Genomic DNA, 44,121 nt, shown 5'->3' with positions numbered 1-44,121 from the left:
GCTTCGCGGGTGGCGGCCACTTCGGCAGCGCCCAGCGCCGCACCGTGCACGTCGTGGGTGCCGGCCTTGTTCGGTGAACCAAAACCAATCACGGTTTTGCACATCAGCAGGGACGGCTTGTCGGTGACCTTGCGGGCTTCTTCAATCGCGGCCTTGATGGCGTCCGGGTTGTGACCGTCAACGTGACGCACCACGTGCCAGCCGTAGGCTTCAAAGCGCTCGGCGGTGTTGTCGGTGAACCAGCCTTCAACGTGACCGTCGATGGAGATGCCGTTGTCATCGTAGAACGCCGTCAGTTTGCCGAGCTTGAGGGTACCGGCCAGCGAGCAGACTTCGTGGGAGATGCCTTCCATCATGCAGCCGTCGCCCATGAAGGCGTAGGTGTGGTGGTCGACGATGTCATGGCCCGGGCGGTTGAACTGCGCGCCGAGGGTGCGTTCGGCAATGGCAAAACCGACGGCGTTGGCGATACCCTGGCCCAGTGGGCCGGTGGTGGTTTCAACGCCTGGGGTGTAGCCGTATTCCGGGTGGCCTGGGGTTTTGGAGTGCAGCTGGCGGAAGTTTTCCAGCTCGCTCATCGGCAGGTCGTAGCCGGTGAGGTGCAACAGGCTGTAAATCAGCATGGAGCCATGGCCGTTGGAGAGGACGAAGCGGTCACGGTCAGCCCAGTGCGGGTTGGTCGGGTTGTGGTTTAGGTAGTCACGCCACAGGACTTCGGCGATGTCCGCCATGCCCATAGGTGCACCCGGGTGGCCGGAATTTGCTTTTTGTACGGCGTCCATGCTGAGTGCGCGGATGGCGTTGGCAAGCTCTTTACGAGAGGACATGTTTTACTCCAGGTCGGATTAAAAAATCAGTCAAGTTTTCTATTTTCTCAGACTCAGCATTAAAACGGCAATCCCTAATACCAAATGAGAGCGAGTTCACAACTTATTAGCACGATTGGTCGGTTTTTCGGAATAACACTATTTTCCCAATTGCTATCGTACACTAGTCTCGTGCAGCACGATTTCCCTAAACTAAAAATGACACTCCCCCTTGTTACTATCACAGGAAGATGGCTTTATGAAAATCCGTACCTCTTTGATTGCATTAAGCATTGCCACCTTGGTAAGCGGCTGTCAAAACCTGAATACCGATACGTTGATGCAGTCTGGCGCGCAAGCCTTTCAGGCGGCGACATTGAGCAATGACGACGTCAAAACCCTGAGTGATAAATCCTGCGCAGAGATGGACAGCAAGGCACAAATCGCGCCGGCCGACAGCACTTACACCAAGCGTTTGAACAAAATTGCTGCGGCGCTGGGGGATAATATCAACGGCACACCGGCTAACTACAAGGTTTACGTCACCAAAGACGTGAATGCCTGGGCAATGGCTAACGGCTGTATCCGCGTTTACAGCGGGCTCATGGACATGATGACTGACAATGAAGTGGAAGGCGTGCTGGGCCATGAAATGGGTCACGTGGCGCTCGGCCATACTCGCAAGGCGATGCAGGTAGCTTATGGCACAGTGGCGTTGCGTACCGCCGCAGCCTCAACCGGCGGCATCATAGGTTCGCTGTCGCAGTCACAGTTGGCAGACATGGGTGAAAAACTGGTTAACGCGCAGTTCTCCCAGAAACAGGAAAGCGAAGCGGATGACTATTCTTTCGATCTGATGAAACAGCGTGGTATCGATCCAAACGGGCTGGTCACCAGCTTCGAAAAACTGGCTAAAATGGAAGCCGGTCGTCAAAGCAGTATGTTTGACGATCACCCTGCTTCCGAAGCACGTGCACAGCATATTCGCGATCGTATCGCAGCCGGCAAGTAACATAAAACGCCCGGCTGATGCCACAATGCCAATCGGTTAAGCCTGATTGGCATTTTTTTTATTCGGCCCCTGTAGGCTCAGTGCAGGTCGAGTTGCCATAAAAATCCAGTCTTCTCTGCCGCCACAATGAATGGCAATTGGCGCTTCCCCACCCGCACCTTTGCTTAAGACCCTCTGTCCGCCGCGCGAATACCCTAAGTGCGACATTGCGTGATGAAAGACAGTGAAAATAATGAGATGAGCACGCCGTTGAGCGCCCTGAAGACGTCGAACGCAAGAACAACGCATAGGCGAAACCGCCATGGACGGCGGTTTCAGGCGAGACAGGCAGGGACGCCTGTCGTAGCCGGCCGTGATGCGGCGTGATGAAGTGAGAGCCGTTGGCGCAGCCAACCGTCTGAGTGGGCAAGATCGCGGGTTGCAAGGGGCCGCGCTTACGGCCCCTTGCTCGGTCGAGGCGCATGAGCCTCATGGTACGTTATTCATTTATCGACCGAAAAAAACGTTGAACTCGCTAAAAAACACCTCGAGTAAGCGGAGTTTAGGCAGAGCCGGGCATTTTTTATATCCTCAATACAAACTCTTTTGCGGCGGCCCGGCGAAGGTCAACGGCCCAATACTGTTCATATCCACTTCCACCACCGACGGCCCCGGATAATTAATCGCTTCTGCCAGCACGCCATTGAACTGCGCCGCATTGTCCACCTTCCATGCCTTCAGCCCCATAGCCTCAGCAACCAGCGTAAACGCCGGGGTATGCAGCTCGTTATAGTATTGGCGACCGGCAAAATATTTATCCTGAATGCCGCGCATCACGCCATAACCGCCGTCGTTCATGATCAGCAGAGTGATATTCGCCTGCTCCTGCGCCATGGTCGCCAGCTCGCCCAGGCCTAACGCCAGCCCGCCGTCGCCCACCAGCCCAACCACCTTACGCTGCGGGTTGGCGATCGCGGTGCCAATCGCCATCGGCAGACCCATGCCAATCGCGCCCGCCAACGAGTGAATGTTGCACAACGGCGAAATAGCGCGGAATAAACGGCTGCCCCAGACGCTACCGGAGACGGTGATATCACGCACCAGCAACCCATCCTGCGGCAGCGCAGCGGCAATGGCGTCGTTTAATTTGGCATATTCCCCCGACTGCTGACGCAACGCGCTTTCCGCCTGCTGCACCGCAGCAATGATCTCGGCATCCCACTCGGCATTGACCTTCTCACCCGGATTCAGTCGGGCAGCCAGCGCATTAAGCAAAGCACCGCAGTCGCCGTTGATGTATTCGTCAGCCAGGTAATTGCGGTTGGCCGCTGCCGGATCAATATCAATCTGTACCAATGGGCGCGGCAGCGGCAGCGTCCAGGTGCGGGTTTCATTGCTGCGCAACCGCGAACCGGCCACCAGCGTCAAATCGCACTGCGTCAGGATCGCCTCAATGCTCGGCGAATTATGGAACGCCCGCAGGCTACGGGGATGGCTATCAGGCAAAATGCCGCGCCCGTGCGTACTGGAGATCACGGTAATACCGGCATCCGCCAGTTTACGCACGGCGTCTCCGCAGGCCAGCGCACCGCCGCCCAGCCAGAGTAACGGGCGTTTGGCCTGTTTCAGCCGCTGATACAACCGCTCAACCGCTTCGTCGCTGGCCTGCGGCAGTGGAGCTGGCGCTACAGGCTGGCTCAGCACCGCACTGGAGACCAGGCTGCTCTGAATGTCGATAGGGATCTCGACCGCAACCGGGCCACAAGGTAGGGTCTGCGCATCGAGGATCGCCCGTTGGATCACTGCCACCGCCTGTTCCGGGGAGTTGACCCGATAGGCACGTTTGGAGCAGGCACGTAGGAAACCAAGCTGATCGCGGGTTTCATGAATAAAACCGGCATCGGCATCCAGATACGCTTTTTCCACCTGGCCGGTAATATGCAGCAGCGGCGTGTTGGCGTTCATCGCCTCGATCATCGCACCAACGGCATTGCCTGCACCTGCGCCGGTACTGGTCAAGGCCACACCAAGACCAGAGAAACGTCCATGCGCATCGGCCATGGTGACGGCTCCCGCTTCGCCACGCGCCGGTACAAAGCGAATGTTGCCACGCTGGCCTACTGCGTCAGCGATCGGCAGATTATGAATCGAAATGATGCCGTACATCGCCGACACATCGTACTGTTCCAGAGTCCGGGCTATTGCCTCACCAACCGTTATTTTCTCGCTCATCATCTGCCTTCTTATTGTGTTCGTTGTATACCCTTCGTCTTTCAAGTTGCAGGGGCAAAGGGGGTACGCACCGTCGATCAAACCTAATCGCTCCAGCGATTTACCTGATGGTTAAGCGCCAGGTACAGGCTCTTTTGCTGCATGTAAGCCTTGATGCCGTGCAGGCCCTTTTCGCGGCCCAGACCGCTCTCTTTAAAACCGCCGAACGGCGTAGAAATGGAGAATGTTTTGTAGGTATTGATCCACACCGTGCCGGTTTCCAGTTGCTCCGCCAGCGCCATCGCCCGCGTGAAGTCACGGCTCCAGATACCGGCTGCCAGCCCATACACCGAGTTATTGGCCTGTTCAATGAGCTGTTTCTCGTCGTCAAACGGCAGCACCACCAGAACCGGGCCAAAAATCTCTTCCTGACAGGCGCGGGCGCTGTTGCTCAACCCGTCGATAATCGTCGGCAGGTAATAGCTACCGCCTGCCAGCAACGGATCTGCCGGGGCCTCGCCGCCCATCACCACCCTGCCGCCCTCCTGCTGCGCCAGCGCCACGTAATCCGCCACGCTTTGGCGATGCTTGTCGTTAATTAGCGGGCCGAGATGCACTCCCGGCGTCAGCGGATTACCCACCCGCAGACCGGCCGCCAGTTCACTCAGGCGTGCCAGCAACGGTTGGTACAAAGAGCGATGCACAAACAGCCGCGACCCGGCTATACAAGCCTGCCCTGCGGAGCTGAAAATGCCGTAACAGATGCCGCGTGCCGCCTGTTCCAGATCGGCGTCCTCCAGCACGATAGTTGGCGACTTGCCGCCCAACTCCAGCGACGTGGGGATCAGCTTTTCGGCGGCGATATGCGCCAGATGGCGACCGGTATTGGTGCCACCGGTAAACGAAATCTTTTTCACTAACGGGTGACGTGCCAAGGCTTCGCCAATCACCGAACCCTTGCCCGGCAGTACGCTGAGTAACCCGGCCGGCAACCCCGCCTGTTCAAACAGCTCCGCCAATTTTAATGCCATCAGCGGCGTGGCTTCGGCAGGTTTGAGGATCACCGCGTTGCCCGCAGCCAATGCCGGCGCCACCTTTTGCATTTCACTGGCAATCGGTGAGTTCCACGGGGTGATCGCGGCGATCACCCCCAACGGTTGATACTGGCTCAACGTCATCACCTCAGCACTGCGTTGAGTCGGTAGTTCTCCCTCCAGCACCTCGCAGGCTGCGGCAAAGTAGCGAGCCGTTGCCGCGGCGCTGGCTACCAAACCACGGGTTTCCGCCAGTGGTTTACCGTTATCGCGTGTCTGTAACTGCGCCAGCTCTTCCTGCTGCGCCATAATCAGGTTACTGACGCGGTACAGAATGCTGGCACGCTGGTGCGGCACCAGCCCGCGCCACTCAGGTGCACGCCAGGCACGTTCCGCTGCGGCCACCGCGTCGTTCACATCGTCAATGCTGGCGGCACACAGCCGCGCATTGACACTGCCGTCAGCCGGAAACACCGAGGTCATCTCATCGCCTCGCCCTTCACACCAGCGCCCAGCCACAAAAATCGTTAACTTTTCCATGCTCACTCCTGCCGTTCAGGCAATAAAACCACCGTCGACCAGACGGCGGCAGGCTTGTACTGCGCTTAACGCAGCCAGGGTTGATGTCTTGGGATTGCTCGCTAACGGGTTGCCACTCAGCTCAATCCGAAATTCACCGAAGTTCCCGCACACCTGCAGTCTGTGGGTGTTGCGCCGGGTCTCAGGATCCACCAGCAACCGTACTCGGGTGGCGTCCATTCCGAGACCGTTCAGCGCAATGGTCGCCGCCACGTTGGCATTGGCCGGGAACAGCTGCGCCGCCTCCCGCGCCGAGCCTTCGAAAAATACCTGCGCTTCGCTCACGGCATCGAGGTCAATCAATTGTTCCGCCATGCTGCCGCGCCAGCTCGCCGGGCTTTTGCAGGCCTGATAGGTCACGCTGTCTAGCCCGCCTTCGCGTGCCGATGCCAATCCGTCCATACCCGCCACCGCGCCGGACAGCACAATCACTTGCCCATGATGCAACCGACAGGCTTGCTGCAACCGCTGCTGCAACGCCGCATCCGCCAGCGCACCGGTAGAGATCACCGCCAATGGCCAACCACGCATGACCACCGCTTCACCAAACTCTGCCACCGCCTGCTGGCTGGCGCACTCCAGCACCAAATCAGGCCGTTCAGCACACCGATCCGGGTGGGTTAACGCCTGCACCGCGCCGCCAAAGTCACTGACAATTGCCGCATGATGAGCCGCACGTGCCACGATCCAGCCAACGCTCACCCCATCTGGTAGACGGGAAAGCACCTCTTTGGCCATCGCGCCGTAACCAATCATCATGATCTTTTTCATCTTTTCAGCCCTTGCGATTAAAGATGGCGGTTAAAGCCGCCGGAGACGTCAAGCGCCGCACCGGTGGTAAAGGACGCCAAAGGTGAAGCCAAGAACAGCAACGCCTGCGCAGGCTCCTGCGGTTTACCGAGACGTTTCATTGGGATACCGCGTCGTTCAGCTATCGCCGCCGTCCACTGTTCCCAGCTTTGATCCTTATCGCTGCGCTCGTCGAAACGGCGGCGCCATTGGCCAGACTCCACCATGCCCAACAGGATCGAGTTAACGCGGATCCCCTTGCTCACCAGCTCTTTTGACAGCGTTAGCGTCATATTGAGCAAGGCAGCACGCGCTGCCGACGTGGCAATCATGTGTTCTTCCGGCTGCAATGCCAGTAGCGAGTTCACGCAGGTGATTGACGCAATATCCGAGCGTTCCAGCGCCGGCAGAAACGCCTGCACCGGGTTGATGACACCGAACAGCTTTAGCTCCGCCTCATGTAGCCAGGCGGAACGCGGTGTTTGGTCAAAGTGCGCGACAAACCCCTGACCCGCGTTGTTGATCAACACATCCACTGCGCCGAAGTGCGCCATCACTTGGGCAGCAAACTGTGTCACCTGCGACTCGTCCAGTACGTCACAACACAGCGCCAGGATCTCCGCGTGCGGAAACTCACTACGCAGACTGGCTTCGGCACCGGCCAATTTGTCCGCGTTGCGGCCGCAGAATGCCACCTTCGCCCCTTCCGCCAGCAACAAACGCAGGGTTTCGAAACCGATGCCCGACGAACCGCCCGTCACGACAGCGACACGTTTCTCAAGCTGAAAATTCATGGTTGGATTGCTCCCGTAAAGTCCTGCAGATAGCGGTTAAATTGCGCTGGCGCATCGAGATAGCTGGCGTGCCCCGCCCCCTCAATCAGACGCAGGGGCGCGTCCTGCTGCTGCGCCAATACTGTCGCCGCTGCCGGTGGCGTGATCCGATCGCCGTCACCGCACCACACCTGTAACGGACCACGGTAATGCGCCAAATAGTGGCTGATGTCGTCATTAGCCAGCATCCAGGCTGCGCTAAGAAAACCGTCAGGATCCAACTGCTGCATGCCGTTGCGGATCCAGGCGATATCTTGCGGATCCGCGTCATCGCGCAGCAGCGCGGCTGCCCGTTGTTCGCCGTAACCTTGCGGCCCCAGGGTTTCGATCATCTGTTTGCGCTGGCCATAAACCTGTTGGCGCTTTTCTTCCGGTGCGCTGGCATAACCTTGAGCCGGATCCGCCAGCACCAGCCCACACAAGCCATCGGGATAACCGGCAGCATAAGCACTGCCGATCAATGCCCCGAGTGAGTGACCCACGATCAACGGTTGCTCCAACTGCAATTGCGCCACCAGCGCCGCCAGCGCAGCGGCATAGGCGGTAGCCCCCGGTTGGCTGACCGTCAGCGGCAAACTGCCACCATAACCCGGCGCATCCCAGGCCAGCAGGCGGTGGCCGTCGGCTAAACCACGATCGTTGAACTGCTTGATCCACGACGCAGAACCGGAGCTAATACCGTGCAGCAATACCACCGGCCGGCCGTGTCCCGCTTCGCGCCAGCTCAGGGTGTAATCCCCGCAGCGTGCCTGCTGACGTTGCGCTAAGCCGTTCATCAGTTGCGTTTCACTTTGGATAATGGGTGATCTGCCGGGTAGGTCGGCGTTTCCGGTTTGGCGGTGCCAAGCATGACGCACATCAACGCTTCTTCTTCGCCGTGGTTGAATAACCCACGGTAGACGCCGGCAGGGACAGAGATCAGATCGCGCTCTTTCAGCTTGGTTTCGTAATACTCGGTACCGTCCTGGATCATCAGCGTGATGCTGCCTTTCAGCATAAAGAACACTTCTTCCACGTCATCATGCAGGTGTAATGGCCCTTCGCATTTAGACGGCAACACCATGGTGGAAAACGTAAAGTTACCCGCTGGAATGGTGTTGGTATCGTTAACCACCCCCGTGGCGCCGGTACCGATATAACGCATCTGGGCACGGCGGTATTTCGGGTCGTAGTCAGCCTGGAACTTCAGCGCGTTCCAGTCATATTTGCGGCCTTCAAAACGGGCGATGCGTGATTCCACCCAATTTTCTATCGACTGATCCTGTGGCTTAACGCCGGTTTGTTTCTCAACCTGGGACATGTTGGTACTCCTCGTTGATCAATGGGATATCAATATTTCTTCAGCAACGGCAGCAGAATGATGCAGCCGATAAAGGCCATCACCACCAGGAACAGCAAACCGTTATCCATGTTGCCGGTAGCGGCGATCAGCGCCCCCATCAGCACCGGCGCCAGCGCACCGGCAAAATTGCCTAATCCGTTAAAAATACCGCCGGCGGTGGCGCTGACCTTGCTGCTGGTCGCTTTCGCCAGCAGAGCAAAGATGTTCGGCGCGCCTGCGCCCCACATAAAGGTGCTGAAGGCCATGGCGGCAATCACGCTATAGGTGCCCTGCATATGCAGCACCACGGCCAACCCCAGCCCGGCGCCGCACAGCGAGATAAAACAGGCCAAGGCACGGCGATCCAGTTTGTCCGACAGCCAGGCGCCGACCACTTCCCCCAGCAGCATGGCGATGAACGGCAGTGATGACAGGTAACCGGCATGTTCCAGGTGAATGCCTTTGCCCTTGATCAGGTAGCTGGGCAGCCAGCCGTTCATGCCCCACAGGTAGGTCAGAAAGGCGATGTTAAACAGGCAAATCATCCAGAAATGCGGGTTGCGCAGCAGCTCATAGCGATGCTGTTTACGTTCGGCGACGGCCGGTTTTGAAACCGTGACCGCTGCCGGACGTGATACGTTGAGATGGCGCATGCCGAACAGCACCAACAGCATGACCGGCAGCGTCAGGAACGCCATAAAGAAGAAGGTGGCCTGCCAGTCAAAGGTATTGAGGATATACAGCGTGACCGGGAAGCCGAGCGCTGCCCCCAGCGGTGTACCGAGCAGCCACAGCATGGTGGCGCGCGCCTGCAGCCGCTGCGGGAAAGCCTGGCGGATAATGGCGTAAGCCATCGGCAACAGCGGACCTTCGGCGATACCGAGCAAAATGCGCAGCGTCATCATGGTGTGATAAGAACGCGTCAGGCCCATCAACACCATCAATACGCCCCACACCACCATCATGCCGATCAGGACTTTTACCGGGTTCAGCCGATCGCCAATGCCGCTCAACAGCATTGAAGAAATGCCGTAGGAGAACAAAAATGCACTCATCAACAAGCCCAACCGCGCAGGGTCAAAACTGATGCCTAGCGCCTGCTGGAATTCGCTATCGGAAAACAGTGCCGCGATGCTGATCTTGTCGAAAAACGCCAGCAACACACAGGCGAATAGCGCGATGGGTACCGACCAGCGCACCCGCTGCTGCGGGTTTTCGGCAACAGCCTCCCCCACCCGTTCAGCGCGGGCGTCAATGTCTTGCGTAGTCATGAAACGCTCCCGATTCCCCCTTCGCGTTTCACGCTACAGCCTTGTTAGCTGAAACATAAAACGCATTGGGGAATGATTATTTCAACGCCATTAAAGAAAACTCTGCGTCCGCCAACTGCTGCGGTTCCAGCACCCGTCCGCTGGCCAACCAGCGTTTACCCAGCTTGATGGTGCGCGCATCGTTAAACGCCACCATCTGCACCAACTGCCGATCGGCATTCAGCGTAAAGAACACCTGCGATTGTGGCGTGCGCCGCACCACGTGATACATGCCACCGGCCGGTACGCCAAGGATCTGGATATTGACGTCATATTGATCCGACCACAGCCAGGCCACATCATCATAAGGAGAAGCAAAAGCGTCCAGCATTGCGCAGGCGGTGCTGATCGCCTGGTTCTGCGCATAAGCCCAGGACTGCAGGCACAGCCCGAGCGTTGGGTGGCGCGCGACATCCCCGGCGGCGAAAATGGCGGAGTGGCTGGTGCGCCCCTGTCCGTCAACCACAATGCCGGCATCAACCTTTAACCCGGCACCGTACGCCAGCTCCAGGTTCAGCTCCACGCCGATCCCCACGACCACCAGATCAAACGGCTGAGGATCACTGATGTCGCTGCCGATCCAGGCACTGCCGTTACGATCCTCCAGTTGAATGTCGCCGCAGCCGCACTGCACCCTAACCCCCTGCTGCTGATGCAGTTCGAGCAACGCCTGTGAGACGTCCGCCCCAACGCTACGCATGCACAGGGCCGGTTGACGCTCGAAGACCGTCACATCAGCCCCCATGCGCCGCGCCGATGCGGCGATCTCCAGCCCGATCCACCCACCGCCGACAATCGCCAGCGTGCGGCAATCCTGCAGCGCCTGGCGCAGCTTTGCCGCATCATCCCAGGAACGCAGCGTCATCACGCGCGGATGCTCAGCCCAACGGGCGTCCGGCAAGCGTGGTCGCCCACCGGTAGCAATCAGCAGTTGATCAAACTGCAGTTGCCTGCCATCGCTGAGGTGGACAATTTGCTGTGGCGCATCAATAGATGCGGCACGCAGCGGGCGACGCCAATCGATGTTCAACCCGGCGACCACCTCTTCGCTGAACAGCCGGCTGAGTGGCGCATTACCGTCCAGCAACGCCGCCTTGGAGAGCGGTGGCCGTTCATAAAAGTCATAGGGTTCATCGCTGACCACCGTCAAACGCCCTGCATAGCCACGATCGCGCAACGTTTTTGCTGCCCAGCCGCCAGCCTGACCACCACCGATGATCACGATGCCCGCCGGTTCTGGCTGGCTCATAACGCCTCCGGTTTTTTCTGCTGCCGCCGCGTGTCATGGTCGATTCCGCCTTCCACAGCCCACTCGGTGAACGACACCAGCGAATGTTCCAGCTCACGCGGCTGCCAGTTTTCGGTCAGGTAGTCATCGTTGGTGTAATACTCAAACGCACCGCCCGTCGGGCTGTTGACGTACCAGAAATAGGCCGAGGAGATTGGATGGCGGCCGGGGCCGATAAAGGTACTCCACTTCTCTTTGTTCATGGCGATGCCGCCGCCGATCACCTCGTGGATATCGCGGACGGTAAAGGCCACATGATTCAAGCCGCGTGGTCGATTAGGCAATTTCAGCAAGAACAGATTGTGATGACCGCCGCGTGCCTGAGTGCGCAGGAATACCGCACGATCGATATAACGATCCGATACCTGAAACCCCAACACCTCACGATAAAAGCGCTCAGTCGCCGCAAGATCCTCGACGAAGAACACTACATGACCGATGTTGATTGGCTGCGCCTGGGCGTACACCGGGCTCGGCTGATCAATACGGCGTACATCGCCCCACTGGTTGATCGGTGACACAGGTAAATCAACGTCGCGCTGCTGACTGACGCTAAAGCGCAGCGTCATGCCGTTCGGATCGAGACACTCCAGCTCTTCACCCACCTGGCGGAAGCCCGGCATCTGCGCCAACAGCGGTTGCAACGCCGCCAACTCGGACGGGCTGCTAACCCCCCAGGTCATACGGCGGAGAGTCGAACCACTCTCGAACGCTGCCGGCAGCGCGTCGCTCTGCAACGGATGCAGCACCACGCGGGCACCGCTCAGCGTGGTGAATTCTCGTTGACGTTCGCCCCAGTGCTGTTGCGCTGCCTGCAGACCGAAGTCCTGCATGAATTTCTCGCACGTTGGCAGATCTTCAACGCCAAACTCCAGTTTTTCGATTCCGATTACGCTCATTAATTGTGCCTCACGTTCTCGCTGAATACGGTTTTCAGGCATGATCGAACCCCGGCCCATGATTGTCATGAGCCTCATCCCTGCCTGAGTGATTGATAGGGGACGCTGTTCGTCCCGATTAATTCGGGGCAACCTGCAGCGCCCCGTTGCAAACAATCGGTTGTCAGTTAACCGGCGTTAGCCTGTGGCTGCGCGCCCAAGAACCCGGAGATTTTCTCTGCAGCGTCCCGCACTTCCATCCGCAGCCGCTCGCGATCCGCTTTCGGGATCTCATCAGACGGCACCATGATGCTGATCACCGCCTCAACCCGCTGCTCGCGGTTGAAGATGGGGTAGACGATCGAGGAAATGCCGTGGCGGAAAAACGACTCGCCGATGACATAGCCGCGCGCCTTATCCTGCTGCACCATCTGCCACAGCGTTTCACGATCCGCCGGGGTGCCCGGGCCGCTCCCCGGTAGTTGTTCCTGTGGATACAGAAGCTCGAACTCCTCACGGGTGGCGCTGGTCAGCAGCATCCGGCCAAGCGAGGTTTGGTGTACCGGCAAGCGAGTACCGACGCTGACCTGGTTGATTTGCGACCCCGCGGCACTGACACGCGCAATGTAGATCACGTCACGCCCATCACGGATTGCCAGATGACTGCTGCACTGGCTGCGATCGCGCAGTTGTTCTATTACCGGCTGACCGGCTTGTGCCACATCCAGCGAAGCAATATATTCGAATCCGAGACGTAGTACTTTGATGCCCAAAGAAAAAGTGTTGGTACGTGGGTTACGTTCAAGAAAACCCAGGTGCTCCAACGTTTGCACTACGCGATAGGCGGTCGCTTTTGGCATATCGACCAAGCGATGCAATTGGGCAAACGTCATTTCCTTGTGTTGCTCGCCAAAGGCCAGCAACAGCTGCAACCCACGATCCAGTCCTGGGATCAGATATTTACACCCTTGATCGTCCGCCATGTCCGTTTCCTTATAGAGTCATGCCTTAAATAATTGGAGCTGTATCACAACAAAGCCACGGCTTTGTTGAACGGCGCTTGCGCTGGCCCCAACGGGGCGAGGCTTTGCCGAGTAACGCGACAAGCGAGTAAATCCCGATGAGCTTACATTAAGTAAGTGATTCGGGTGCGCGAACGCAGGCAACACAGATACAGCTTCAAGTATGACAGGCATAATTAGTTAAAGACAAAACCACCGTTAACCGGTAACAGCTGCCCAGTGACGAAATTCGCCAATGGCGACAGCAGGTAGAGCACCGTGCCGTTGACGTCGTCAGGATGCTGCGCGCCGGCCAATGCTCGTCCCTGTTCGTACAACTGATGTCGCTCGGCAGGCACATATTCCGTGGCCTCTACGCGTGTCAGGCCCGGAGCGATGGCGTTAACGCAAATCCCCTGCGGGCCCAGCTCACGCGCCATTGAACGGGTCATAGAGATAATCGCCCCTTTGCTGGCCACGTAAGCCATTAAGCGCGGCGCGCCCCACAGCGCGGTATCTGAAGCCACGTTAACGATCTTGGCATGAGGAGTTTGCGCCAGCAGCGGTACCGCTGCCTGGCTCACGAGCCAGGTGCCGCGCACGTTAACCTGCATAACCCGATCCCACAGATCGATATCGTATTCCATCATGGTTTTACCACCGACTCCGGTAGCCAACGCCGCGTTGTTCACCAACCCGTCGATCGCCCCGCCTTCGGCTATCGCGTTGAACGCAGCGCTGATCGAGGCCGGATCGGCCAGATCAATCGTGTGGCTTTCAACCTGCGCGCCCTGTTCACGCAGACTGGCGGCACTGTCTGACAGTGCATCCGCCAAAATATCGCACATCACCACTGTGGCACCGGCCTCGGCGACCGCAGCAGCGAAACTGCGCCCCAAACCCCGCGCCGCGCCGGTCACGACAATGCGTTTACCTGTCAACAGGCCGTTCACTGTGCCGCCTCCTGTTCACTCAGCCGCGCCAGTTGTTTCTGTGCTTCTTTTTGCATCATACGGCGCAGGCGAGACAGCCCGACGTCATGCTGATACAGATATTCACGGCCACGCGCGTTCGGCGCCATGTTTTCCAGCACGATACGATCCTGCTCCAACACGTCCCAGTGCAGCGATTCCAGGCGGTTGCGGTACATAAAGCGCCACATGTCACGCTGCCAGTCCTTCACCTTACGAATACGCCAGAAGAATACCCGGCAGTGATCTTTATCTTCCGGGACCACCATGCCGATGATCCAGAAATGACCACCCGGCCCAAACCGTTTTTTATACGGGATCGACAAGCGCATCCAGTACGCCCCGCTGCTGCCGAATTCGACCCAGTCAAAGTTCACGCCAATCTGGCCATTCTTCTTAAAGATGAAACCGCTGTCGGTTGGCTCCAGTGCCATGTCCGCCTTGCGATCCCCTTCCGCCATTGAGTGCGAGGATGAATGCAGGTAGGTGCCGTGCATTGGATCCATCACGTTTTCCAACGCGTATTGGTAATTGCAGTCCCAACTGGCCGTACACAAGAAGTTGCTGTAGGACGCTTCGTCTGCCAGTTCCGGCGGGAAGGTCAGTTCGACCGGCTCTTCATCTGCCGTCACGCCGAAATAGAGGAACACCGCGCCGTAAGCTTCTTTAGCCGGATAGGAACGCAGACATTTCTGTCCCACCAGCGGGCAACGATCAACCGCAGGCACGTCTTTAACCGTACCGTCTCCGCCCACTTCCACACCGTGATACCAACACGCGATGCGATCGCCCAGATTCCACCCCATGGAAAGCCGCGCACCGCGATGCGGGCAGCGATCTTCCAACGCGTGGATCGCGCCTTCTCCATCACGCCACACCACGATCTGCTGTTCCAGACGGGTAATGCCCACCGGGTTATTGCCGATTTCCCAACTGGCCAGCACCGGATACCACATGCCGCGCAGCCCCTGGTCGAGATACTCTTGTAAGGTCTGTGCGGAGGATGTTGTGTTTGCTGTCATTGTCTTCTCCCGGATGCTGCTCAGAAACCGTTAACGTGAAGGAATTCGCGGAACGCCGTCTCATTCCAAGGCTGGCCATTGCGATCGAACAGGCGACGTTGATTCAGCGCACTGACAATCTGTTCCAGCTCTTCCGCGCCCTGCTCGAAGATCTCTTCCAGCGCAGCGACTAAAGCTGTCTCAAAACCGTCCGGCACTCGGGCCCGGTTTTGCCAGATGACGTTCTGGAATTGGCCTGGCTGATGGATCTGGCCATTGCCACCTTCACGCGCGGGGATCACCTGTTGGGTGTCCGGTAGCCAGGGATTGAAATCGGTGATGTGCTGCATGATTACTCCTCCGCAATAAAGGTGATTTGGATTTGATTGTCGATCACCCGGGTGGCATAGGTTTGCAGATCGCGGCCGCCTGGTTCACGCAGGCATTGGCCAGTACGCACGTCGAACAACGCTTCGTGCAACGGGCATTCGACCTTACCGTCATCAACAAACCCCTGGCTGAGCAAGGCATAGGCATGTGGGCAAACGTCTTCCAGTGCGTAGTAATTGCCGTCAATCAGATACACCCCGACTTCTTTCCCTTCCACATTGGCAGAAAAAGGAAAATCTTCTTTCACCTGAGACACTTCACACACTTTCTTCCAGCTCATTGCTTCTGTCCTCTATCTGATTGTTTCATATATGAAACTCAGTTTCTTATTTAATACACTCACTATAAGTCTGGTGAAACTTTCGTCAAGAGAGCAAAGCGGCAATTGTTAATGGAAAGTTGTTTAAACATGACAAATGCGGGAAGGATCACGAAAAAATGCACCGATATGAAAAACCGCTGGAAGCTGTGCGTTACATCACTATTTCATGGGTAAAAACCCATTGATCTTGCTGACACAATGCGAGTAAAAGTTCTCTCACACAGACTAAAACACCCTTTTAAATAACAATAAATTTACATTTAAACAGCCAAAAACCTGCTTTTCAGCCCTGCGAAATCAGCGGGTTAGTTTTTTGCTGCCTGAATGTGTCAATCGCCCGTCAAAGGAGCGTACATGGAGCGCATTTTGCAACAACGTCAACGTTGGTACGGGGTCCTGGCCCTGCTGTTTCTGATCGTCATCGCCTATGCCGATAGGGTCAATATTGCCGTGATGCTGGTCAATCCCGATTTCCTGCAGCACTTCCAACTCGACGGCAACCGCGCGCATCAAGGCATGCTGATGACAGTGTTCTTACTCGGTTACGGGCTTTCCGCCATGTTGCTGACGCCATTCCTGGAAACGCTGATGGGTTACCGCCGTGCGCTGACGCTAAGCATTGTGCTGTGGGCGCTGCTCACCGCCGCGTCCCCTCTGGCAGGATCGGTATTGCTGCTGTTTGCGGTGCGCGCGCTGCTGGGGATCAGTGAGGGGCCATTGTTCTCGCTGAAAACCATGTATATCGGCGATCACTTTTCCGCCCATGAACGTGGGCAACCCAATGCGATCAGTACATTGGGTGTCTCACTGGGGTTAGTGATCGGTTTTCCGCTAGTGAGTTTCCTGATGGCACACTTCGGCTGGGCCGTCTCTTTCTACCTGCTGGCGCTGATCAATCTGCTGCTGGGGTTAGCGCTGGTGCGGCTGTTTATACACCCGGCATCGCTGGCGTCACGCACTGTAGAGTCTCGCCCGGTCATAACGCGTGTCTGGGAGACGTTTGTTTTGGCCTGGCGTACACCGATGCTGGGTTGGATCATGCTGATCGAGATCGCCACCCTCAGCTACCTGTGGGGTTCCAGCTCCTGGTTACCCGCCTACCTGACCGACGAGAAAGGTTTTTCCATCAAACAAATGGGCTGGATGGCCTCGCTGCCGTTTGTCGTCAGCATCGCCTCCAAATACCTTGGCGGCGTGCTGCTCGATCGCATCCGCCCCTACCAGGCACCGTTGATCTTCGCCTTTGGCGGTGCGGCAACGGCGCTGTGCATTTATGGCGTGATGCACAGTGAACAACTCGGCTGGATCGCATTTTTCCTGCTGGCGGCCAATGCCTGCTGGGGCGCTCAGGGAGCCGCGATCCCTACCCTGTTACAGCATTATGCGCAGCCGCAGGCGGTTGGCAGCGCCTATGGGCTGATTAACGGCATTGGCAATATGTTTTCGGCGTTTGTACCGATGATCATGGGTATGGTGATGGCCAGTCAGGGCAAGGTTTCTTCGGGATTTGCCGTGCTGATCCTGTCGCAATTAGTGACACTGCTGGCGGGCGGCGTGCTGTTCAGTCGGATGCTGATGACGCGTGAGGTAAAGCGGGTATAAAACAGTCGGGCTGCACAATACGCCCGACGGATATATTTAAGCTAATGGCGATTCAACGCCCTTTCTTTTTACGGCCCGGCTGTGCGAAGCGCTTACGCGCAGGGGCATTTCCGCTGGGCTTTTCTGCACTTTTCGACCCGCTGTTCCCCGGTTTTTTCACCGCAGGCTTGGCTTTCTTCGTTGGTTTGGCCTCTGAGGAGGAGCCCTCAATGGATTTAAACAACTCGACCAGTTCGTCGTCGGTTAAATCACGCCATTCACCCGGCGGCAACCCGGCCATGCTCACATTCATAATGCGAGTACGTTCCAGCTTGGTCACTTCGTAGCCGAAATGCTCGCACATGCGGCGAATCTGGCGGTTCAGCCCCTGGACCAGCACGATGCGAAACACAAAGGGGGCTTCTTTCTTCACCTTGCACTTTTTGGTCACCGTGCCCAGCATCGGTACACCGGCCCCCAGGCCACGGATGAAATCGTCAGTCACCGGTTTGTTCACCGTGACCAGATATTCTTTCTCGTGGTCGTTGCCAGCGCGCAGGATTTTGTTCACCAAATCGCCGTGGTTGGTGAGGAAAATCAGGCCCTGAGAGTCTTTATCCAACCGCCCGATCGGGAAAATACGGGTACTGTGATTGACGAAATCAACAATATTGTCTTTCTCGCCTTCTTCCGTGGTGCTGACAATACCGACCGGCTTGTTCAACGCAATAAAGATCAAGTTGTCTTCATTGCGCGGTTCAATCAGTTGACCGTTGACCTTGACCACGTCTCCTGGAAACACCTGATCGCCAAGCGTCACGCGCTTGCCATTGATAAAAACATTGCCTTGTTCGATGTAACGATCGGCATCGCGGCGGGAGCAAATACCGCTCTCGCTAATATATTTGTTAAGACGTGTGGATTGTTTCGTCAGCATGGTTCCTCCGTAAGCCCGGATTATAGACCTTCGAGGCAACAGATACAGGCATTTTCATGGTGCGGTAACGAACGGCAAACTGAGTGTTTTAGACTATATTTTTCCGTTCTACATTCACCACCCGCTATACCCTATGTATTTCAAGTTGCAGCCAGGCACCCAGCGCATTCATCCTCAGGAGCTTACTCAAGTAAGTGACTGAGGTGAATGACAAATCTGTCAGGAACAGATTTGAACGCTGCTTGCAGCGGCCCCGAAGGGGCAAGCCCCACGGATGGGGCTTGTAAAGCAGGTAACAACGCTGCAGCTTGAAAGACGACGGGTATACTTATTTCGTTTTTTTAGCGGCCTGCAGGTACAGCATTTCCAGGCCCAGGGTCGCCGCAGCCAGCGCGGTGATCTCAGACTGATCGTAGGCCGGTGCCACTTCCACCACGTCCATACCGACGATATTCAGTGACTGCATGCCGCGCACCAGCTTCAGCGCACGATCGGAGGTCAAGCCGCCAATCACTGGAGTACCGGTCCCCGGAGCAAATGCAGGATCCAGGCAGTCGATGTCGAAGGTCAGGTAGACCGGCATATCACCGACGATCTGTTTGATCTGAGCCAGCAGATCGTCAACGGTACGATCGTTAACCTGTGCGGCGTCCAGCACGGTGAAACCATTATCATGATCGAACTCGGTACGAATACCGATCTGCACCGAGTGCTTTGGATCGATCAGGCCTTCGTTTGGCGCATGGAAGAACATAGTGCCGTGATCGTATTGGCTGCCGTTAGCATAGGTGTCGGTATGCGCATCGAAGTGCACCAATGCCAGTTTGCCGAAATGCTTAGCGTGTGCACGCAGCAGTGGCAGTGTGACGAAGTGGTCACCGCCGAATGAGAGCATACGCTTACCCGCTGCCAGCAGTTTTTCCGCGTGCGCTTGCAAGTTGTCACTCATGTCCTGAGCATCGCCAAAGTTGAACACGATGTCGCCACAATCGACGACGTTCAAACGATCGCGCAGGTCAAAATTCCACGGCCAACGGTTGCCTTCCCACGCCAAATTGGTGGAAACCTGGCGGATTGCCGCCGGGCCATGACGGCCACCGGCGCGGCCGGAGGTTGCCATGTCAAATGGAATGCCGGTGATGACCCACTCTGCATCGCTGTCGTAAGGCATGAAGTTCAGCGGAAAGCGCAGGAAACCAAAGGCGTTGGACACTAAAGAATTATCGGACTTATGGCCTAAGGTGCTCATAGTAAACCCTCATATTTCAACGTTTCACCTGGCGAAAAATCACACAGGCGCTGACAAAAAAAAATCCCTCCCGCGTCGTTAGCCCGACGAGAAAGGGATTGATACAGAATCTGGTTCAGTACTGCTGATACGGCAGATTATCGCCGCATTTCGTTCGCGCTTCAAGAGCGCGCATCATCATCCTGCCGACTCGTCACCGTCCAGTATAGGCACTACTGCTTCACCAGTACGGGTTGCTGGCTATAACGCGCCGGGAATAAATGCTCCAGCTGTTTTATTTTCGGCTGATCGTTAATCATGATGTAGAGGGAATCAGGGTGTTCAGTCAAAAAATTCTGATGGTAAGGCTCCGCCGGGTAAAAATGCCCGTTGCTCTCAATACGCGTAACCAGCGGTTGATCGTAACTGTGGCTGGCCTGCAGCTGAGCAATATAGGCATTGGCAACCTGCTGTTGTGAAGCATTCAATGGGAAAAGCGCGGAACGATACTGCGTGCCACTGTCCGGTCCTTGCCGATTCAGCTCTGTGGGGTTGTGCGCCACGGAGAAAAAGATCTGCAACAGGTCGCCGTAGGACACTTGAGCCGGGTCAAAGGTCACTTTCACCGACTCCGCATGGCCGGTATCGCCGCCGCTGACCTGCTGATAATCGGCAGTTTGCGCGGTGCCTCCGGTGTAACCTGAGATGGCGCTGGTGACGCCCTTCACATGCTGAAAGACGCCCTGCACGCCCCAGAAGCATCCACCGGCAAAAATAGCGGTCTCAGTGTGCGAGGTGCCTGCTGGCTCATCAACCGCAGGGGCTGGGATCACTACCGCGGTTTCCGCTCCGCCAAATGACCACGCGTTTCCCTGCCAGAGGCCCACACCGACCAGCGCTACCACGCCAGTGATGGCATAAGATCGCAACAACATGCCTAACCTGTTTGAACGTTTCATCATATTCACCACTGGATTAACCGAAAGTAAAGGCGTAGGCAGCAACCCCTGCCTGTTCAAATTCAATACTGAAGGTGTGTTCTCCAGCGCCGTCTGTTTGCCGAATCAGCTGGTAGAGACGCTGATCGGTGACCACGCCGCGACCGTCCGGTGTCACATCCGTGCCGTGCATTTCACCGGGTGCTTTGCCATCCAGCGTCACTTTGAACGCGACCGGTTTACCCCCGGCGTTCGGGCCTAGCACCAAATGCAGATCACGCGCATGGAAGCGGTAGACGATGCGCCCTTGAGGGGCATTCAACATCACGTTTTCTTCGCCAACCGTCCAATTCCCCACCAACCCCCAATCATTGAGCGGTAAACTTGCCGGCACGACATAGCTGGCGCTCCGGTCTTGAGCGGCCTCGCCGGAAGCAAAGTTTTGCGCCCGCGCGTAGCCCAGATAGGTTTCTGGTGAGATATCAGCCTGATTGCCCGCCGCCTGTTCAACGCCCTGCCCGGCAACCTGGCTAACGGCCGTGCTGATATTTTTTGCCCCAGCCTGGCGCAGCAGTTCCTGAATCACCCGCTCAGATTGCGCATAGTCGCCTTCACCAAAATGCTGGTAACGAATATGCCCGGTGGCATCGATAAAATAGTGCGCAGGCCAATATTGATTGTTGAACGCGCGCCAGATGCTGTAGTTGTTATCGATAGCGATCGGGTAGTCGATACCCAGTTTTTTCGCCTCTTTGGTGACATTGCCAATATCTCTCTCGAAGGCAAATTCCGGCGCATGTACACCAATCACTACCAGCCCCTGATCGCGGTATTTCTCCGCCCAGGCCTTCACGTAAGGCAGAGAGCGCAAGCAGTTGATGCAGGAGTAGGTCCAGAAATCGACCAGGACCACCTTGCCACGCAGGGACTCTGTCGTCAGCGGTGGGGAATTCAACCACTGTACAGCCCCTGACAGGGACGGCATCTCGCCCAGGTCATCCAACATCGGTTGAGCGTCGACTGCCGTTTGCACCGGAGGTCGCACCGGCGTGGTGGCGGGCGTCAATGTCTGTACTAACCGCTGTTCAATTCCCCCCGTCGACGCCGCGGAAAGACGTGCCAACACCGTGGTATCCAGGCCAAGCGCAATCGCCACTACCCCCACGAGCATTGCCGCCCCCAGTCCCCGTCGGATCCATTCACCGGCGCCCAGTGAGCGTTTCATGGCGCTAAATACCTTACCGCCGATCAACAATGCCGATGCCAGCGACGTTGCTGCCCCTGCGGCATAGGCCAATAGCAACAATGTTGAGCCGACATTAGCCCCCTGCAATGCCGCTCCTGTCAAAACCAGACCGAGAATAGGGCCGGCACAAGGTGCCCAGAGCAGGCCAGTGGCGATACCCAGCAGCAACGACGAGCCAACCTGATGCTGTTTGTCTGCCGCAATCTTGTCAGACAGGCGATTACCGGCCGATACCAATGGGTGCATCACGCGTTCGGCAACCGACGGAAACAGTAAGGTGATGCCAAATACCGCCATCAGGATCAACGCCAGCCAGCGACCATATTGATTGGCCGCCACAACCCAACCACCACCGACGGCCGCCAGTGTGGCAAACAGCGCAAAGGTCAGCGCCATTCCCACCAGCATCGGCAAACCGGAGCGTAAGAAAGGGCGATCGGCACGCGAGAAAATGAACGGCAGCACCGGCAGTATGCACGGGCTGGCGATGGTCAGAATGCCGCCGAGATAAGCCAGTATCAGGATCAACATGTCGCTCTCCCCATTATGCCTGTTGCGGCGTGAACAACAGCGCCAACCCGTTCATGCAGTAACGTAACCCGGTAGGTTGCGGGCCGTCGTCAAACACGTGTCCAAGATGCCCGCCACAGCGCCGACAGTGCACCTCGTCTCGCACCATGCCGAATGAACGGTCCTGGCGCTGGGCAACGGCATGGTCAAGAGGCTGATAAAAACTCGGCCAGCCGGTATGGCTGTCAAACTTGGTATGGGAGGAAAACAGCGGTAAATCGCACCCTGCACAGGAAAACACCCCATCACGGTGTTCGTCATTCAGCGGGCTGCTGTAGGGTATTTCGGTGCCCTCCTCGCGCAAAATATGGTATTGCGCGGCGGTCAACCGCGCGTGCCACTGTTGATCAGTGTAGTTGACTTCAAATTGCGCGGTGGCCGCAGCCCGCGCGGCCCACGTTGGCAATAGCCCCAGCGAAAACGCCGCGGACAAGCCGCCGCCAACCAGAATAAACTGCCGTCTGTTCATCATCATTGCCACCCCGAAGACTGATCAAACCGATAGTGACAACCTACAAAGAAAACCCTGTCCGAATCCTCACGGAGAGTTAACAAATTTGTGATAACTGATAGGAGATAAGGGGTATTGCGAGGGGAGATGCGGGAGAAAACCAATAAAAAAGCCGGGCATCAAAGAGATGCCCGGCTTTTCAGCGTGACTTACTCATCTTCTAAATAAGTATAACCGTACAAACCGGCCTCAAACTCTTCCAGGAACTGCGCTTGCAGCCCACTGTCCAGATCGGTTTCTTTTACCTGATCGCGGAATTTGGCCAGCAGCGCAGTAGGATCGAGCTGCACGTATTCCAACATGTCGGCAACGGTATCGCCTTCATCAGACAATTCAGTTTCTACCGTGCCATCAGGGAAGACAAACACGTCCACCGAGGCGGTATCACCGAACAGGTTGTGCATATTGCCCAGGATTTCCTGGTAGGCACCCACCATAAAGAAGCCCAGCGCCGGCGGATTTTCCGGATCGTACGGCGGCATTGGCATGGTGGTCGCTACGCCGTCACCGTCGATGTAGTGATCGATAGTACCGTCGGAGTCACAGGTGATGTCCAGCAGTACGGCACGGCCTTCCGGCGGCTTATCCAGCCCTTCCAGTGGCAACACCGGGAACAGCTGGTCAATACCCCAGGCGTCCGGCATTGATTGGAACAGCGAGAAGTTGACGTAGAACTTGTCTGCCATGCGTTCTTGCAGTTCGTCGATGATTGGACGGTGCGCGCGGTTGCTTGGATCCAGTTGCTGCTGGATTTTGTTGCAGATGTTCAGGTACAACTGCTCGGCCCAGGCACGCTTGGTCAGATCCAGCATACCGTGAGCATACTGAGTGTGGACATCATGCAGGTCCATCTGACTGTCATGCAGCCATTCACGCAGCGAACGGCGGTTTTCCGGCTCGTTCATTTCCTGCCAGGTTTCCCACATGCTTTCCAGCGCGCGCGGTGCGTCCTCTGCCGGTGGCAATGGATCGCTGAATTCATTGCGCTCAACGCCGATCACATTGGATACCAACACCGTATGGTGTGCAGTAACTGCACGGCCGGATTCGGTGATCACCGTCGGATGCGGCAAGCCGTGTTCGTTGCACGCATCACCGATACCCCAAATCACGTTGTTGGCGTATTCGTTCAGGCCATAGTTCACCGAGCAATCAGACTGCGAACGGGTGCCTTCATAATCTACGCCCAGACCGCCGCCCACGTCGAAGCACTGGATGTTAACGCCCAGTTTGTGCAGTTCAACGTAGAAACGTGCCGATTCGCGTACGCCTGTCGCGATGTCGCGAATATTGGCCAGTTGCGAACCCAGGTGGAAGTGCAGCAGTTGCAGGCTATCAAGACGGCCCGCTTCACGCAGGGTTTCCACCAGTTTCAACACCTGAATGGCTGCCAGGCCGAACTTGGACTTTTCGCCGCCGCTCGACTGCCATTTGCCGGAGCCTTGTGACGCCAGACGCGCACGCACGCCCAGGCGTGGTACCACATTCAGACGTTCAGCTTCTTCCAGCACCATGTTGATTTCGGACATTTTCTCGATCACCAGGTACACCTTGTGCCCCAGCTTTTCGCCGATCAACGCCAGACGGATATATTCACGGTCTTTATAGCCGTTACAGACGATCACGGAACGGGTCATGCCGGCATGTGCCAGCACCGCCATCAGTTCAGCTTTAGAACCGGCTTCCAGCCCCAGCGGCTCGCCGGAATTGACCAGAGATTCAATCACGCGACGGTGTTGGTTGACCTTAATCGGGTAAACCAGGAAATAACCACCTTCATAACCGAACGATTCACGCGCACGTTTGAAAGCGGCGTTGATCGAACGCAGGCGGTGCTGCAGGATCTGCGGGAAGCAGAACAGCGCCGGCAGACGCAGACCGTCTTTTTGGCGTTGTTTGACCAAATCGGCCAGATCGACACGCGCCTGCGGGACGTCAGGATCCGGGCACACGCTGATGTGACCCAGTTCATTGACGTCATAATAATTGTTGCCCCAGTAGGCGACGTTATAAGTGCGCAGCATCTTGCTGGCATCACGATCATTCATGGCAACCTCCTGCATGGAGCGCAAAGATATAGATTCGCCCGTTGCTGACGGACGGTGAATCAACAGATCATCAGACATTACTCGCCTCACATCCCGTACTGACGATACAGTCAGCCACTATCGCAGCTACAACCCGCGAGAACAACCCAACAAACCGCCCTTGCGGCAGCGAATAAAACTGCCGTTCGCGGTCAGCGATCGGTTTATTACTCATATAATTGTAAGACACCCTGTTCAAACCTCGTGAATCGGGTCAAGAAACATCCCACAGGAAGGCTGCAGGCTACCCTTGTTCAGTTCTTCAGACGACCGTTAACCGGCCCGAGAATCCTGAGTAGCGCCCAGGTGTTTATCACACCTGAAAGGTGGTGTAGAGACAAGACGGGAAATAGCAGAAGAATGTGCGCCAGAACGGCACTGCTGTTGAGAACCAACAACCGGTAGACAACGGATCATTAATCCAACCACCTCCACGCACGTCGTCCTCAATGAACGACCGAGCCTCTATTAATAGTGTAAGAACGTGACCGTTCTATGAAGCGGCGACGTCAAAAAGGCCGACGTCTGCAGCTGACAATCCGGCTACCCATGGCGAGTCACAGAAGTTTACAACTTCTTTCCCCGCACTGTGCACCAAATGAGCCGCGCGCGCAGTTTATACCGATAACCAGGGGAAAATGCAAAATGAAAATTTGTCGGAAACTGTTTCAAGCGATGAAAATGGCGTCGGCAGCTTTGCGCAAAAGAGCGAAATGGCAAAAAAATACTGGCAATCCGGTCAAGGCCTGACCTAAAATAGACGTCCAGATGTTAATCCATCTATACTGATTAACGAAGAAACTGCTTAACGGCTTTGCCTGAGGGGCGTTGCAGGATGTATCTCGCGCCATCAGCGGAAGACCCTTCGCTTTGATGCCGGATCTCCAGCGCTGTGCAGTAATTTCTAACCCGTCTTATGCAAGGTAAAGAATACAATGGCTAAACACCTATTCACGTCCGAATCCGTCTCCGAAGGGCATCCTGACAAAATTGCTGACCAGATCTCCGATGCCGTCCTCGACGCCATCCTGGAACAAGATCCTAAAGCACGCGTCGCCTGCGAAACTTACGTGAAAACCGGCATGGTACTGGTTGGCGGTGAAATCACCACCAGCGCTTGGGTTGATATCGAAGAAATCACCCGTAAAACCGTACGCGAAATCGGTTATGTCCACTCGGATATGGGTTTTGACGCCAACTCTTGTGCCGTACTGAGCGCAATCGGCAAGCAATCCCCAGATATCAATCAGGGCGTTGACCGCACCGATCCGCTGGAACAAGGTGCCGGCGACCAGGGCCTGATGTTTGGCTATGCTACCAATGAAACCGAAGTGCTGATGCCTGCACCGGTAACCTACGCGCACCGTCTGGTGCAGCGTCAGGCCGAAGTGCGTAAAAACGGCACCCTGCCATGGTTGCGTCCAGATGCGAAAAGCCAGGTGACCTTCCAGTATGACGACGGCAAAATCGTCGGCATCGACGCAGTAGTCCTGTCCACCCAGCATTCCGAAGATATTTCTCTGAAAGATCTGCAAGAAGCGGTAATGGAAGAGATCATCAAGCCCGTGCTGCCAACTGAATGGTTAAGCGCCAGCACCAAATACCACATCAACCCAACCGGCCGTTTCGTTATCGGCGGGCCAATGGGTGACTGTGGTCTGACCGGGCGTAAAATCATCGTTGATACCTACGGCGGCATGGCTCGTCACGGCGGCGGTGCGTTCTCTGGTAAGGATCCGTCTAAAGTTGACCGTTCAGCAGCCTACGCAGCGCGTTACGTGGCGAAAAACATCGTGGCGGCTGGCCTGGCTGACCGCTGTGAGATCCAGGTCTCCTACGCCATCGGCGTGGCAGAACCGACCTCAATCATGGTGGAAACCTTCGGTACTGAGAAAGTCCCTACCGAACAGTTGACCCTGCTGGTGCGTGAATTCTTCGATCTGCGCCCATACGGCCTGATCCAGATGATGGACCTGCTGCAACCAATCTACCGCGAAACTGCAGCTTACGGTCACTTTGGTCGTGAGCACTTCCCTTGGGAAGCGACAGACAAAGCAGAACTGCTGCGCGATGCTGCCGGCTTGAAATAAGCCCGGGTATCCAGCGTGAAAACGGCGAGCCTAGGCTCGCCGTTTTTTTTGAAGGAAGGGCGTCAGACACCGCGTATACAGCAGCAGGTAAGCAAGCCCTAATGGGCCGCCAACTCCCTGAAGAAGGCAGGATTAGCCTGAATCGCCGCCAGCACCTTTGCAGCCAGACCGGTCGGATTACGCCTTTTTGTTTCCCAGCTTTTAATGGTATCAACGCTGGTACCCAACACCTTTGCCATTTCACTCTGAGAAATATTAAGCTGCGCCCTGATCGCTTTCACATCGGCGATATCATAACGAGTGACATTGGCCGGAGCCTCAACCCCGTTCTTAATCGCGACGGCCTCTTCAAGAGACGTTTTCATATCGTCAAAAAAGCTCATGTCATACCTCATCTTTCAGCAATTTCGTCAATGTCTTCAGCTCTGACCTTTCCATGTCGCTCAGACTGTCTTTACTATTTTTCGGGTAGGCCATTACCAGATAGATGACCTCTTTGGTTGCCAGAAAGTAAATCACTCTGGCACTTCCACTTTTACCCTGGGAACCTGTAGCCATTCTGACTTTCCGCAGGCCACCGGTTTTCTGTATCAGATCGCCTTTATCGGGTGATTCGATGAGTTCTTTCTGGAGTTCTTTTAGCTCGTCGTCCGTGGCAATTTGCCTTACCTGCCGCGTAAACATCGGGGTCTCAATAAATACTAGCGCATGACTCACTGGCACCCTCTCCATGCGGAGGTACAAAGTACACCAGAAAATGTACTGTGTACACCTTGATAATTTGAGTGTAGGGGTACCTCTTTCCTTGCCTTTCGACAGGATTCAGAGCACCCGCGCGCAGTATATTTATCTTCCCCCAGATTTCCGCGCCCTTTCCGCACGGGATCTCCGTTCTGCGTAGCCGTACGCAAAGCGTTGCAATAGTATGAAAATACGAAAAAAATAAAGGCCCAGCGATGCTGAGCCTTTGATTCTAGAAACGGCAGGAACGGCGTCGGTTATGAGGTTTGTTTACGCAACAGGTAAACGAAATACGGCGCGCCAATAAAGGTCGCCAGCAGCCCGGCAGGGATTTGGTACGGGAACATCACCATCCGTCCGCACCAGTCAGCAAACACCATCAGCAAGCCCCCTAACAACGCGGAAATTACCATCTGCGGTAACGCACGGCGGAAGCCCAGCATGCGCGCCATATGCGGCGCCATCAGGCCAATAAAACTCAGCGGCCCTACGGTCAATGTCGCCATCGCGGTCAGCGTGGCGGCCAGTAGCAAGATGGTTAACCGCACCGGCGTCAAAGCAATACCCACCGAGCGTGCAGTGGCACTGCCAAGCGGCAAAATACTGAGCCAGCGGCGGCACAGCGGTGCCAGCACAATCAACGTCGTCGCAATAATCGCCGTTCGCACTGCCTGCTCCGGCGTCACCGAATAGGTGGAGCCAGAAATCCAGGTCAGCAGCCCACCGGTACGCGGATCGCCACTGGCTAACAGCAGGAAAATGGTGGTGGTGAACGCCGTGCTAAGCGCAATACCGGCCAACAGCATGCGTTCGGTGGAAAAACCACCCCGCCCTGCAGCAATCATGATCACCAATAAAGTACCGGCAGCGCCCAGGCTCCCAGCGGGCAACAACCAGACAAAGGCATCACCCGGTACGACCAACAGCATCATCACCACGCCGAACGCAGCACCTGAGCTGATACCCAACACTTCCGGGCTGGCCATCGGGTTACCCGTCAACTTCTGAATTAATGTCCCCGCAACCGCCAGCATCATGCCCGCAGCCAAAGCCGACAATACCCGTGGCCAGCGCCACGGCATCAATGACTCCAGCTCGGCGCCCTGACTCCAGTGCCAACCGGCAGCGTTTTGCCCAAACATCAGTGCCACAGCCAGCCCAGCGAATAACACCGCCCCCGCCAGCACAACCCACACCAACAGATGACCACGTTCCGCCGGTACCTTATCCCCCAGATTCATTGGCGGTGACGTGGAGGCACTGCGCAGACGCGGTAACAACCACAGCAGCAGCGGTGCACCAAATAGTGCGGTCGCGGCACCGGTAGGAACCTCACGCCATACCTGTGTCAGCCAGATCATTACCTGATCGGTTAACCACAACAGCAGCGCACCCAGCAGAGGTGCCAACATCATGCGGTGTGCCAGCCGACGTGCGCCCAGCATTTTCGCCATCAAGGGGGCAAACAAACCGATAAAACCGATCACACCAGCGGCATTAACCAGCATGGCACTGAAGATAATTGCTACGGCCAGCGCGCAAAAACGCGCCATCGACAACCCCAGCCCCAGATTGCGAGCCACACCGTCGTCCAATCCCAACAGCGTTAATGGACGCAATAACAGCACCGCCAACAGCCCTGCCACCAGCAAACGCGGCAGGATAAACTGCACGGTATTCCAGTCTTGCTGGTTCAGGGCACCGGTGCTCCACAAAAATACGCCTTGCAGTTGATCGTAATTGAACAAGGCCAGCAGGCTGTTAACCGCACCGCAATATAGCCCCAACACCAACCCGGCGAGGATTAGCGTCACCGGCGACATGCGTTTGCCCCACGCCACACCGAACACTAATCCACCGACCACCACCGCTCCCACCATCGCAGCCAATTGTCGGGTCAGTTCCCCTCCCGGCAACATCCATAGCGTCGCGACCGTCAATCCAAGCTGCGCACCGGCGGAAACGCCGAGCGTCGCGGGTTCTGCCAACGGGTTGCGCAATACCTGTTGGAAGAGTACGCCGACCAGCCCTAATCCGGCACCGGCCAGCAAGGACACGGACAATCGCGGCAGCAGGCTATAGTGGAACAACATTTGGTGAACATCGTCGATATCCGGTGCGTTCAGCGCCTGTCCCCACAGTGCCCACGGCAGCTGTTGCAGCAGGTTATAAAGCGTTAAGCCGCTGGCGCTCGCCAGCAGAACCAGAACCAACGTCACCGGCAATGCGCGGATACCTGCGTTCATGAATAGCTCTCCTGCGCGTGTTCCAGCAGGTGACAAAAGCGCATCGCCGATAACGTCGCACCGTAGAACCACACTGCCGGTACCTGGCACAATTGATTCTGTCTGACGAACGGCAATGCCTGCCATAACGGCGTCGAGCTGACCTTATCCATCATCGCCTGATTACCGTGATCGAGATAAATCGCCCGTGCGCTTTTCACCGTTGCCAGGCGTTCAATCCCCACCACCGCCGTGCCCCAGAAGTTGGTTTCGCCTTCCCACGCATTTTTTATGCCAAGCTGATCCATCACTTCCTGGAACAGGCTCTTCTGGCCAATAACCAGCGCATGACGGGTATCTATCAGTGAAAACATCAGGAGTGGCTGCCGGGTATATGAATGCAGGCGTTGACGCATCTCCACAATAAAGCGATCAAACTGCGCCAGATGCTGCATAGCGCGGCTTTCCAACCCTAACCGCTGCGCCAATGCCTGCAGCGATTGCCTCGCCACCGTCAGCGGTTTGCCACTGCCGTCGTTGAAGCTAAAACTCATCGATGGTGCGATCGGTTCCAACTTTTGTGGTGTGGGCCCGTAGCCCTTCGACAGCAACATCAATGAAGGGCGAAGCTGCTGCAACAATTCGAGGTTAGGTTCGGTACGCTGACCCACGTCAATAACCGATGCAGGCAGCTTTGGCTCTTCCACCCACAGGTTGTAGTTATGAATATCAGCGACCGCCAGCGGCGTAATCCCAAGGGCCAACAGCAGCTCAATCGGCAGCCATTCCAGCGCGATAATGCGCGTCAGGTCGGGCGGCGTTTCAGCGGCGTGCCCCGGCAGGGAAAGCAGCAATGGCGACAGCGCCATTGCCGTCAACAGGCGACGGCGTACGGCATCATGATGAAACTCAGAAGAATCAGACATCAGTAGACAAAACTCACCGGCGCACCGCCGCTTGGATGTGGCAGCGTCCCCATAGGAATACCGTAAATTTGTTCCAGTACGTCACCCTGCATCAGATCTAATGGTGCGCCCTGTGCAATCATTTCTCCGCCGCGCAACGCCACCAGATGGTCGCAATAGCGTGCAGCCATATTGATATCATGCAGCACTGCAATCACCGTCAGACCGCGCTGGCTGCTTAATCGTTGGATCAACGCGAGCACATCAACCTGATGGGCGATATCCAGCGCCGAGGTCGGCTCGTCCAACAACAGGCAGCGGCTGTCTTGTGCCACCATCATCGCCAACCAGGCACGCTGGCGCTCACCGCCGGACAGGCTGTCCACCAAACGGTTGGCAAACGGTTTTAATCCCACCAGCGCAATGGCCTCTTCCACCTGTTGGCGATCGTTGACGCCAAAGCGCCCCAAGGCACCGTGCCACGGGTAGCGACCAATCGCCACCAACTCGCGCACCGTCATGCCCTCTGCGGCCGGCAATTGCTGCGGCAAATAGGCGACCTGACGCGCAAAGGCTTTGCTGTCCCATTGGTGCAGTGGTTGTTGGTTGAGCAATACACTGCCGGTGGACGGGTTCTGATGGCGACCCAAGATTTTTAGCAGCGTAGACTTGCCAGAACCATTGTGACCGATCAACCCACAGACTTTCCCCACGGGAAAGGTCAGCGATAATGGCTGTAACAGCACACGGCCGGGAACGGCAAAACTGGCGCTATCTAACGTAAAAGTGGCGTCGTAATTGGGGTGTTTATCCTGCATAGGTCCTACTCTGTCCGGGGCGACATAACGCCGCCCCGGTTATCCGATTAGAAGCGGAAGGTTGCGGTGGCGACCACCTGACGTTCTGCGCCCCAATAGCAGCCATAGGTAGCAAAGCAGCTAGAGACGTATTCTTTATCAAACAGGTTGTTCACGTTAATGCCAATCGAGGAACCGGGCAGATTGAAACGCGCCAGATCGTATTTTATTGCGGCATCAACCACCGTGTAGTCTTTCACTTTAAAGGTATTGGCCTCATCACCATAGCTGGAACCGACATAGCGAACACCGGAGCCCAGAGTCAAACCGCTGAGTGCGGTTTCATGGAAGGTGTAATCCGCCCACAGTGAAGCCATATGTTTTGGAATCGCCGCCGGGGTATTGCCTTGAAGCGTGGTGTCCTTGGAGTACTCGGCATCCGTGTAGGTATAAGACCCCAGCAGGTTAACATTGGCTGTTAGCGCGGCTTTGGCCTCCAGCTCGACACCGCGAGAGCGAATCTCACCGCCCTGAACGCTGGCGAATGGATGGTCTGGATTAGGGTCCGCCACCTTGTTGTTGGTTTTAGTCAGCTGATAAATCGCCATGCTGGCAGTGATGGGACGATCTTTTGGCGCAAATTTCACGCCCGCCTCATACTGTTTGCCCTTGGAGGCAGCGAAGGTGTTACCACTGAAGTCCGTGCCTGAAGTCGGCTCAAAGGATTCACTGTAACTGACATAAGGTGCAATGCCGTTTTCGAATACATAATTCAAACCGGCGCGGCCGGTGAATTCGTTGTCCTTCTGCTTTGAAACCGAATTCTGGTTCAACCGGTTGGTGCTGTTGGTATCACTCCAGTCATAACGTCCGCCCATGGTCAGCACCCATTGGTTCCATTCAGCCTGGTCCTGTACGTAAAGCCCGGTTTGCTCCTGGCGATTGACCTGACTTGCACCACCCGTAATGGTGTAACTTTGGTTACCGTACTGCGGCGCCACGACATTCAGAGGGGAAGCGCTGCCGTATTGATAGACGACGTCGTTACGCATACGCATGTAGTCCACCCCCATCAACAAGATGTGAGCGACCTGCCCAGTGGCAAACTTGGCCTGTGCCTGCGTATCCACAGCAAAACTGGACATGTGCTCTTTCGAGTTCATCACGCCACGGGTCAATTCCGCAGGGTTAGTCGCGCTGATGCCCTGGCCATAGATGGATCGGTAATCAACGTCCATTTTGGAGTAACGCAAGTTTTGGCGCACCGTCCACACATCATCAAACCCATGCTCAAAGGCGTACCCAACCATCTGTTGCTTACGTGAGATGTTGTTATAGCCCGGCTCACCGTCGTTGAAACTGGTCGGCAATTTACCGTTGATACCATTTTGCACCGTGCCCTCTTTCGGCAACCAGCCATAGAAGCCCACGCTGGGGTCATCCTGGAAACTGCTGAGGAAAGTCAACGAGGTGCGATCATCAGGCCGCCAACTGAACGAAGGCGCAATAGCATAGCGCTTGCTCTTTTCTCCCACCTGCTGCTGATCTTCATCACGCGCCAAGCCGGTCAAACGGTAAGAATAAACACCCGCATCATCCAACGCACCGCCGAAGTCGAAGCCGGTCTGGAACAGATTGTCGGTGCCCATTTTGAACTGAACTTCGCGCAGGGTTTCCGTCGTTGGGCGTTTGCTGACCAGCGCGACGACACCGCCAGGGTTGCTCTTACCGTAGAGTACGGAAGAAGGACCGCGCAGCACTTCGGCACGCTCGAGGAAGTAAGGGTCAATCTGGTAAATGGAATAGTTATCGTCCTGCAGTTTCAGACCATCCAGGTACATATTGGTACCCACGGAACTAAAACCACGAATGTTCACGGCGTCGTAGGCGGTAGAGGCACCACGGTTGCCTACCATCACACCCGGCGTATACGCCAGCGCACTTTTCACCGTTTCCGGCTGGCGCATATCCATCTCTTCACGCGTCACGACAGAGACTGACTGCGGCGTTTTAATCAATGGCGTATCCGTTTTAGTCCCGGTAGCGCTGCGCTTGGCCGCATAGGTGCCGACCGGCCCCCAGGCGCTTTCCTGCTGGGACTGACCGCTGCCTACCACGGTAATCGTGTCTTCCTTGGCAGTCGATTTGGTGTCGGCGGAAAATGCTGGCATAGCCAGCGTGCCAAGTGCAGCAGCGATAGTAATCGCTAACCCACTGACGTGAAAACGGCTCTGTTTGGCCGTGGAAGGAAGACGCTTGGTCGGCATAAGTGGTTTCTCTGATGAATTATTTGATAACGAATGTAAACGATAATAATTATTATAAGCGACGCATTTTATGCAGAAGCCAAATTAAACTGCAAGTCGAATTCAGCCTGTGAATTGGTGTGAGATTAACCGCTTAGCCACATTAACCTGATGGAAATAAACTGCGCGGAGAAATAAAAAAGCCCGCAACAGAAAGTTACGGGCTTAATAACAAAGAAAAACTTTTCGCCTAAGCGTTTTACATGCTTTGCTGCTTACTTGCCGAACATGTCCTTGATCCAACCCGCGACGCCGTCAGCATCTTTTTGCTCACCCGCCTGCTGTTGCTGCTGCTGTTGTTGTTGCTGAGCGGCCTGGCTTGCCTGGCACAATCCCTGCGGGTTATCCGTCCATACAGGGATGGTACGCCCACCACCGCTACAGACAAAGTTACCGCTGGCATCAATGCCCATTTGGTTAATACCTTCCGGCGGCTGCAGCATCAGCGGCAGCGGCGTCTGGTTTTCCAAATAGCGGCGATAAAGGGTCAATGCACCGTTGGCACCGGTCAACTTGGCTGGGCCGTTGTTATCACGCCCCACCCAGGCGATAGCCACTTCTTTACCGTCGATGCCGGCAAACCAGCTATCACGCAAATCGTTGGTGGTACCGGTTTTCGCCGCCAGGTTGTAGTTAGGGAACTTGACCGACAGTGAACGGGAAGTACCGCGCGCGACACCTTGTTGCATGGCGTACAGCGTCAGGTAAGCTGCCTGAGCAGGCACCACACGCTCGGCCTGCGGGAAGCTCTGATACAGCACCGAACCGTCTTCAGCAATCACCGAACGCACTGCAGACAACGGAGCACGGTTACCACCGCCGGCAATCGTCTGGTATTCCTGCGCGACTTCCATCGGTGTCAGGCCAATCGCCCCGAGCAGCATCGAAGGCACCGGGTTAATTTCTGCCTTTGGAATGCCCAAACGTTGCAGCGTAGCACTGATTTGATCCAGCCCAACCGACATACCCAGGTTCACCGTAGGTATGTTGAGTGAAAATGCCAGGCCATCCACCAGCATCACCTGACCACGGAACTTACGGTCATAGTTGTTTGGCTGCCAAACGGTACCGTTAGACAATTTCAACGTCAGTGGTTGATCCGCCAGCCAGGTGTTCAGACGATATTTGTCCGGCTCGGACAAGGCCGTCAGGTAAGTCGGTGGCTTAGCCAGTGACCCAACCAAACGACGCGCCTGCATGGCACGGTTGAATCCGGCAAACTGTGGGTTAGCACCACCGACCATGGCACGAACTTCACCGCTAAAGCGATCGACGATCACCATCGCCGCTTCCAGATCCTGAACGTGGCGAGCCGCCTTCAGCGCAGGTATACCATCCTCAACCGCCTTTTCTGCTGCATCCTGTGATACCGGATCCAACGTGGTGAAGATTTTCACACCGGACAGATCGTTAACCTTGTCGCCCAGCTTGGCTTGCAGTTCCTGACGAACCATCTGCATAAACGCGGGTTGCGGCGTGATCACCCCGCCTTTCGGCTGCACGCCCAAAGGTCGAGCACTGAGCATGTTATACAGCTCTGCATCGATAACACCTTGGTTCTGCAACAGTTTCAACACCAGGTTACGGCGTTCCAGCGCCAGTTTCGGGTTACGCCAAGGGTTATACAGCGACGCCCCTTTAACCATGCCCACCAACAGCGCCTGTTGATCCAGACTCAGCTCGTCTACCGGGCGGCCAAAGTAATACAGGCTGGCCAGCGGGAACCCTCGGATCTGATCGTTGCCGCTCTGGCCGAGGTAAACCTCATTCAGATACAGCTCAAGGATGCGATCCTTGCTGTAGCGGTAATCCACCAACAACGCCATGTAGGCTTCGTTGGCCTTACGCCACAGCGAACGCTCGTTAGTTAAGAACAGGTTTTTCACCAACTGCTGCGTCAGTGTACTGCCGCCCTGCACTGCACGTCCGGCTGTCAGGTTAGCCAACACCGCACGGCCAATGGAATAGGGGCTGATGCCATCATGCTCATAGAAATGGCGGTCTTCGGTGGCAATCAGCGTATCCACCAGCAGGTCTGGGAAACCGGCGCGTGGCACAAACAGACGCTGTTCACCGTTCGGCGACTGCAGCATGGTGATCAGGCGCGGATCGAGGCGGAAGAACCCAAAACTGCGCTGGTTTTCCATGTTCTCGATGTTCGCCAGGCGGTTGTTCTGGAAATTGAGACGCGCGTGGATCTGGCCCTCTTTACCGTCTGGGAAATCAAATGGGCGACGCAGCATCTCGATGCTGTTGGCCTGCACGGTGAATTCACCAGGGCGTGTCATGCGGCTTACCTGACGGTATTGCATGCCCTCAAGCAAATCGACCATTTCCTTTTTGCTGTACGGCATGCCCGGTTCCAGGTTGACCATTCGGCCATAAACCGCTGCCGGCAACTGCCAGACTTTGCCGTCAATGCGGCTGCGGATCTGTGAATCTAGATAGACGCCGTAGATCGCCAGCAGAACTGCGACCACCAGAATCAGTTTGATAAGCAGGCCGAGCCAGCGGCGTTTTTTACGCGGCGGAGTCGCTTTTACCTTACGCGGCATGCGTTCTTCCTCGTCTTCATAATCATCATCGTCATCCTGGTACTCGTCTTCCTCGTAATCATCGTAATCGTCTTCTCGACGACGGCGCGGCGGCTTGCGCGACGCGGTGCGTGTTGGTTGTTTCCCTTTGCGCCCGATGGGCTCGCGGTCATCCCCAGCCATTGCTGTTACTCTCCAGACTTGGCGGCACTGCCGGCCATTATGAGTCGCTTAATCTGTCGCGGCGTCAGGCCATTGAACAGAAGAAACATCTGAATTCATCCCCTAAATCATTGGTGTTGCATCAAGGCGGCAAGAGAACTTATCCCGATGAGCTTACTCTGGTAAGTCATTCGGGTAAGTGAGTGCAGCCAACACAGATGCGGCGTCAAGTATAACGGGGATTACTGATACTTTTTCGTGCGCCGCGTCGGTGCGGTATTCGCCGGGTCGTCCGGCCACACGTGCTTCGGATACCGCCCTTTCATCTCTTTTTGCACTTCTTTGTAGGCCCCCTGCCAAAACGCCGCCAGATCGCCGGTGATTTGTAATGGCCTGTGCGCCGGTGAGAGTAACTCAAGCACTACCGGGATGCGACCTTCTGCCAGCATCGGGCTACGCTGTTCACCAAACACTTCTTGCAAACGCACGGCCAGCGCAGGCGGTTTGCCGGCGTCATAGCGAATCGGTAACCGGCTGCCGGTCGGCACAGTGTAATGAGTGGGTAACGCATTATCCAGCCGTTGCTTTTGCTGCCAGTCCAACAGCCGTGACAACGCCTCGGCAATGTTCACCTGTTTTAAACCACGCATGTCACGTACGCCACTCAGCGACGGTAACAACCACTGCTCCAATGACGCCAGCAACGCGTCATCGTCGACCGGGGGCCAGGCGGCCTCTGGCAGCCAGTTTTGTGCGCACTGCAAACGTAGGCGCAACTGCTCAGCGGCGGTATCCCAGTTAAGCACCGCCACCCCCTGAACACGAACCCAGTTGAGCAATGCCTGTTGCAGCTCTTCGTCTGCCGGTTTGGCAAGGGGTTGTGCACGCAGCGTCAAACGGCCAATCTGCTGACGTTTCCAGGCGCGCAACGTGCCTTTTTCCTCGTCCCATTCCACTGCGGTTTGCTGGGAAACGATCGCCGGCAGTTGGGCCGCCAACGCATCAATCTCTACCGGTAGCGCCAGCAAAATACGGGCGTCGGGGCTGTTATGCCCTTGCAACAGGCCAGGTACGATCAGCCAAGGAGCTCGCGACAATGCCTCATCCTGATTCATCGCAGCGCCCATACCGTTAGCCAGCAGGTAACGACCATCCTGACCACGCCGTTGAGCAATGCGGTCAGTAAACGCCAACGCCAGGAGGCTCGGCGCCAGGTCAACATCCACCTGCCCCGCTTTTGTCTGTAAACGCCGGGCCAACTGGGTAGCACGGCGTTGCCAGTTCGGCTGCGGGCGGCTCAGCCAGTAGCCAATGTCCATTTGCCCGCCGCGTGGCGGTTCTTCCAGTAATGCCGCTAACGCAGCGGCTGTCGCAAGCCCATCGGCTCCTCGCTCTGCCCCCTGGGTTAGCATCGCCGCCAAACGCGGCTCACAGCCCAGAAGGGCCATCTGGCGACCACGCGCAGTCAGTTTATCGCCTTCATCGGTAGCACCAAGGTGTCGTAGCAGCCTTTTGGCGGCCGTCAGCGCCGTCTCCGGTGGCCGATCGAGCCAGGTCAATTGCGCAACGTCATGGCAGCCCCATTGCAGTAGCTCCAGCCAGAAAGCGGCGAGATCGCTTTGCACGATTTCCGGCTCCGCATGTTCCGCCGCCCGCTCTGCCTGCTCTTTGGCAAACAGATGCCAGCAAATGCCGGCCTCCAGGCGCCCTGCACGGCCAGCACGCTGGATCATTGATGCCTGGCTAATGCGTTGCGTCACCAATCGCGTAAGGCCGTTACGCACGTCATAACGCGCTACCCGCTCCAGACCACTGTCTACCACTAACCTAATGCCTTCGATGGTCAGGCTGGTTTCAGCGATGTTGGTTGCCAATACCACTTTACGGCGGCCTGCTGGTGCGGCCTGAATCGCTTTCTGCTGCTGTGCTAACGGCAAGGCACCGTACAGTGGGCATAACTCGATATCGCCCGCGACGTCACCGCTCAACCGCTCCAGTACGCGGTGGATTTCAGCCACGCCGGGCAAGAACAGCAGCAATGAGCCCGCCTGCTCAGACAACAGGCGCTTAACCGCGCTCGCCACACCGTCCTCCAGCCGTTGGTGGCTGGCTAATGGCTGATATTGACGCTCGACAGGGAAGCTGCGGCCAGCGGACACCACCACCGGCGCCTGTGGCAACAACTGCGTCAGACGAGCGTTATCCAGCGTCGCCGACATGATCAGCAGTTTTAAATCGTCGCGCAGCCCCTGCTGCACGTCCAATAGCAGTGCCAGCGCCAGATCGGCCTGCAGGCTACGCTCATGGAACTCATCGAGAATCACTAACGAAACGCCCTGCAGCTCAGCATCCTGCTGCAACATGCGGGTAAGAATGCCTTCTGTCACCACCTCGAGCCGGGTATGCGGCCCACTTTTGCTTTCGGCGCGCATGCGGTAACCCACCGTCTGACCGGGTTCCTCCCCCAGTTGCTGCGCCAATCGGTATGCCACGTTTTTCGCCGCCAGCCGCCGGGGTTCGAGCATAATAATGCGGCCCGGCAAACCGGCGTTAGCTAGGATCTGCAGCGGCAGCCAGGTCGATTTACCGGCACCGGTAGGTGCATGCAACAATACCTGCGGGGCGGATTGCAGTGCAGTGAGCAATTCATCAAGAACCGCACTGACGGGCAGTGAAGACACAGAACTCTCCGTAGTGGTTAACATTGGACGGCGCACATTGTAGCATTAGACTCTGCGTTTCATTACTTGCCGGGTATCTATGTCCAGTTCGCGCCGCCTTTTTTTCGCCCTGACCTTACCGGATGCATTACAGCAGCAGGTGATCCGTTGGCGCGCAGAAAGCTTCACACCCGAAGCGGGTCGGCCAGTCGCAGCAGCCAATCTGCACCTGACGCTGGCCTTTCTCGGGGATGTTTCAGCACCAAAAGAAGCCGCGCTTAAAAAGCTGGCCAGCCGCATTCGCCAACCCGGCTTCAGCATGGTATTGGATGACCTTGGCCACTGGCCTCGTCCCGGCGTGGTTTGGTTAGGCACACGACGCGCCCCGCGCAGATTGCTGCAGTTGGCAGAGCTTTTGCGATCGCAGGCAGCCCGCAGCGGGTGTTATCAAAGCCCCATGCCGTTTCATCCGCACATCACACTATTGCGCTCTGCAACACAGCCCGTCGCCATACCACCGGCTACACCGGGATGGGTCTTCAGCGCCGACGCATTTGCCTTGTACCAGTCAGTTTTTGAAAACGGCCGCACGCGTTATCAGATGCTTGAACAATGGCCCTTAGCCAACCAGGACAACTCATGATTTTTACGCCACCGCTGCGCCATGCCACGCTGATTAAACGTTACAAACGCTTTCTGGCGGACGTCATCACGCCGGAGGGAGAAACCTTTACCCTGCACTGCGCCAACACCGGTGCCATGACCGGTTGCGCAACACCCGGCGACACCGTTTGGTATTCCACCTCAGATAATGCCAAACGCAAATACGCCCACAGTTGGGAACTGACACATACCCAACAAGGGGACTGGATCTGTGTGAATACCTTACGCGCCAACACCTTGGTGCGCGAGGCTATCGAACAGAATCTAATCAATGAATTATCCGGTTACAGTAAAATCAGCAGCGAAGTAAAATATGGCAGTGAAAACAGTCGTATCGATTTGTTATTACAGGCAGAAAATCGAGCTAGCTGCTATATTGAAGTTAAGTCAGTCACATTATTGCAACAACAACGTGGTTACTTCCCTGATGCGGTAACGCTCAGAGGACAGAAGCACTTACGTGAGTTGCTAAGCGTGGTTGAAAGCGGGCAACGGGCGGTTTTGTTCTTTGCTGTGTTACATAGCGGTATTGAACAGGTCGCACCGGCACATCATATAGATGAGCGTTATGCGGCACTGTTGGCACAGGTTCAGCAATTGGGCGTAGAAGTCGTTTGTTATGGGGCTAAATTATCACCTGACGGTATATCTCTCTGCGATAAGTTACCGTTTTTTATCGATTAGCGCTGACTGGGCACAAATATTCCGACAACCGGTTATCGCGTCGCCAAATACGCCTTCCTTCACACCATTGTCAAGCAGGCGACAGGAATAATTGCCAACCTACGTCCCATCTGTTATTTATAGCGGCCTGTTTTTCCCCCGCATTGGGGATTCGATAGTGCGTGTGTATGTAGGAGAAGCAACATGCAAGAAGGGCAAACCCGTAAAACCTCGTCCTTGAGCATTCTCGCCATCGCTGGGGTGGAGCCGTACCAAGAGAAGCCGGGCGAAGAGTACATGAACGACGCCCAGTTGTCGCATTTCAAGCGCATTCTTGAAGCATGGCGCAACCAGCTCAGGGATGAAGTGGATCGTACTGTGTCGCATATGCAGGAAGAGGCTGCTAACTTCCCTGATCCGGCCGACCGTGCCACTCAGGAAGAAGAGTTCAGTCTTGAACTGCGTAACCGCGATCGCGAACGCAAACTGATTAAAAAGATCGAGAAAACGCTGAAGAAAGTAGAAGACGAAGATTTCGGCTACTGCGAATCCTGCGGCGTGGAGATTGGCATTCGTCGCCTTGAAGCGCGCCCGACTGCCGATTTGTGCATCGACTGCAAGACTCTGGCCGAAATCCGCGAAAAGCAGATGGCCGGCTAATATACCCAAAATAGGTGGAGTTGCATCAAGGCGGCAAGGGAGCTGATCCCAATGAGCTTACTCAAGTCAGTGATTAGGGTAAGTGAGTGCCGCCAACGCAGAAGCAACTTCAAAGATGACGGGTATACAGTTGTTACCGCTGCGGCGTGCGTCCTGCGTGCGCCGCACAGAGCAAAGGGAAAGTTTCCCCTCTGATATGCAAGAAAGACATTATGTGGGGCGCTTTGCCCCATCGCCTTCCGGGGATCTGCATTTCGGTTCGTTGATTGCAGCGCTGGGAAGCTACCTTCAGGCTCGTGCTCAACGCGGGCAGTGGTTGGTTCGCATTGAAGATATTGATCCCCCGCGCGAAGTTGCCGGTGCGGCCGATCGTATCTTATCCGCTCTGGAACACTATGGTCTCCACTGGGACGGCCAGGTCATCTATCAATCCCAACGCCACGAAGCCTACCGAGCCACGCTGGATCAACTCCATCAGCAAGGTCTCAGCTATTTCTGCAACTGTACCCGTAGCCGTATCCAGCAGATAGGTGGCCTCTATGACGGTCACTGCCGTCATTTGCATCTGGGTCCTCAGGGTGCCGCCATTCGTTTACGGCAGTCCGCACCGGTTTTCGCTTTTCACGACCGGCTGCAGGGCGAGTTGCACGCCGATCCCGCGTTGGCACGGGAAGACTTTATCATCCGTCGACGTGATGGCCTGTTCGCCTATAACCTGGCGGTAGTGGTTGACGATCATTTCCAGGGTGTTACCGAAATCGTACGCGGTGCCGATTTGATCGAACCGACAGTGCGCCAAATTGCGCTATATCATCAGTTGCAGGCACCGGTACCCACATATGCGCATTTGCCGCTGGCGCTGGGTGCTAACGGCATCAAACTCTCGAAACAAAACCATGCGCCAGCGTTGCCCGACGGTGATCCTCGCCCCGTGCTGGTTGCCGCATTGAAGTTTCTGCGCCAACCCCTGCCGGAAAGCTGGCAAGATCTTGACCTGCCGTTATTATTGAGCTGGGCAATCGCACACTGGAAGCTGGATAATGTACCGCGTCAGGAGGCAATCCCCTGGGCGGAAACACATCGGCATTCTCAAAAGAGCCATGGTGAGCTATGATTAGCCGCTATTTTTTGTTAGCGCCATTTTTATCAGACACTATCGAGGTGTACCATTTTTACCCGAGTAGCCAATTTCTGCCGTAAGGTGCTAATCCGCGATGACAAGCAGCCGCGCGATGAAGCGCCGGTCAGCGATAAAAACGTAGTCCGCGAAGAAAGCGTGGCGGCTGAACAGCCAGCTGCGCCGCAGCAACGTTCCGCCGATCGCGGCAGAGAAAGCCCTGCCCGCCGGCCGGCACCGCGTAAACGCCCACCTTTTCCTGCGGCAGAGGGAAACGGCTCAATGACCGTGATCCCGCGCGACCAGCACGCCATCTCACGTAAAGACATCAGTGAGAATGCGCTGAAGGTGCTGTATCGCCTGAATAAATCCGGCTTTGAAGCCTATCTGGTCGGTGGCGGCGTACGTGATCTGTTATTGGGCAAAAAGCCAAAAGATTTCGACATCACTACCAACGCAACCCCAGAGCAGGTGCGCAAGCTGTTCCGCAACTGCCGTCTGGTTGGCCGCCGTTTCCGCCTGGCTCACGTGATGTTCGGGCCGGAAATCATCGAGGTTGCGACCTTCCGTGGCCACCACGAACAGCAAACGCCGGAATCGGACAAGAATTCTTCCCAGCAGGCCCAAAACGGCATGCTGTTGCGTGACAACATCTTTGGCTCAATCGAAGAAGATGCTCAGCGCCGTGACTTTACCATCAACAGCTTGTATTACGGTGTCGCGGACTTCACCTTGCGTGATTACGTCAACGGCCTGCGCGATCTGAAGCAAGGTGTGATTCGCCTGATCGGCGATCCAGAAACTCGCTACCGTGAAGACCCGGTGCGCATGCTGCGTGCTGTGCGCTTTGCCGCCAAGCTGGACATGACCATCAGTGATGAAACCGCCGAGCCGATCCCCCGTCTGGCGTCCCTGCTACATGAGATCCCACCCGCGCGTCTGTTTGAAGAGTCACTCAAATTGTTACAGGCTGGCTACGGCTATCCGACCTATCTGAAGCTGTGTGAATACCAGTTGTTCCAGCCGTTATTCCCACAGATTGCACGTCACTTCACCCCTAACCATGACACGCCAATGGAACGTATCCTGGTGCAGGTGTTGAAGAATACCGACTATCGTCTGCAGAATGACATGCGCGTCAATCCGGCATTCCTGTTTGCTGCTATGCTTTGGTATCCGCTGCTGGAACATGCGCAGAAACTGGCGCAGGAAAGCGGGTTGGCCTATTACGATGCCTTCGCTCTGGCAATGAATGACGTGTTGGACGAGCAGTGCCGCTCGCTGGCGATCCCGAAACGTATCACCACGCTGGTTCGTGATATCTGGCAGTTGCAACTTCGGCTGTCACGCCGACAGGGCAAGCGCGCGCATAAACTGATGGAACACCCGAAGTTCCGCGCCGCTTACGATCTGCTGGCGCTGCGTGCGGAAGTGGAAGAAAACCCGGAAATGCTGCGTCTGACCGAATGGTGGGGCGAGTTCCAGGACGCTACGCCAGCGCGCCAAAAAAGCATGTTGAACACCTTGGGTGACGATCCGGCACCGCGCCGCACGCGTCAACGCCGCCCACGCCGCCGGACGCCGCGTAAAGAAGGGGAATAATGATCCGCGTTTATATCGCGCTGGGCAGTAACCTGGCGCACCCGCTACAACAGGTGAAAGCCGCACTGGAAGCGCTGGAGCATCTCCCGCGCACCCGGTTGATCGTTTGTTCTTCGTTTTACCGCACGAAACCGCTGGGGCCACAGAACCAGCCGGACTTTCTCAATGCCGTG

The 44,121-nt window shown here is 56.3% G+C and carries 39 protein-coding genes and 1 pseudogene (1 of these 40 cut by a window edge); 9 read left to right on the top strand and 31 right to left on the bottom strand.

Annotated features, from left to right (window positions below):
* A partial coding sequence (locus AC2FCQ_RS22650) for a thiamine pyrophosphate-binding protein (protein WP_490647422.1) occupies window positions 1-827 on the bottom strand: 827 nt, incomplete at its 3' end.
* A 238-nt stretch (window positions 828-1,065) separates the two neighbouring features.
* On the opposite strand from AC2FCQ_RS22650, the gene loiP reads away from it, so the two are divergent.
* Window positions 1,066-1,818, top strand: coding sequence for a metalloprotease LoiP (loiP, locus tag AC2FCQ_RS22645; protein ID WP_209637612.1), 753 nt, complete (start codon window positions 1,066-1,068; stop codon window positions 1,816-1,818).
* A gap of 570 nt (window positions 1,819-2,388) precedes the next feature.
* Here loiP and AC2FCQ_RS22640 read toward each other — a convergent pair.
* The 14 genes from AC2FCQ_RS22640 to AC2FCQ_RS22575 form a co-directional block, all read right to left on the bottom strand.
* Window positions 2,389-4,029, bottom strand: a complete 1,641-nt coding sequence (locus AC2FCQ_RS22640; RefSeq protein WP_404760433.1) for a thiamine pyrophosphate-binding protein — start codon at window positions 4,027-4,029, stop codon at window positions 2,389-2,391.
* Between the two features lie 83 nt (window positions 4,030-4,112).
* Window positions 4,113-5,582 carry an aldehyde dehydrogenase gene (locus AC2FCQ_RS22635; protein ID WP_490309097.1) on the bottom strand — a complete coding sequence of 490 codons (1,470 nt, stop codon included), beginning with the start codon at window positions 5,580-5,582 and terminating at the stop codon, window positions 4,113-4,115.
* A gap of 15 nt (window positions 5,583-5,597) precedes the next feature.
* On the bottom strand, window positions 5,598-6,392 hold the full coding sequence (locus AC2FCQ_RS22630; protein ID WP_404760435.1) for an aspartate dehydrogenase: 795 nt from the start codon (window positions 6,390-6,392) through the stop codon (window positions 5,598-5,600).
* A 17-nt stretch (window positions 6,393-6,409) separates the two neighbouring features.
* Entirely contained in the window at window positions 6,410-7,204 is a 795-nt protein-coding gene (locus tag AC2FCQ_RS22625) for an SDR family oxidoreductase (RefSeq protein WP_209637603.1), read from the bottom strand.
* Entirely contained in the window at window positions 7,201-8,019 is an 819-nt protein-coding gene (locus tag AC2FCQ_RS22620; protein WP_209637601.1) for an alpha/beta fold hydrolase, read from the bottom strand. Before AC2FCQ_RS22620 ends, AC2FCQ_RS22625 begins: the two co-directional genes overlap by 4 nt.
* Entirely contained in the window at window positions 8,019-8,543 is a 525-nt protein-coding gene (locus tag AC2FCQ_RS22615) for a cupin domain-containing protein (RefSeq protein ID WP_265556792.1), read from the bottom strand. Before AC2FCQ_RS22615 ends, AC2FCQ_RS22620 begins: the two co-directional genes overlap by 1 nt.
* A gap of 29 nt (window positions 8,544-8,572) precedes the next feature.
* Entirely contained in the window at window positions 8,573-9,835 is a 1,263-nt protein-coding gene (locus AC2FCQ_RS22610) for an MFS transporter (RefSeq protein ID WP_209637597.1), read from the bottom strand.
* Window positions 9,836-9,911: 76 nt separating this feature from the next.
* A complete protein-coding gene (locus AC2FCQ_RS22605) occupies window positions 9,912-11,123 on the bottom strand; it encodes an NAD(P)/FAD-dependent oxidoreductase (protein WP_490309096.1) in 1,212 nt (403 codons plus the stop codon).
* Window positions 11,120-12,061, bottom strand: coding sequence for a VOC family protein (locus AC2FCQ_RS22600; RefSeq protein ID WP_209637651.1), 942 nt, complete (start codon window positions 12,059-12,061; stop codon window positions 11,120-11,122). Before AC2FCQ_RS22600 ends, AC2FCQ_RS22605 begins: the two co-directional genes overlap by 4 nt.
* Window positions 12,062-12,228: 167 nt before the next feature.
* A complete protein-coding gene (locus tag AC2FCQ_RS22595) occupies window positions 12,229-13,023 on the bottom strand; it encodes an IclR family transcriptional regulator (protein WP_209637592.1) in 795 nt (264 codons plus the stop codon).
* 215 nt (window positions 13,024-13,238) lie between these two features.
* Complete coding sequence (locus AC2FCQ_RS22590; protein WP_209637590.1) at window positions 13,239-13,994, bottom strand: SDR family oxidoreductase; 756 nt, start codon at window positions 13,992-13,994, stop codon at window positions 13,239-13,241.
* On the bottom strand, window positions 13,991-15,034 hold the full coding sequence (locus AC2FCQ_RS22585) for an aromatic ring-hydroxylating oxygenase subunit alpha (protein WP_265556797.1): 1,044 nt from the start codon (window positions 15,032-15,034) through the stop codon (window positions 13,991-13,993). Before AC2FCQ_RS22585 ends, AC2FCQ_RS22590 begins: the two co-directional genes overlap by 4 nt.
* 20 nt (window positions 15,035-15,054) lie before the next feature.
* A complete protein-coding gene (locus AC2FCQ_RS22580; RefSeq protein ID WP_209637586.1) occupies window positions 15,055-15,363 on the bottom strand; it encodes a recombinase-like helix-turn-helix domain-containing protein in 309 nt (102 codons plus the stop codon).
* A gap of 2 nt (window positions 15,364-15,365) precedes the next feature.
* A complete protein-coding gene (locus AC2FCQ_RS22575) occupies window positions 15,366-15,683 on the bottom strand; it encodes a non-heme iron oxygenase ferredoxin subunit (RefSeq protein WP_012146671.1) in 318 nt (105 codons plus the stop codon).
* A gap of 396 nt (window positions 15,684-16,079) precedes the next feature.
* Between AC2FCQ_RS22575 and AC2FCQ_RS22570 the strand changes: the two genes are divergently transcribed.
* The gene (locus AC2FCQ_RS22570) at window positions 16,080-17,327 is read left to right on the top strand and encodes an MFS transporter (protein ID WP_490309095.1); all 1,248 of its coding nucleotides are present in this window, start codon (window positions 16,080-16,082) and stop codon (window positions 17,325-17,327) included.
* A gap of 52 nt (window positions 17,328-17,379) precedes the next feature.
* On the opposite strand, the gene rluF is transcribed toward AC2FCQ_RS22570, so the two are convergent.
* From rluF to AC2FCQ_RS22530, 8 genes are all read right to left on the bottom strand, one after another.
* Complete coding sequence (rluF, locus tag AC2FCQ_RS22565; protein WP_209637582.1) at window positions 17,380-18,243, bottom strand: 23S rRNA pseudouridine(2604) synthase RluF; 864 nt, start codon at window positions 18,241-18,243, stop codon at window positions 17,380-17,382.
* Between the two features lie 328 nt (window positions 18,244-18,571).
* Window positions 18,572-19,492 (bottom strand): agmatinase, encoded by a 921-nt coding sequence (gene speB, locus AC2FCQ_RS22560; protein WP_209637580.1) that lies wholly within the window; start codon window positions 19,490-19,492, stop codon window positions 18,572-18,574.
* A 212-nt stretch (window positions 19,493-19,704) separates the two neighbouring features.
* Window positions 19,705-20,430 (bottom strand): peptide-methionine (S)-S-oxide reductase MsrA, encoded by a 726-nt coding sequence (gene msrA, locus AC2FCQ_RS22555; protein WP_265716956.1) that lies wholly within the window; start codon window positions 20,428-20,430, stop codon window positions 19,705-19,707.
* A 16-nt stretch (window positions 20,431-20,446) separates the two neighbouring features.
* Window positions 20,447-22,186, bottom strand: coding sequence for a cytochrome c biogenesis protein DipZ (locus AC2FCQ_RS22550; RefSeq protein ID WP_490309093.1), 1,740 nt, complete (start codon window positions 22,184-22,186; stop codon window positions 20,447-20,449).
* Window positions 22,187-22,199: 13 nt separating this feature from the next.
* Window positions 22,200-22,697 carry a peptide-methionine (R)-S-oxide reductase MsrB gene (gene msrB, locus AC2FCQ_RS22545; RefSeq protein WP_490309092.1) on the bottom strand — a complete coding sequence of 166 codons (498 nt, stop codon included), beginning with the start codon at window positions 22,695-22,697 and terminating at the stop codon, window positions 22,200-22,202.
* Between the two features lie 188 nt (window positions 22,698-22,885).
* Window positions 22,886-24,862 carry a biosynthetic arginine decarboxylase gene (gene speA, locus AC2FCQ_RS22540; protein WP_209637572.1) on the bottom strand — a complete coding sequence of 659 codons (1,977 nt, stop codon included), beginning with the start codon at window positions 24,860-24,862 and terminating at the stop codon, window positions 22,886-22,888.
* Window positions 24,855-24,998, bottom strand: coding sequence for a virulence promoting factor (locus AC2FCQ_RS22535; RefSeq protein WP_112347340.1), 144 nt, complete (start codon window positions 24,996-24,998; stop codon window positions 24,855-24,857). The genes speA and AC2FCQ_RS22535 overlap by 8 nt, the downstream gene beginning before the upstream one ends.
* 98 nt (window positions 24,999-25,096) lie before the next feature.
* A complete protein-coding gene (locus tag AC2FCQ_RS22530) occupies window positions 25,097-25,240 on the bottom strand; it encodes a hypothetical protein (RefSeq protein ID WP_490309091.1) in 144 nt (47 codons plus the stop codon).
* Window positions 25,241-25,758: 518 nt separating this feature from the next.
* Here AC2FCQ_RS22530 and metK point away from each other — a divergent pair.
* Window positions 25,759-26,913, top strand: a complete 1,155-nt coding sequence (metK, locus tag AC2FCQ_RS22525) for a methionine adenosyltransferase (protein ID WP_004947833.1) — start codon at window positions 25,759-25,761, stop codon at window positions 26,911-26,913.
* A gap of 98 nt (window positions 26,914-27,011) precedes the next feature.
* On the opposite strand, the gene nadS is transcribed toward metK, so the two are convergent.
* The 8 genes from nadS to hrpB form a co-directional block, all read right to left on the bottom strand.
* Complete coding sequence (gene nadS / locus AC2FCQ_RS22520; RefSeq protein WP_209637570.1) at window positions 27,012-27,296, bottom strand: NadS family protein; 285 nt, start codon at window positions 27,294-27,296, stop codon at window positions 27,012-27,014.
* A 1-nt stretch (window position 27,297) separates the two neighbouring features.
* Entirely contained in the window at window positions 27,298-27,630 is a 333-nt protein-coding gene (locus tag AC2FCQ_RS22515) for a type II toxin-antitoxin system RelE/ParE family toxin (protein ID WP_209637568.1), read from the bottom strand.
* A gap of 281 nt (window positions 27,631-27,911) precedes the next feature.
* A complete protein-coding gene (gene fhuB, locus AC2FCQ_RS22510) occupies window positions 27,912-29,900 on the bottom strand; it encodes a Fe(3+)-hydroxamate ABC transporter permease FhuB (protein WP_490309090.1) in 1,989 nt (662 codons plus the stop codon).
* The gene (fhuD, locus tag AC2FCQ_RS22505; protein WP_490309089.1) at window positions 29,897-30,805 is read right to left on the bottom strand and encodes a Fe(3+)-hydroxamate ABC transporter substrate-binding protein FhuD; all 909 of its coding nucleotides are present in this window, start codon (window positions 30,803-30,805) and stop codon (window positions 29,897-29,899) included. Before fhuD ends, fhuB begins: the two co-directional genes overlap by 4 nt.
* Complete coding sequence (gene fhuC, locus AC2FCQ_RS22500; RefSeq protein WP_490309088.1) at window positions 30,805-31,602, bottom strand: Fe3+-hydroxamate ABC transporter ATP-binding protein FhuC; 798 nt, start codon at window positions 31,600-31,602, stop codon at window positions 30,805-30,807. The genes fhuD and fhuC overlap by 1 nt, the downstream gene beginning before the upstream one ends.
* A gap of 47 nt (window positions 31,603-31,649) precedes the next feature.
* Window positions 31,650-33,848 carry a ferrichrome porin FhuA gene (gene fhuA / locus AC2FCQ_RS22495; protein WP_209637560.1) on the bottom strand — a complete coding sequence of 733 codons (2,199 nt, stop codon included), beginning with the start codon at window positions 33,846-33,848 and terminating at the stop codon, window positions 31,650-31,652.
* Window positions 33,849-34,102: 254 nt separating this feature from the next.
* Window positions 34,103-36,604: a bifunctional glycosyl transferase/transpeptidase gene (gene mrcB / locus AC2FCQ_RS22490; protein ID WP_490309087.1), complete on the bottom strand. Its 2,502-nt coding sequence runs from the start codon at window positions 36,602-36,604 to the stop codon at window positions 34,103-34,105.
* 221 nt (window positions 36,605-36,825) lie between these two features.
* Window positions 36,826-39,264, bottom strand: a complete 2,439-nt coding sequence (gene hrpB, locus AC2FCQ_RS22485; protein ID WP_490309086.1) for an ATP-dependent helicase HrpB — start codon at window positions 39,262-39,264, stop codon at window positions 36,826-36,828.
* A gap of 79 nt (window positions 39,265-39,343) precedes the next feature.
* Between hrpB and thpR the strand changes: the two genes are divergently transcribed.
* The 6 genes and pseudogenes from thpR to folK form a co-directional block, all read left to right on the top strand.
* Window positions 39,344-39,886 (top strand): RNA 2',3'-cyclic phosphodiesterase, encoded by a 543-nt coding sequence (thpR, locus tag AC2FCQ_RS22480; RefSeq protein WP_209637554.1) that lies wholly within the window; start codon window positions 39,344-39,346, stop codon window positions 39,884-39,886.
* Entirely contained in the window at window positions 39,883-40,590 is a 708-nt protein-coding gene (sfsA, locus tag AC2FCQ_RS22475) for a DNA/RNA nuclease SfsA (protein ID WP_061807932.1), read from the top strand. The genes thpR and sfsA overlap by 4 nt, the downstream gene beginning before the upstream one ends.
* Before the next feature lie 183 nt (window positions 40,591-40,773).
* On the top strand, window positions 40,774-41,229 hold the full coding sequence (dksA, locus tag AC2FCQ_RS22470; RefSeq protein WP_012146687.1) for an RNA polymerase-binding protein DksA: 456 nt from the start codon (window positions 40,774-40,776) through the stop codon (window positions 41,227-41,229).
* 196 nt (window positions 41,230-41,425) lie between these two features.
* A pseudogene (gene gluQRS, locus AC2FCQ_RS22465) lies at window positions 41,426-42,336 on the top strand (tRNA glutamyl-Q(34) synthetase GluQRS).
* Between the two features lie 61 nt (window positions 42,337-42,397).
* Window positions 42,398-43,948: a polynucleotide adenylyltransferase PcnB gene (gene pcnB, locus AC2FCQ_RS22460; RefSeq protein WP_404760566.1), complete on the top strand. Its 1,551-nt coding sequence runs from the start codon at window positions 42,398-42,400 to the stop codon at window positions 43,946-43,948.
* A protein-coding gene (gene folK, locus AC2FCQ_RS22455) for a 2-amino-4-hydroxy-6-hydroxymethyldihydropteridine diphosphokinase (RefSeq protein WP_490309085.1) crosses the window boundary here: on the top strand, window positions 43,948-44,121 show its start. Its footprint extends 327 nt past the window's final position; the window shows 174 of its 501 coding nt (coding positions 1-174); its start codon is at window positions 43,948-43,950; its stop codon lies off the right edge, out of view. Before pcnB ends, folK begins: the two co-directional genes overlap by 1 nt.

The organism is Serratia sp. CoH_134_PS_4 (assembly GCF_058190535.1).
This window is presented reverse-complemented; position numbering and strand designations above follow the sequence as displayed.

Coding starts and splice junctions, on each gene's coding strand:
- loiP (WP_209637612.1), top strand. CDS start 1,066: ATGAAAATCCGTACCTCTTTGATTGCATTAAGCATTGCCACCTTGGTA.
- AC2FCQ_RS22640 (WP_404760433.1), bottom strand. CDS start 4,029: ATGAGCGAGAAAATAACGGTTGGTGAGGCAATAGCCCGGACTCTGGAA.
- AC2FCQ_RS22635 (WP_490309097.1), bottom strand. CDS start 5,582: ATGGAAAAGTTAACGATTTTTGTGGCTGGGCGCTGGTGTGAAGGGCGA.
- AC2FCQ_RS22630 (WP_404760435.1), bottom strand. CDS start 6,392: ATGAAAAAGATCATGATGATTGGTTACGGCGCGATGGCCAAAGAGGTG.
- AC2FCQ_RS22625 (WP_209637603.1), bottom strand. CDS start 7,204: ATGAATTTTCAGCTTGAGAAACGTGTCGCTGTCGTGACGGGCGGTTCG.
- AC2FCQ_RS22620 (WP_209637601.1), bottom strand. CDS start 8,019: ATGAACGGCTTAGCGCAACGTCAGCAGGCACGCTGCGGGGATTACACC.
- AC2FCQ_RS22615 (WP_265556792.1), bottom strand. CDS start 8,543: ATGTCCCAGGTTGAGAAACAAACCGGCGTTAAGCCACAGGATCAGTCG.
- AC2FCQ_RS22610 (WP_209637597.1), bottom strand. CDS start 9,835: ATGACTACGCAAGACATTGACGCCCGCGCTGAACGGGTGGGGGAGGCT.
- AC2FCQ_RS22605 (WP_490309096.1), bottom strand. CDS start 11,123: ATGAGCCAGCCAGAACCGGCGGGCATCGTGATCATCGGTGGTGGTCAG.
- AC2FCQ_RS22600 (WP_209637651.1), bottom strand. CDS start 12,061: ATGAGCGTAATCGGAATCGAAAAACTGGAGTTTGGCGTTGAAGATCTG.
- AC2FCQ_RS22595 (WP_209637592.1), bottom strand. CDS start 13,023: ATGGCGGACGATCAAGGGTGTAAATATCTGATCCCAGGACTGGATCGT.
- AC2FCQ_RS22585 (WP_265556797.1), bottom strand. CDS start 15,034: ATGACAGCAAACACAACATCCTCCGCACAGACCTTACAAGAGTATCTC.
- AC2FCQ_RS22580 (WP_209637586.1), bottom strand. CDS start 15,363: ATGCAGCACATCACCGATTTCAATCCCTGGCTACCGGACACCCAACAG.
- AC2FCQ_RS22575 (WP_012146671.1), bottom strand. CDS start 15,683: ATGAGCTGGAAGAAAGTGTGTGAAGTGTCTCAGGTGAAAGAAGATTTT.
- AC2FCQ_RS22570 (WP_490309095.1), top strand. CDS start 16,080: ATGGAGCGCATTTTGCAACAACGTCAACGTTGGTACGGGGTCCTGGCC.
- rluF (WP_209637582.1), bottom strand. CDS start 18,243: ATGCTGACGAAACAATCCACACGTCTTAACAAATATATTAGCGAGAGC.
- speB (WP_209637580.1), bottom strand. CDS start 19,492: ATGAGCACCTTAGGCCATAAGTCCGATAATTCTTTAGTGTCCAACGCC.
- msrA (WP_265716956.1), bottom strand. CDS start 20,430: ATGAAACGTTCAAACAGGTTAGGCATGTTGTTGCGATCTTATGCCATC.
- AC2FCQ_RS22550 (WP_490309093.1), bottom strand. CDS start 22,186: ATGTTGATCCTGATACTGGCTTATCTCGGCGGCATTCTGACCATCGCC.
- msrB (WP_490309092.1), bottom strand. CDS start 22,697: ATGATGAACAGACGGCAGTTTATTCTGGTTGGCGGCGGCTTGTCCGCG.
- speA (WP_209637572.1), bottom strand. CDS start 24,862: ATGTCTGATGATCTGTTGATTCACCGTCCGTCAGCAACGGGCGAATCT.
- AC2FCQ_RS22535 (WP_112347340.1), bottom strand. CDS start 24,998: ATGAGTAATAAACCGATCGCTGACCGCGAACGGCAGTTTTATTCGCTG.
- AC2FCQ_RS22530 (WP_490309091.1), bottom strand. CDS start 25,240: ATGATCCGTTGTCTACCGGTTGTTGGTTCTCAACAGCAGTGCCGTTCT.
- metK (WP_004947833.1), top strand. CDS start 25,759: ATGGCTAAACACCTATTCACGTCCGAATCCGTCTCCGAAGGGCATCCT.
- nadS (WP_209637570.1), bottom strand. CDS start 27,296: ATGAGCTTTTTTGACGATATGAAAACGTCTCTTGAAGAGGCCGTCGCG.
- fhuB (WP_490309090.1), bottom strand. CDS start 29,900: ATGAACGCAGGTATCCGCGCATTGCCGGTGACGTTGGTTCTGGTTCTG.
- fhuD (WP_490309089.1), bottom strand. CDS start 30,805: ATGTCTGATTCTTCTGAGTTTCATCATGATGCCGTACGCCGTCGCCTG.
- fhuC (WP_490309088.1), bottom strand. CDS start 31,602: ATGCAGGATAAACACCCCAATTACGACGCCACTTTTACGTTAGATAGC.
- fhuA (WP_209637560.1), bottom strand. CDS start 33,848: ATGCCGACCAAGCGTCTTCCTTCCACGGCCAAACAGAGCCGTTTTCAC.
- mrcB (WP_490309087.1), bottom strand. CDS start 36,604: ATGGCTGGGGATGACCGCGAGCCCATCGGGCGCAAAGGGAAACAACCA.
- thpR (WP_209637554.1), top strand. CDS start 39,344: ATGTCCAGTTCGCGCCGCCTTTTTTTCGCCCTGACCTTACCGGATGCA.
- sfsA (WP_061807932.1), top strand. CDS start 39,883: ATGATTTTTACGCCACCGCTGCGCCATGCCACGCTGATTAAACGTTAC.
- dksA (WP_012146687.1), top strand. CDS start 40,774: ATGCAAGAAGGGCAAACCCGTAAAACCTCGTCCTTGAGCATTCTCGCC.